The following is a 55,267-nucleotide window of genomic DNA, read 5'->3' as shown; positions in this document are numbered from 1 at the left end:
CGAAGCACGGTAAAATCTGAAGTCCCTGCCACTGAGCCGGAATGCGCTTGATTTTGTCGCCCTCTCGCACAACTTCGGAAGCTCGCCAGTGATTTGACAATACTCGCTGCAAGTGGTGGACGAATTTGTTGTAACCGCTTGGCAAGAGATTGTGGGCTTTGCAATATGCCACATACCAACTGTGCAAATCGCTGCCGCTATAACTATCGCCACCCGATCTCAAACAGCGATCGACAAACGAACGGACGCTATCTCCCAGAATCGCGCCATCCTGTTTTAACGCGACAATTGACGGGTTGGTTGACGGTACGAGCAAAATGCGATTGCGTTCTGTCTTGTCCATTGATAGCGCCCAACCGGCGATCGAACCTAACTCAGTGGATAACTTGCGGCCGAGTGAGGGATCTTCAATGTTGGCGATGCGGGGGCGGGTTTGTAGTGGAATGCAGCGCCTGTCCCAACCGTCGCCGCTATTTTCCGTTTGGATGTGTTCGACGGAGGCGATCGCAAATCGCACGTTCCATTTTTTTTGGTAAGCCGATGCAGAAAATAGAGCGCGTCCCGAAATGCCGCCATTGTCCACCAATTCGTAAAAAGCTTTGAGCCCGCTCAGAAATCCGCCAGCATCGGGGATGTAAAACAAGGATTTACCAGTTAATAATTGATGCCGGCCTTCAGGTTTTGTCAGCTCGGTCAAGCTATTGGAACTAACGCTGTTTTCTTCGCCAAGTAAGTTTGCCCAAGTCCGCAGCATCACGCCTTTCCCGCTACCGCTATCCCCAATCAAGTAAGCAAACTTCCCGTAAGGTGCGGTTGGGTCTAAATACATCGAAGTCAAAGCCCTGATGACCTCTATCTGTTCGACACCGTAGGCAGAAAGTATGAATTGCTTAAATTCGGCTGGACATTCTGACCCTGGCACATAATCGCAGGGGGAACAAGAAAGCAGGTAATGTTCCTTGTCGTGTGGGAACAGTTCGCCAGTCCTCAAATCTACAGTGCCGTTGGAGAATGATTTGAGGTGGTTCCGAGAAGTGTCAACCTTCTGGTGCAGCACCTTCCGGCAATATTTAAAAGCCGAATCTAAGAATTTGTTAGTGCCGAACTTAAACTTTTTGCCGACTTCTGCTGTTTCGTAGCAATTCTCCGTAAAGTCGCCGATGAGTTTGTTTACGTCCGCTTCATCTTGGAATTGCCAATAGCGCCCGTTCCATTGGTAGAAAGCATCATTGACAACTATCCAATCATCTCCGAATAAATTCTTGAGGCAGTGTGCCTCAAACGTTGTGGACTTGGGGACTAAGTATCTGTCTCTAGTTCCACCACTGCCGCCGTCGCCTCCAAAGGTTTTTGATTCCCAGTCCTTAAAAGTAACGGACGTGGCCAGCACTTTTCTAAAAGCTTCAATGCTCTTTCGTTGAATCAAATCGTCCATGCCTTTGGTTTCGCCTTCGGTGCCCGCATCCCAACCTCCAGTTGCACTGTAGACCGGAACGTCGAACTTGAGCAACACAAGACCGAGTTTCCTCTGTTCCCAGGTGACGTTTGGGTTGGTGGCGGCATCGGCATCGAAGGCAAAGATAAACCCGAAGCCGGCACGGGCGTACTTTTCTAAAGTTTCGACCAAGTAGCGCTTGCCTTGAATGTCTCCTTTTTTAGAGGTAAGACCCATTGAAACGCCCAGCAGTGCAATAGTTGGGATGTCGTTAGCGCATCCGGCGATTCCTTTGAACGGGCCTTCAGTGAGGACAATGCACGGATGCCCGTTGATGTGGTAGCAGTGCTGCTTGAGATTTTCGGTATCCCAGTAGTTTTTGTGGGTGGGATGCTGGGGCAAGAATGCGTCGTATTCACCAACTGGTGTGCGGTATTTGGGCGCTTTCTTGCAGCTTTCTGATTTCCAAGGCTTGTCCGGCCTGAACTGAAATTGTGTGGTTTTTCCCACGAATAGGATGCCGCCAGACTTTGCCGTGTACCCCAGATATACTGATGCCTCGTCCGCAGATACGGTGCGACAGTTGGCGTAACTCCAATCGTTCAACAGCCCCCGGCTCTCAATGTGGCTCTTGTGTTTGGGGCAAAGATAAGCGGTAGATTCAAATTGCTGTACAACGTTCATAGATGCCTCTCTCGCTACTCATAGCGGTGCGTACTGGTTTTTTTACAAAAACCCGCTAAATGTAGAAGAGACGGCTCTGCTGTAACTACCGTTGACGTGCAAAGGTGCAGATTTTGCGGTAGTGGCAGAAATGAACTATGATGAATCTAAAGTTTTTTTTATTTTGTTGTTCGCCGTCTCTTCTAAAGACTGCGGACTCTTTTTTTTGGTCTGGTCTAATCGATGCGGGCGGTCGCTTGTCGGCAACAGCCTTTGCCAATTTTAAACTCGAACGTATTGCTTAGATTGCTGGGTGGCAAGGAATTTCTGATAAGCTTCCTTATCGCCACCGCATGAATCCACAGAAACCTGGCTAACAATCTCATAAGTCATTGTTTCAGCTTCCTCTGGTGTCAAAGGCTGGCGTTCGCAATAAGCAATCTGTACATCCCGAAACTCCGGCATATCCCCTTCAATCTCTGATAGGTCAGCTTCGTACCGAAACACCTTGACCACTACCCAGTCTGAGGGAGTGACAAGGTAAGCTTTCCAAGGGCTACCCTCTTTTTTTACGTGGTAAGTGAGCCGTTCGCCAAGTTTGACCTGACGCTTGAGTAGTGGACGCGAATCGTGGGAAAGCTGCAACAGTCGAGTCAACTGTTTCCCGATAACAAGCTCTTTACTCTCGATCGGCACCCATTTTTCTTGCTCTTTGACTAGGTAAAGGTTCAGCGTAGACTTGCTTGCCAATGGGTCGTATAGTTCGATGTCTTCAGTTGGTGTTATTTGTTCGAGTAATGTCATTGTTTATACCTCATCTTTATCTCGATCGTCTTGGTGGTCGCCCCACATATCCCAAAAACTCGTCTGTTTGCCTTTGAAGACGCAATCGACTTCGAGGTCTGAATCATCCTCGTTTTGTTCAACTCTTTTGAGTTCCCATCCATACTTCTTTTCCATCTCCTTGCAATCCTCTTCAGATGATGCCGAATGTCTGTTTTCCTGCTCCGAGTCGTCGTCTCCATTTTTGCTAAATGGCCATCCAATCATTGCGGTCACTCCTTAAAATGGATGTATTTTGAAACCTCCAGCTTTTTATTTCTTCCTGGGGGTCTTGGAACTCAAAAAGTTTGAAATGCCGTTCTTAGCTCTGGTTCTACGTAAATGCAGTCCACCAAAGTTTTTGGCAAAAAATCTGAGACATTTTGAACTTTTAATCCAGCACACTTGGCGTTGCTGTTTTGGGTATACACCAAACGCGAGATAAACAAAGCTTGGTGTATACCCGTAGTTCAGCCTAGTTTTTCAAGTAGTGTTTCCCATTCCATAATTTGATTTTTTAGCAATTGGATTCGATCGCCCTTAGCCTTGCGCTTGAGAAACAAACCCCTGCCGCCAAGTTCTTCGCGAGCTAATGCGATACTCTGCTCCAACACTTTTGGTCAACGTCTCCCTATCCTCCTTTCCTAGCTCAGTGTCGGTCATTCCCACCATCTGACGGGCGAACTGTTCCAAGAATTCAGAGCGCGATATGTCAAGAGCCTCCGCCCTGGTGTCGATCGCCTTCATCGCGGTAGGAGTCACAAAAATGCTGTAGCGCTCTTTGTTTTCGCCCCAAGCGCTGCGTTCAGCCGGTTTTCTGGTCATTTGTCTGTGTATGCACAACATTTTTCATCATAGGGCTTGACAATACCCAAATAAAAGTGCTATGTCTGTGCATACATAATATGTCTGTGCATACACAAACATATTAACACCAAAACCAAACCCCGCCCCCTATGACTGGAAATCTTCTGGGGCGGGGTATGGCACTCACTTTCGGGAGATTTCCTCTATGTTCGCAGATCACGGGCAGCCATCGCAACCCGCCCGACCAAGCTTTGTAGAAATACCCAATCCATGTGTCACCACCACAATGGGACGCATGGAAGTGACCGACGTTCGTTCTGAAACTGTCACTGGTCGCCTACTGGATGACCAAAATAATTTGATAGAGGAAGACGGGCAGCCAGTTTACATCTGCGTTCGGAAACATGAGATTGTGTGTCCCACCGAACGAGCCGACGTGATGAGTTGGTGGGAATTCGGGGAACAAGCGGTTGCGGGACACACGACGCCCCGAAAATATTCCCTCGAATCCTTGATTAATCGCTTGGACGGACTCAATTTGGATGAACTCTACGCTGTCCGAACCTTTGTTTGTTTGGAAGCCGACCCGTTTCAAGCGTATTCGGGTAGCGTCAACAGCGACTTATCCCACTTGCAGGCTTGGTTCCCGACAGTGCGAGTTCTTGAGCGTGTCGAACAAAACCAACTAGCAAGCGCGTTGTGCTGGCGAATAGCTAGCAACTCCAACGCATCAAGCGCACCATCTCCAGGCGACGGGAGGGACGATCGATAGCGCCAGTTTCTTCTATCAACACACCAGTGAGGAATGACTATGACCAACGGCAATGGGTCTAACGGCAATGGGTCTAACGGTGATACGCCCCAACCCGATCCACTACAAAAGTTAACGGAATACGTTGAATCTGTGGAGATTTCTCTGGAAATCCAGGAAGATAAAACAGATGCCATTGAAGATCAGGTGGCAAATCTGACCGAGCAGATAACCGAGTTAAAACAACAAGTGAAAGACATATATGGAGATGAAGAGGACTGGGAACGTATGTCAAAGACTTGACGGGCTTATCATACGCCGTCAGGCTAAAAACCGATTGCAACTGTCTAAGCTGGAGCGAACCAAGCGCTTGCGAGATGAAGCTGCTTTGAGCCGACCTTTTAGAAAGTCTCCCCTGCTAGACTTCGTTGATGATTTGGTACACAGACCCCCAAATCAAGAACAGATGCGCCAACTCAAAGAACTGCTTTTAGAAGAACAGAAGGCGATCGCTAAACTCATTGCTTTAGTTGACCAGCACCTAGATTAGTGGTCTGCCGTTCTCGAAACAGCCCAGCCACACCCGCTGCTGGGCAAGTTTGGTTTTTTGTGGAAGAGGGGCAAGAGCGTTCGGGAATTCTTGATTTCGCTTGGTAAACGCGCTGGGTGGATTAGCTGGAAACAAGTTTAAAATGGTAGCAAAGAAACTTGTTGACAGGTTTATGGCTGACAAACCAAAGGGCGGTCGCGGAAAGAAAGCGCCCTACAACACCAAACAGATGAGAGTACCCCAACCGCTCTGGACTCAAGTAGAAACGCTGTGCGATCGCTACCAGGAATTTATTGCAGCAGGTGGCGATCCTGCCAACCCGCCTTTCTTCCTGGAAAGAGCGATCGTCGCGCCAGCAGCCGAACAAAGATACGCACAAACGACGGACTCGCAACTTTCGACTGAAAGAACCTCCAAGCCGTCCGCCGAAGCCAAACTCTCCAAACACCAGCAGCTTTGGGAGGAATTGAATCCCAGGCAGCAGACATACTTGAGGCTGATTTTTGAAACAGACCAACAGCGGGAAGCGTCCGAGCGTGGGGGCGATTGGCGGCGCTCCGGTACGAGGCCGGCCAGTCAGTGGCGCTGGATCGAGTACGCGGAAATTTTTGGGGTGTCAACACCGTTCAGGATGCGTATCAAGGAAGCGGGAGAAGTTGACCCCGGAACGGGCAGCACGTTCAAGGCATTGGCGACTCGCAAGCTGATTGAAATTCGCTACCCATACGATGACTTGCGGTGGCTCGATTGCAAGCTTACTCTTCAGGGGCGGGCCGTCGCTCGGGCGGGATTGGGTCTGGAAGCACCCAAAAAAGCGCCAAAGGGGCAACTGAAAGAGAGGCAGTGGGCGGCGTTAGTTGCCGCCTACGTTGCGGGGGATGGGGGAGTCAAGAAGGATGAAAACCTAAACTACGGAGGCTTTTCCTGGGAATGGACTTGGCTGAGGTTGCGTGATTACAGTGGCGGGGGACTCATCAAAGAGCGTTCGGGGTTTGTTGGGGGGCGGTACGAACACGACCTCGCTATCACCCAGTTCGGCCGGCATTTCTATCGCTCCAACTGGCAAAAATATCGCGAGCTTTATCCGAACGTTGATGCGCTAACACCCGTGTAGTACCCTTTTTTTGATACAGTTAATATAACTCCAAAGCACGATCGCCTCCTACGATAACCCACCGACAAGCGTGTATCAAAAAAAGGATACTTCCCAATGTGGCTCAGATATGGCATTGACCAAGACAAAACCCTGGTGTCGATCGAAGATGTTCCACGAGGCGGGAAAACTCAGCTAAGGTGTCCTTACTGCGACGGCGAACTGACTGCTAAAAAGGGTCGGCGCAAGGAGCATCACTTTGCCCACACTCACGAAACTTGCCGGCAAGTGAATCGCAGCGCGCGCTTGCTTCCCAACCTGCCCCTGTATGACCATTTCAACATTTGGCTAACTGGCAAAGAACTAGAGCAATTAAAAAAACTCTGGAATCGCTACGGAATCAAAAATAAAGGCATTCCAGAGAAAGAAGCATGGCAAATTTTTACTGACGAAGAATTACTTGAGTTCAACGAATATCGCTACGCTGGTAAATACCAATTTACAAAACTGGGCAAGATTCCATTTGGTGCATTGTCCTTAATGCTGTTTAATCAAGTTCAAGAATCAATATTGTTGGAAAAGCTACAGGAACTTGAAGAAAACGTTCAAGTTGCCGCTCTCGAAAACTCTGCTAACTTCAATGAATGCTTGCGAGATTTGCAAATATATCAAGCTGATTTTCGGAAGATTTTATCTCAGAATCTCTACTACCTACAAATTAATGTGGGCGAACAATCCCTTTATAAAATTGGTGTAACTCAGCGAGACGTTCAAACACGAGTGTCTGAAATTCAAAAAGATTTGTCACCCCATTTTCAAACTGTTTCAATTAAGGTTTTGGGTGTTTGGGCCCATCGCGGAAATGTAGAGAAGTATTTCAAACATCGATATTCGTTCTTCAATATTTCTATTGGCAATCTGACTGAATATTACAACTTTTTTACCCCCGAACAAGCTACAACTGTGCTTCGAGATTTGCGACGGATGGAAGCAAAGGCATTATCAAAGGTTGAAGCAGACATCCTAGAAGGTAAACCTAGTTCGATTGAGCAGTTAATTGAAGGGGTGGAACGTGCTTCTAGGCGCTCGGATGCAATCAAAAAGGGGATGGAACGTGCTAAAAATTGGGGTCAACACATTGGTCGGCCGCCTCGTGCGGAATTGACAGAGAGTTTTTTGGAAAAACCCTCATCGCAACGAGCAATTGCAGCAATTAATGAGGGATTGTCGCTGCGTCAGGCGGCCCAAAAAGCTGGTGTGTCAGTCAATACGGTTCGCAAAGTAAAAGCTATTTTGGATTTGAAATCGGAGATTTATCAATCGGTGCCGGACGCCCCGAAAAGATATCCTCCTAACTGAAGAACAATCGGGGGATTCCAGCCAGCCTCGCTAAATTTGTCTCGATTTTTGTGTCGCTCTAATTTTTGGGTATTCGGTCACGACCCACTCCGAGTATTTTTCCAGGTCGTCCTGCACTATTAGTTTTACCAGCAAGAAAAGTGCATCCTAAACAGATTCAATTGCCGCCAGCGCTCAGTTGATAGTATCCCAATTCACCGCATCATCGGGGAACAGGGATAATTGCCCAGGCGATACGTTGGACTGACCGCGGTTGTGGTAGGACAGGTGACACGCGGTACACAGAGCGATTAAGTTTTCAGGGCGGTTGTCCTCCGGTATCCGATTGCGATGGTGTACCGCCAAAGTTAAAGCACATCGTTCAGATTTGGTTAAGCCGCTTTGTTTGCCGGGTCGGAGTTTACCGGGTCGGAGGCATTGTTGATGGCACTTTGCACAGCGCCAGCCCGCGTTTTCTTTCACCGAGAGCGCAATCTCTTGCCAATTGTCGGGATACCTCTTTGGTTTAGGCATAGCTTATTTTTCCGCAAATAGGGCGATCGCTTTTCCTGCCACCGTTCAATCTATTTTAGAGAGCTGCGAATCCCCTAAAAACACCGCTGCAATAAGTTTCCAAGTTTGCTTCAATCCATTGAGCGGTTTCTAGATATCCCAAAGCTACGGCTTGAAGTCGCACCGTGTTTGCATGGAACATATTGGTCGTGTTTGCTTCTCGAACTGCATCAATCCCTTGGAGGATGCGTTCTGGGATTTGGATCGGTTCCTCTGACTCTAGGGAACCGGGTAGCTTCCCAAGAAACCCATATTCCTTTACCCGCAGCTCGAAGTTAGCCTCAGCTTCAGCTAAATCGGTGAAGTATCGGCCGTAGTAGAACCCACCATCCTGGGTATTGTAAAAGTGCGTTACCCATTCTTCATCCTTGCGCCATTCTCTGAGAGTAATGTAACCGGGGGCTTGAGAGCCATTGCCGGGAATGGGATGCGATTTTAATATGGAGTGGCTTTGAACGTTCATAGATAATTTGTGTGTGTTGAATTAGGAGAATTTGTAGTCGATCGAGTTTGATAACTTGAAAACTAAGTAGCAACTGTCGCAGGGGTGTAGAACTTATTGTGGGTGCATCGGCATTCTTTCATCGGATTAGTTAAGCACGAGGTTTGAGAAATTGTAAAAGTTCATCTCCATGTTTTCCAATCGGGTTATAGCCTATTGGCAGCCAAAAGTAATCGGAACCCCAATAATCGCCGTCAAAATCTTTGAGCCACCAATCGTCATCTACACCGCCCAAACAAATCTTTTCTGCGTTGAAATAAAGCTTGATTCGTTGAAATTTATTAACCATCGGTTGAACCATCAATCAAAAAGCTGGGGGATACTCAAAAGCAGGTTGCCAGTTACTATTAATTAGCCTACCCGTTTTTGCTGCATTGTAGTTCCTCTCCAAAAAAGAGCGGCGCTTGGCTTCTGAATTACCCGTCTGCTGTATCAGTGTTTCGCGTAACGGGTGGTGGCTGCCAATCAAAAACTCGTTCCTGGTGTTGAGCCTTTCTAGAAACCGAAGCTGGGGGAGCCGGTCGAATTTCCCACCCACACCCCGATTGCAGCTAACGCAAGCTAGCACGAGATTCCAGATGCCGTCAATGGGATGAGCGATGTTGTCGTTAATGAGAACGCGGGGGAAAAAGTGGTCTACATCCGTTAAATCGGTCGCACTGCTGATAATCGAAATATCGCCAAAGCAGTAGAAACACTTACCTTTTTGATAGCCGTTTAAAGCACCGCGACACGAGGTAATGTTGACACGGCGAGCGCGACTCTGAGTAAATAGCAGGCTTTCGTCGAGGTCGCAACCAATGGAGATTAGGTTGCGGGATACTTTCAACTCCCATGCCGTTTCCACCAACCGCCACCGCGCGTCAACCTCTTGGGGTAAGTTCTGCCCCTGGTTTCCTTCCAACATCCCAAATAACTCATCGGTCAGAGCGATCGCTTTAGCACCCCGGCTTTCACTGCTGAAGAAACGCACAGGTGTCTCCGCTTTATTGACGTTGTGAAACGCATCAATTACGCAACTGAAGCCAAGCTTGACTGTTACCTCAACTAACTGCTCCCTGCTGATAATGCCTGCGTTAAAATCCTGGCAAGTTCTTAAATATTTGCTGGACGGCGATGTGGTTTGCTTTGGAACTAGACTCAAGTGTTCGCAAAGGTTCCGTGCAAATGGCTCTGCCAACTCCTCCAAGGTGATGATGCTTTTACCACCGGGTGCTAACTCCAACAGCGATTGAGCTAGCGCAAACTTGTACGAGGCGACGTTCTTGCCAAAGAGAATGATACCCCGCCAATAATCCTCTATTGATGGTGCATCTCCCCAAAATTCTGACATACGCGCCTTGACAATAGTTCGTAAACTAACTACACTAGCTAGCAGGTTATCAAAAAGGCGATCGCCCAAGTCCGGTCAAAGTCGAGAGCGATCGCCCCGTACCCAAAGCAAGTTCGGATACAAGATTAATGAAAGCACAGATTTACGTGAACAGGCACATCACTGCCGCCAATAAAAAAGCTAGCAAGCTCAGGGGAGTTTTGGTGGACGATCGGGCTATCAGCATCAACACTTACTTGGGGTCGGTCTATGCCAAACGGGTAGAGTTCACCGGTGGCTGCGTGTTGATTCAGGATGCAAGCAAAGCTCGGTGTTCGGGAGCGACTATTTGGATTGAAGCTGCATTCGATAGTTTGGTGATAGATGGGGTAGCAGCAGACCGATCGATGTTCGACAAGGAGGGAAGATGACAGTTAAAGAACTCATAGAAGCATTAACAATGTGCCATCCTGATGCCGAAGTTGAGTTTTCCTTAGACTTTGAAGGAGATGGCGCATTAGTTGCGGTCGAACACCAAGTAATTGGTAGGCGAGAACAAATTAACCCGCAGGATGTCGGATGCGTTTACCTACATAACACGAAAAATGACTTCACGCATGACGAACCTTTGTGCAACGGCAATCTATTCATCACCTAAATCAATAACCCAGGAGCCTAGCATCATGTATCACGAATTAATCGAAATACTAGCAGTAGAGCTAGCCAGACGACAGGGATACTCAATTAGAAACATCAATACCAATAATCCCAAGTTTCAGGTCTACCCAGCAATGGCTAAAGTTTCCCTTGAAACCATTGATGGGTTATTGAAAGAAGAAGGTATCAAGTTCAAAGACCTGGAAGTGTACACTATCGGGCGAACATCTTCCTCTCCCAGTGCCAACATTCTGCTGTTGGATGAATTGACCGACAGACTGATCGTTAATCTAGCTAAGGTTAACAGACAAATAATTGAAAAGATATACTTGGGCGATGTCATTATCCAAGTGTATTTAGAAATGGTCAGAACTTGTTTGAGGGAAATTAATAGTTTCCTCTCACAAAGAAAGCTAGAATTTGAGGACTTAAAAGTGTCCGAAATGTGTCAGATACCAACCCTATCAAATTAGGTCATAACAATGTATTACGAATTACTCGAAAGATTGGCGCTTATACTAGCCAAAACAGAAGGATGGGAGATTGAAGATATTCATGGCGATAATCCGAGAATGAAAGTGTATCGAAAGATGGCAGCAGCCTGCTTGGGTGAAATCGACAATTATCTGGAAGAACAAGAAGTTGAATTCGGGGACTTAGAAGTTAATGCAAGGTACGAGATGCCGCAGGTACTAAATCATGAGGAAGGCTCAACATGAATCAACCCAATCAATACGATGTTGTACTCGGTGGTTGCAATTCTCAACCGATGCCGGGAAGTGCTGTTAGAGGAATAACTAATAGATATTTCCACCCGGAACACCGCCAATTTTGCTTGGATATGGCAGCAGCTCAGTTGCCAGTCACCCATTATGACGGTCGGTTCTATTGGTCGGGACCCTCTGTGATAGTTGGCGACATTCAAGATGTTCTCGGCGCAACTAAAGTCAAGTGCGTTTGGGATGAGGTGGGTTCCCGATTTGTGGTGTATCCCAGAGCGTACAGTCACGGAGCGATCGCTCTTATGCGAAGTTTAGACAAGGTAGATATTATCGATATCGATTTCTTCACGCAGCGGGGACAGCCTCACAAAACGCTAGCAGAGAATTGCTTGGAGGTGATCTATCGTGAATTCGGTTTAAGGGTTATCTGCCGTGAATTTGGTTTAAAAGTGATCCTGCATGAGGGTGTTTCATGACTAAATACGTTCATTAATTGGGACATTTACTCAAAGTTTAGATGCCTTACCATTAGAATTCTTGCAACCAAGATGAGGAAAATAAGCAATGAAATTACCAGTCACTTGGGAAGATGCCCAAAGCTTGCCCATTCCTGCTGATGATGAATTAGAAATCGTAGCAGGATTAACAATGCAAGAGGTGTACCAAGTATACCGAGATAGGGGAGGAAGAGCTCTTTTTGATAACTCTTGTTACTATTTTGCACGGCAAGCCGGTTTCAGAATCCCTGAAGAAAAGTTTCCAGAATTTTTAGAATTCTGTAAAGCCAAATGGAGGTTGATAATCCAGTACCTAGAAACCGAGTATCGAGTCCGCTAGTCGGTTATTAACTCACAACACAATCAAGCTTTAATATGCGCTATCTAAAGCTTGGTTGCCACATACTATAGAACAACACAGATGTTTGTAGCTCAATCCATCAGACAACCCGAACAGTTTTACTACGCCCATACTTTGTCGAGTGCTAGGCGCTGGAAAACGCGCAGGGGTGCTGACAAAGCTGTTGCTCAATACCCCAACAGTTACATAGTAATCGCAGAAGCGGAAATAGGTTCACCAGAACATCAAGCCATGTTTCTGATAGCTCGCATCCAAGTAGAAAAAGCAGCAGAACAGGCTTATCGGAATCATAGTTCCGAGGCTTTCTCACCCGAATACCCTGACACTCATTTTGAAGAATTGGCGGTGCGGGCTTGGGAACGCTACCAGCAGCAGCGGTTGCAGGAGGCTGCGAGTTGAGTTTGTACGCCATCAGGTTCAAAAAGGATACTCAAGTGCGCTATGCCACCGAAACGCAGGGAAATCCCGAATACAATGCCATTGATTCGGCTCATTTGGAAGGAGCGAAGAAGTGGAAAACGGAACGGGGTGCTAAAAAGTATCTCGAATCTCATGTTTTGGTGGGACGGCAGGGTGAAAGAATCCAAGCCCGGTGGACTGCGATCGAAGTTGTGGAAATCTCAGCGCAGCAACAATATCACACCAACAATCCCGAAGTTATCCGCAAAGCTAAAGCTAAGTACGATAGCAAGCGCCCCGTGTTCTCGTTTCGCCCCAAGCCAGAGATTTTAGAATGGTTAGAGAAGGAGCGATGTGAGGATGAAAGTGATGCCGATTTACTCAACCGGAAGCTGGGAAAGTTAATGAATCTGGAACAACAATCAGGAGGAGATTGTAGCCATTGAAACAATTAAGGCAACATTACTGTCAGAAATCGAACAATTAGAGGAATCGTTGCAGATAATTGCGCGCCGGGTCAAAGAATGCAAGGCAATAGGTTCGCACACGAATGTGGATGCTTCCAAAGTTAACAATTTGATTGGCAAATATCAATTGTTGGTGGAGATGTCAAACAAAGTAACCGAAGTAACCGAACAACAAAGCGATGAACAATCCAACTGAAACTACTGAATTAGAGGAATTCAAAGGATACTTGCAAGATTTAGTTGCTGTGATGAAAAAAGTACCAGGCAGAACGGATTGGAAGTATCGGGGTTTTGAGGAATTGGTTTTAGAGTGCGGAAGGGTGATGGAACCCAAACCGCTACCCAAAAACATCAAACAAGGTCAACCGAGATTGTGCTACGCTAACTGCCAGCGCTTACTCTTAAAAAACCGCAGCCTCACTTACGTTGAAGGCTACGCAATGGCGGAAGGCGTATCTATCCCGCTGCACCATGCTTGGCTGCTCGATGCCAACGGATACGTCATCGACCCGACTTGGGAACCTTTCGGCTGTTGTTATTTGGGCATTCCCTTGTCTACATCGTGGGTAAAATCAATTTGGAATACTCGAAAGCAGAAGGGGTACAGTGATGAATTGAGCATTTTGCAGGGGAATCATCTCGAAGATTTTTCGATTTTCAAACAAGGATTCCCGGCAGACGCTCTTGCTTAACTTTCCATTACTTAAAGACCATTGCCGATTAACTCAAACTCTAAGTCCACTTATTCAGGTTAAGGATTGTTCTTATGATGTACGACTTTGTTTATTGTTTTACCATTAACGATAAAGTAAACTGGTCAGCCGAAAATACGGCTGATTTGTTGCAAAGAGCTGCCTGCGATAGTGACCGCCAACTCATTGAAGAGTTTGCCCAGCAAGCAGAGGCGGGTAGTTTCATTACCCTTAATTCAGGAGATTTGATATTCTGCACCCGCACTCCTAAAAAATAGCAATAGCTGGGCGGGTAACGATAAATAACGGTTGCCCCGCCCGCGATTAAGTTTTTATTGATGTGGGGCTGTTAGAGTATCCAAAGATTTTCAACCTAGGATTATCGGCTGATGCTCTTGCTTAACTTTCCATTACTTAAAGACCGTTACCCATCAACTCAAATTATCCATCCACCAAAGAGGAAATTAAGCAATGACTAATTACATCAACACTATGGAGCTGGACGAGTTAACTCACGATTTTTTATCCAGTTTGCCTTCTCACACGCACATGAGTTGGACGGAGTGGCAGAAAGAAGCAGAAGCCTACGGGTTGAATGAGAATGAGATTGCTGAATTACAGCAGTACCTTGAAGTAAACAAACAGCTCACATCCCCTATGAGATTTGCGGGTCGGCAGTGGTGGCTGACTAAACAGGAGATCGAACACGTCGAACTAATCAAGCAGTATTTTCCTAGCAATTGGGAAAATGAAGTTTTAGAGAGGATGCAACGAGGCAGTTTGGGGTACTTAAACAAAGATTGGCGGTTAGAAGAAAGGAAGCAAACTAAGGGCTCAGTTAAACAGTAGCACGCGCAGTATAAAAGATGGTTGAAGGGGGTGGATTCAATGAATATTGCAGACGCAGCTAAAGAATTTGCAATTGCCCAACACGGCACTCAAAAATACGGCGATCGTCCCTACTCGTACCATCTAGCTCAAGTATCTCAAGTGCTAAGCGAATTCGGTTATGCAGACGATGAAGCGATTGCAGCAGCAGGATGGCTCCACGATGTCTTGGAAGATACGCCAACAACTTATGAAATGCTGGTGTCCGAATTCGGGAAAGAAACCGCCGATATTGTGTGGGCTGTAACCACTGAGCCGGGGGGAAATAGAGTCGATCGCTTTCGTAAAACTACCTTAAAAATTCAGTCAAACAAAAAAGCTTTGATTGTTAAATTGGCTGATAGAATAGCCAACACCGAAGCTAGCCTCCAAAGCAATCCCAAGCTCTATAAAATGTACGTCAAAGAGTTTCCCGTATTCAAGGAACTGCTGTACAATTCCCAGGATGTCGAGCTATTTCCCTTGTGGAATCGATTGGAAAGCTCGAACAAGTAAACTCAATATAACAGGAAAATTACCGTGAATACCCTCACCCAAACCGTCTCAGGAGAGCAGATAAAGCACTACTTACAAAGTGTAGTTGCAGCAATGGAAACAGTGCCTATCAGAGCTAATTGGATGTATCAAAGGTACGAAGAATTGATAGTTCAATGCGGGTTTCCGATGGAACCGCAGCTATTACCTCAAACGATCGAACCGGGCGCACCGAAGTTTGGTTACTGGAATTGCCAACAGCTAGCATTTACCGATAACAGCCTCACCTACGTCGAAGGATACGCCCTTCATGCCGATGTCGGATTTCCAATTAGCCATGCTTGGTTGCTCACACCCGATGGATATGCCATCGACCCTACTTGGGATTCTCCCGGTTGCTATTTTGGAGTTCCGCTTTCTACAACATGGGTGGAGTCTGTTTTAGCAGCCCGCACTCGCATAGATAACCTCAGCATATTTGATGGCAATTATATCGAGAAATTCTCGCTGCTCAAAGAGGGATTGCCGATTGATGCTTTTGCTAACTTATTGCGGTGAACTCAACTAAACGTGCGGGTTATCTATCGCTTGCACCGTTCCTTTGATGGTTCCACAGCAATTGTACGAGCAGTTGCAAGTGTTCGAGTTCGGGCTCGAAGCCGCAAGCCTCTTCCCAAGCCTCGGTTAAAGCAGCCCATCCTTCGGGAGTGTCGGGTTTTTGGCGCATTAGGGCGATGAAGTTGGTGGTGGTGCGCGCTTTGGCTGGGTCAATCCCCAACCTCACCAGTTGCAGCTCGAATGGGGGATGGCTGCTGTGGGCGAGGATGTCGGCGTAGTCCGTGTCCAGCAAATCGATTTGTTCGAGCGGCGAGTCAGTCATTTTCTGTATTCCATATTTCTTAGTGCCTCACCATCATTCCACGCTTGTCTGACTCTTGAGCGATCGCCAAGTCAGAGCAGACGAAATACACAGCAGCAGAAACTCGCTTGACGATCGCACACAGTCCCGGCGACCCCTGGGTTTTTTAGTTGGTGACTCCTGGGCTGACGGCCGTTGGTGAGGAAACTTGACAAGCAGCGGCTGCACAACTTCTGTTAAGCTTGCTAGATTGGGGAGTAGTTTAAAAAATCAAGCCGATGGATTTCATCACCTTTTTGCAGAACATTAACAGCAACATCAACAGCGCTATTCTCAGCGTTTTGAACTTGGTGCTGTTTATTGAATTGACGATCGCCTGTTGCTGGGGAATGTACCAGGCTTGGACGATCGGTGAAGCAACCACCGGCAAAATATTCTTACTAACCATGATCGCTGCAATCATGTTTCGCTTCTGGCAATCGTGGCCGCATGAGTTTGCGGTGTTAAGTGTGTGGCCTCAAGGCGCGTTTTGGGTGTTTGTTGGAGGATTAGTCGGCTGCACTTCCAAGTGGGCTTTCCAGCAAGCTGTTGCCCGCGACTGATAACTTGAGATTTAAATTAGGTTGTCAAACCGTAGATTAATCTTGTGGCGTGGTTTTATGCTGCTGATTTGATTTCTTTCGTTTCAGCCATCCTCCCAAGCCCAGGGCTAAAGCTGAACCAAAGATTGTGGTCGGTTCGGGCACAGGCTCGGCAACGATGTCGGCTTCAACTATCAGCCGGGGCTGAATACCGGGAGCATAAGTATTTTTTAGCGCGAGGCCACCAAAGTTCAAGGCGCGAATGCCAAACCCAGCAAAAGCATCACCGTTGCTAACTCGCTGATTAACAAACGGCGTTACGTCAAAGCTAAGAATATCACCAGGAGACGAGGATGAAACATCTACAGAACTTAATAATACTCCCGCCTCAAAATCTGATGCTTCGACTGTTCCGTTTCCTACATACCCAAAGATGCCAAGGCTACCAGGGTTAGTATAGTCCTCTACCCCAAGACCAGTGACTAAAAAACTAAAAATCTCAGCCTGAAAAACAGCACTGCTAATAACTGTATTAGGGGCGAAAGACAAGCTACCGATATTGAATTCGGCAAACTCTGCTGCTTCACCCAACGTTCCCCTCACCACAACATCAAAATTACCCGGAAAAACCTCGTCTCCCAGACCGTCAAAGGTATAGCCCTCGTAGCCTTTATCTATTACTTCAAAAGTGATACTTGGTGCAAGAGTAAATGTAGCTGCTTTAGCTTCTTCGCTTGTCCCCAGAACAAAACCTAGAGCGGTGCAAACAGAGGCAACGGCGACTTTGTGGTATAGATTCTTCATACAAACTACATTCCCTTTTATACTAAACAACTTGACTAAAAAGCCCATTTAGTAATCAAATTACCTAAATACTAGCTAGCTTACTTAAAAAACCATAATTCTTTATTTAACTTATTCAATCTTAACTAGAAAGTTAGCTGCATCAATGCTCTAGAGAGCAAGTAACGATCGTCATTATCAAAACAGAACTGCTGCGACCATCGCCTCAAACCGAATCATCCATCCATCCACACTCCGAACAATCCCAATGCACCGGGGGCGTTTCACACTGGGGGAACGGGCGTTCACACCGGGGACACCGGCCAGTAAATAGTGGGTGCGTGTCCAAAAGCTCTAACTGTTGCTCTGATGTCCACCGCTGCCTCGGTTGCAGAATCAATTCGCCGTTGTAGTAGCTTGCCCCTTCGGGTTCCCACAGTTCCTCCGGTGCGGCATCGGGGTTTTCTCGAAAGTCAATGCAAGTATTGGTGTTAGGGCCTGTGGGATGCACGGCACAGATGAGGTGTGGGTTGCGGCCGTAGAGGAGACAGCGATCGCACTCAGGGATTTTGGGCATGGGGGGCGCGTTGGGGTTTTGGGTTTGGGTTTAGTTTCCCAAAAATTGAGGTGTTGGTGGCGATCGCAAATGGCGTTGTGTAGCGATAGCTTGCGTAATTGGGCGTAACTTGTTGCTGAAAGTGCCAGACTAGAAATAGCAATGAGGGCACCATCTTAAGACGTTGAGGAGGGTTTGATGACCAAAACAGGATTAGGCATTCAAGAATTACTGTATTATGAGCGATCGCAAATTCTAGCCATTGCCCAAAAGCACGGAGCCTACAATGTGCGCGTATTCGGTTCGGTAGCGCGGGGCGAAGCGACCCCAGAAAGCGATATTGATTTGTTAGTGGATTACGATTTAGAGAAAATTACGCCTTGGTTTCCAGGTGGGCTATTGCTTGATTTGGAACAACTACTCAATCGCAAGGTTGATATCGCCACAGTGGATATGTTGAAAGAACGGATTCGGGAGCGCGTTTTGCAGGAAGCTGTACCACTATGAGGCGGGAAGCGGAACGGCTGCAAGATATATTAGATGCAATAGCCGCAATTGAACGATATGCAAGCCAAGGCAGGCAGGCATTTGATAACCAAGAATTAATCCAAATTTGGATTGTTCATCACCTCCAGATTATTGGAGAAGCAACAAATGCGTTATCGTCCGAGTTAACTAGCCGATATTCCCAAGTCCCTTGGGCGCAAATTGTAGCGTTTAGGAATCTTGTAGTGCATGAATATTTTCGAGTTTCGCTGAACCTAGTTTGGGCGATTGTACAGAATAATTTACCTCCGTTGAAGGTAACAGTAGAACAGATTTTACAGGAGTTACCAGAGGTGTGAGTTAAGCAGCGTTTCTGGCAACAGCGTTTCTGGCAACAGCGTTTCTGGCAGCAGCGTTTTTCCCAAGAATTTCTGATGACCGTAAAAGCGCCCCGTGGTCTAATCCACTCCAAGCATCTTTATTCGCCACAGAAGGAGGTGGAACGGAGGACTGAGGGATTTCAATGCCCCTGGACGATCGATTGGGTATTCTGCTCGCGAAGTGCACATCGACTGCATTTACTGGAAGCCAGCCTTGTAAGCGTATTAAATGCGATTACCCCGCTTAAATAGAGAGTGCCGCTGGCATTAAAATTGTACTGTTGTTTTAATGCGGATTAATACCACCATGTCTAATTTAGTTAACGTGCTAGCTTCCTCCGAAGCGGGAAATCTCGAAGCATTAGCACTGTCTAATACACAAATTGACGAAAAGCTGCGCTCGGTGCCCGTGTTTGTGATTACAGATGCTCAGGGTGCACCCCTGATCGCTTCTGTTCCCAAACAAGACCAGGAGCAAACCGGCAATGAGTCGGTGGCAGGAATTTTTATCAGCCAGCAGGATGCTCAAGCTTTTGTCGATCAACTGAAAACTACAAACCCTCAGTTGGCCGCCTCCGTGCGCGTGATGCCAGTATCCCTGGGCTAAATTTACCAGCTCACTCAAGCAAATAAAGGCAAGCCGGAGGAAGTGCAATTTGCTTTCGTTCCGGCGCAGCAGCAGGTGCAGTCGGCTAAAACTGTACTTCAGCAGACTGGTCAACAGGTTAACGAGTTCAACGGTGTACCTCTGTTTTTGGCAAGAGGTGGCCCGGAAAATGGTTATTTGACGATTCAGCGCAACCAGCAAGAGGTGATTCCCTTGTTTTTTAACAAGGAGGATTTGCAGGAAATGGTCGATCGTTTTCAGCAGCAGCAGCCCGATGTGACAGCCACAATTAAGATTGAGGTGGTGAACTTGGAGAGCGTTTTGGAAGCTTTTCGTACTGAGGACGACCCGTTTTTGACCCAAATGATGTTGATTCCCTCGCGGGAGTCGCTGGATTTTGTGCGCCAGCTTTCTGGAATTATCACAGACTTTGAGCAGTTGAGCATTTTTAATAAGTTATTGACTGCATCCGCTAGCGGAGGTTTTTTTGACTTAACTCTTGGCAATGATTTATTTCAAATAGCTCCAAACAGTGCGACTCAATTTCCTGCCGGTGTGCGAGCCTTAGACGGTAACGATACCGTGAGTGGTTCATCAGATGATGATGTAATTAATGGGAATGCTGAAAATGATGTGCTGCGTGGCGGCGCTGGTAGCGACTTGCTGCGGGGTGGCAAAGGCAGCGATTTAATTTTCGGAGATGATGGCAGCGATATCCTCAGCGGCGGTCAAGATAATGATAGTCTTTCCGGCGGAAGTGGCAATGATTTTTTGCGGGGAGGTAGAGGAAATGATACTCTCAACGGTGACGAAGGCAATGATTTTTTGCTAGGTGATGTAGGTTTTGATATTCTTACTGGCGGTGGCGGAACAGATACTTTTATTATCAAAACGGATGTTGATGCAGAAGTAAGGGATGCAAATTTGGCAGAGCAAATTACCGATTTTAGTCAAGAGGATAGAATTGCGCTCGCAGGCAGTATCAGTCTTAATGACCTCAATTTCAATGCGGCGGGTGCAAACACGCTAATCTTGTTAGCTAATGGCGACATTTTAGCCAATGTTTTAAATGCAGAACCCGCAACTGTTCGCAGTGCCACATTCATCGCATCCACTACAGATTCGATTCTGAACTTGGGGTAATAGCGATCGACCTTCGCAATGTGTAGCCCAGATAAGTATTGCACAAGCCGATCTCATTCAACTCAATATCACTCAACACTTTTGGCTCCATCCCGTACAAATCATTCAGCACCGCCTTGACGTTCGGAAACGCAAAATATTCCGTCAGCTTGCCAATGCGGTAATTAAACGCTTTGTACCGGTGCTTGAAGTACAGTTCCACATTCCCCCGGTGTTCCCACAATCCCAGCAAGTTGACGGCGACATCCGAGTAATGCGCTCTCACATCCCGCTGCACTTCGGCGATTCGTTCCTCGATCGATCGAGTAGTAATTCCAATTTTGTAGAACGTGTTCCCGTCCGCTTTCACCTCTAAAAAGTAGAGCGCGTTCACCAGAATCCGACGAAGCTGCGCTCGATAAATCAGCAAATCAGCCCGCCGTTCATCCAAACAAGATAACCCCGCAGCTTCAGCAATCTCTACAGAACCTTCCAATGAAGCCAGCTCCGACAGCAGCAGCGGTTCTTGGACTTTGTTGAACAATGCCAGGGGAAGCGCGCCGACGGGGATTTTACCCAAGTCGGTAAAGTGATAAGAGCGATCGCCAACTGACTCCAGCAATCCCTTGAGCTGCCACCGAAAGTTTACCAAGTCTTTGGGAATCGATCGCTTTTGGGCCCCGTACTCTTTCCACAGCACTTTCAACTGTTCTAGTTCATCACCCTTGAGTTCGATATTGAAATGCTCGTAGAGGGGCAGCGAGGGAAATGCTTTGGTTTTAATCCGCTGCGAGACTGGTTTACAAGTTTCCTCGGTGTGCGCGAAGTGGTGCTCTTTCACCGAACCCTTTTTCGCTGTGAGGGAGCCACCGCAGTAGAGACAAGCGAGGTTAGTTTTTCCGCGCACAACCTCATCAATGCTCGCCAGTTCACCACTGGGAGCAACACCAAATTTAAGCCACATTGTCAACAATTCTCCTTTGAGCCGGTTTTTGGAGATGCACCTGCTCCACATGACCAACGATTCTAACAAATCCAGGGGTTAGGGCTTCTGCCGGGGGAAAGAAAGCGATCGGCACTCGATGCTCTTGATGCGTGACTTTAATCCTTGCATCCAAAATCTAAAATCTAAAATCTAAAATCTAAAACTGCTCGTCACCAATCAGGAATTTCTTCAGGCTCCGAGTCTGATAGGCCTTGTGACAGTTGCTCTCTTGGTAACGGCCCAGCGGGCAATTCATCCTGTACGCGGGGAAATACATCTTTCCCCGCGTAGGAAAGCATGGAAAGTGAAGCGATCGCTCCTTTGACTTGATCCGGCTTCACCTCTAAGTATTTCTGCAACTGTTCGAGGTTACTGTGACCGCTGATTTCTTGAATAATCCGCAGCGGAATTCCGGCGTTGCTCATCTGAGTCAGGGCGGTGCGACGGAAGCTGTGGGTGGATGCTCCCTCGATGTCGGCGCGCTCGAACGCTTCTCTCAAAATCCGATCCGCTGAGTTGGGGTGCAAATGCTTCCAGTGGTGTTTCGGGTAGCGGCCGGGGAATAAATAAGTCTGACCCGCGTTGGGTTTCCAAGATGTCAGGAGACTTCGCAAATCTTCAATGACCGGAATCGTTCGGGTTTGGAGTTTTCCTTTGGTGTTGCGCTTGCGGAAGTTGATTGTAGGTCGGACTGTACCTCTGGAAGTGTAAATATCAATGACTTCCAGGGAACAAGCTTCAGCAATCCGACAAGCGGTGTAGAGACAAACTCCGAACAGCGTGCGATCGCGAGCGGTTAGCAAACCTTCGTTGAACAAGAGTTCGATTTCCTCTTGCGTGAATATCTTGGCCTGCCCGTGTCCCTCTATCTTCATCTTGGTAAACTCGACCCGATACCACAGAGTTTGCCGCAAATACTGCATTGCTGCATCGGTTGGGGGTATTTCTTAACGTGGTAGGAGAGATGCCAAGGAAAATAAGGGTCATCGTAGATTCGATGAGCGACAATCGCTATCGGGTATTCTAAAAATAAATGATGTGGGAAAGTTCATCGGAAAACAATGCTCAGATGATTATTCGCGATCGCCAAGGACGAGAATACCGACTGCAAGTAGACGCGGACGAAGACCAATATTTCACTGCCAAACTCCTGTACCGCAACAGGGAAGTCGGTAGGCTCCAATGCGTTTTGTATCCGCCTGATAAGTTGGTGATAGGCGATATCTTGATTCACAGCGATGTAATTCACGCTCCAGAGCACTTAGGGGCAGCTCTTTTGAGACAGCTAGTTGAACCCAAGCCAATCGATTACCGTCGCAGGGGGCTGGGAACTCACCTGTTGCAGTTTGCGATAGAGAAAGCTCGTCAGCGGGGAATTAAGCGAATCTACGGTTCTCTAACTCAAGAAGACATCACTAATAATCCCAACCTCATCAAATGGTACCAGAAGCATGGATTTGAAATACTTCCGCCTTCACAGGAGAACATCGAAAATGCAGTTTTTGGGATTTCTCTGGATTTAAGATAGAAATCAAATTAATTGCGCCTTGCGATCGCACAAGCCTGTTGCTTTATCTACTGCCAAAAAAAATAACTCTACGAGAGGGCGAGATTACGGGCTTATTAACTGAATGGTGTAACGGGCAAGTTTGACGAATATCGATATTCTACATCGATATTCTATTGGGTACTATCAACTAGCTAAATTAGGGGTGTCAGTTATTACATCAAGCCACTATTTCCACAGTTTTATGCTAAAGTCTTCATTCGCACTAACTAAAAGTTGACCATCAAAACTAATAGCTAAAGAGGTAACAGATCCTAAATTCTGAGCGAGGGTTTTAATTTCCTCCCCCGTCTCTAAGTTCCAAACTTTGATGGTTGTATCCTCGCTACCGCTAACGAGAGTCTGTCCGTCTGGACTCATTACTAGAGACAAGACAGGGGCGGAATGTCCGGTCAAAGTACGAAGCAGCTCACCGTTGCTCAGGTTCCATACTTTAATCTCCTTGTCTTGACTGCCACTAACCAGAGTTTGTCCATCGGGACTAATTACTACGCATAACACAGGAGCAGAATGACCAGCAAGCGTGTACTTACTCCAAACGATGACATTACAATCGTGGCTGCCACTGGCTATAATTTGTCCGTTGGGGTGAACGGCTAGGCAAGTAACGCCGTTAGTATGTCTAGCGTAGGTACGTGTTATTTGAGCGGTTTCAAGATTCCAAACGCTGACAGTTGTATCGAGGCTGCCGCTAAATAAAACTGAATTCTTTTTTGGATGAAAAGCGACGCAAGTTATAGGCTTTGAATGCCCTAAGAGAGCTTTGATTTCTTGCCCAGTTTTTAGGTTCCACAATCTAATGGTTTGATTGGTACTAGCACTCGCCAAAGTTTCGCCGTCTGGGCTAATAGCTACAGAAATTACGCTGGCTGAGTGACCTATAAGTGTGTAAATTTCTTCTCCCTCATTGATGTTCCAAACTTTGACTATCCGATCGTCGCCGCCACTAACGAGCAACTGCCCGTCTGGACTAATAGCCATGCAGCGTACAGATGCTGAGTGTCCAGATGATAAATCGCCCAACGTGCGGTCAAACGCAACTTTTTGCCAATTTATTGGATTTCCCAATGCAGACTGTACATTGGAAAATCTCTCAAAGTAGTGTTGAGATAACTGGCGAATATCAGACAAAAGTTCTTCATCCCTCTGCATTTTTTGCAACTTTCTTTGCAATTGATACCTTTCCCACGTAATAACTACAGGAGGATGCAAGATTTCGTCAACTTCGTTAAGCCGTTGCAAAATTGCCTTAGTATCCGCAAAGCGCTTTTGAAGAGGTTGCGCCATGAGTTGGTCGATAAAATCTGCAAACGCGGGCGAAACATGGGGGGCTTCATCGCGCCAATTCTCTAAATCGTCAGTGTAGAGGTCATGTTCATAGGGTTTGTTGAAATCAGCAGGATGCTTTCCCGTTAGTAAATAAACAAAAGTACGACCCAAGGCAAAAAAATCGGATTGTGGGGAAGCTTGACCATTAAATTGCTCCAAAGGAGCGTAGCCAGGGGTATGAATAGTCGTGATTTGCTTGGCTGCGTGTTTGCTTTCGTAAGTGTCGCTGATTTCTCGTACCGTTCCAAAATCTATTAATACCAACAATCCGTCCTGAGAAAGCATGATGTTGGACGGCTTAATATCCCGGTGAAATAACTGATTCTCGTGGATGTCGCTCAGAATATGAACTAACTCCTCTAACCAAAGACGGGCTTTCTTTTCACCGATCGGCTGATTGTTCCGTTGGGACATCCAATCTTGCAAATTTTCGCCTTCAATTTTCTGCATTACGAAGCAATGCACTGGCTCCTGGCTGTTACCGGGAGTAAATGTAAAATACTCCTCCGCTTTGGGAACTCCTAAAATATTGAGGCGGCATAGAACTTCGGCTTCTCGCTTGAATAGCTCTACAGCCTTGGGGCTGTTTTTAATCAAAACTTTTAGAACTTTTGGAAGTCGGTCGCGAGCGCTGACCTCGTAAGTTTTGGCAAAGCCACCTTCTCCCAATTGATGTGTGACACGATACTGCCCTTCTAGCAATAAATTAGAACCGCAGCTAGAGCAGCGCAATACATTATCAGCATTTTTTGGATGGGGGCAGTGAGGATTAACGCACAAGCTCATCTTTGTAATCGTGTGGAAATAGAATTAGGTCAATTAGACACGGGAAAGGAGCGGATTTGGCTTGAGTTGAAAAAGAGGGCTGTCAAATCCTACTCCCCCATGAGCAGTACGAAAAAGTTTTAGTCGGATTTTTTCGGTTGCTGATTAAACGTTACAATATTTTCGTGAGCACCGTCGAGTTTGGCCACTGTTCCCTCACTTGGTGTGGCAGGTGGTGTTTGGTTTGCAGGCCCGGTAAAACCTTGGGCTTTTTGAGGGAGAGGAGGCTGTGAAGGGTCGGGAGTAGATGGTTTCTCTGGATTATTGGTATTGGACATGATTATGGCAGATGATAACATTCACTACATTATAGAAGATGCGAATGAGTCTACAAATATTCGTCTAGCTTACGAGTATACAGAGTCAGTCTACAAAGCTCGAAATGAAGCCTTAGACAACCTTAACGGGAGGCTGGCAACATTTTTGGGTTTTGGGGGATTACTACTAAGGTTTGCTGCGGATTTACCAGGAATAAACACAGGGTGTCTTACTTGTTTGATTCTCAAAGTAATCGTATGTGGATTGTCTGCTGCATCTGTTTTTGCAATTGCTACAGGACTAACATCTAACCCTATGGGTATTATTGTTAAACCCAGAGAGTTAATGACTGATTATTGGTACAATGAGTCAGAGGAAAGATACAGAGCTTATATTACAAATACTTGGGTTGAAGCTATAGAATTATTTGAGGAAGCTGCAATCAAGAAAGGTAAACGTCTAAATCTGGCTATCTGGTTATTGGCAATAGCAACTATTGCCTTTGCTTTGGACATCATTATAGCAAATGTATTTACGGGTTCAATTGTTCGCAGTAATTAAGGAAAGAACTCATTTCTTTAAACCGCCTGAAAAACTCCATATTGCAATTGCCGATGTACGAGTTTTTGCGATCGCCGAACCTATCCGCTTTAGGTTAAGTTGCTTCTTATCTGCGAGAGCGCCTGATTCAATCCCTCACTGTGAATCCAGCCGACGAAGCCACCATAAATCATTCTGCCATCGAAATCGGCTAAAAAAATGTGGTCAACGCCGACGGGGTTTTTCCAAGCCCTAACCGCCGTCCCATCCCTAAGCCTAATTATTGGACGGGAACTTTTAAAATCCCTGTGGTGTGCTGGAGTCATGCCTGGAACAGCTTGTAAAATAGCAATCGCCGAGCCTGTGATATCGTCCATGTTAGTAACGATCGTCGCTGCCGCACAACCGCACCCATCCGTCACCGTCATTTGAAGCCTTTCCTTAATGTCGCCGTCAAACAACGACAATTTCTCAATCTCTTCTAAAAGTTTCCCGTGCGGTTCGGATAAGCGCCTTTGGCAATAAATCGCTGTTAGCAAGTCTTCCAGCCCCACTTTTGTCAAAGCATCTGCAATCAATCCTGTCAAACCTAGCACGGCAATGCCACCTAACATTCCCGCAGGGCCTCCCAGAAATGCTAAAGCTGCTGTGATTGCCGCAGCTCCTGTCAAACCTGTCGCAGCCATCGTCACCACCAGGATGACACCGGGTAAACCCAAGCCAGCTACTTTCTTGACGACTTCATCCATTTTACCAACCTTTGCTATTGCTTTGGGAACCTTACCAACCGCTTGCGGGTACGGAACACCTGCTAGCGCAACAAGTTATTTATTCTAGATTCTTGCATTTACTGCCGGGTTTTACGGTCGATCTTGCACTATTTCATTGTCGTTGAGGGTGGGCGCAAAAAGTACGTACCGTGCTTTCCCCCGGCGCGCTGGAGGATGTCACACCAAAGATAGCCAGCGAACGCCAAAGTCAGTATCGAACATAACCGCAGTTGCTAAAAGTAACAAACACGGGATTTTTAGTGGTGCAGTCTAAAAAAGTGTACGTTTAAATTGACCCAGACCACATAACCTCATCCAACAAGCTAGAGGCACAGTGGTAAGAAAAATGCTCGAAGAAAAGCTGGACGCAGTAAACACTACCTTCACTGCATAGCGATCGTGTCACTGCTGAGGTGTTACAATTTGTTGCATATCCATGCAGTAATGCAGTTCGTTTTATTTTTTAAGTTAGCATTCAAACAGGCAATGGGACTAAAGGAATAAGGAATTATGTCAGAGCGGTTATTGCAACTTGACGATTTACGAACTATAGATAGCCCTGAAAAGATAGCATCTATGTTTCGGAAATTGGGCTATGTTGCCGAAACTCAACCGCTTAACATAGAAGATCTTCAGCTATCGGCTCGGAATACCGAAGCAATTACTGAAACATACCTCATAGCTAACCAAGGAAATGCCGCATTACAAGTTTTACTGTTTCAGCTAGAGCCTAATGAGTGGGTTTCTCCCAGTACAGCCAGCACTCGGATGAAAGCGATCGCGTCTCAATTGGGAAAACGTGCTACCGAATTTTTACTGTTGGCAACCAAAGATTACAACCAACTGATGCTGGTTAATCCCCGCAAAACCTTTGACGAAAAGATGAATGTCAAGGCCAGCATCCGCAAATTATTAATTGATCGTACTAACCCCACAGCCTATGACCGCGACCGATTAGAAGCCATTGCCGCTAAAAATCAAACTCCTTTGGCACTGTATAAGACTCAGTGCGAAGCGTTTGACGTTGAAAAACTCACCAAACAGTTTTATCGGGGTTACAAAGAACTATTTGATCGAGTGCAGGCTGCTGTCAAGAAACACAACCCCCACTCGTACTTTAACGACTCAGACCGCTTGCACCAGTTTTCGCAGCGCTTACTGGGACGGGTTATGTTCCTCTACTTCCTGCAAAAGAAAGAATTTCTCGCAGGCGATCGCCGTTTCCTTACCAAACAATACGAGCCCTTCAGAACCAAACCCGACGATACAAACTATTACGGCGAAGTCCTAGAACCGCTGTTCTTTGAAACCCTCAACGCACAACGCCCTAACTTTGAGTCACGTTGGGGCAAAGTTCCCTATCTCAATGGCGGTTTGTTTGACCGAGATTATGGTGCAGGCATTCGAGACGCAGCCGGACGAGAAACACCAGAAACTATTACTTTACCTAATTCTCTATTTGACCCCGGCAGCGGGGATAGCATTCTGGGATTTTTCAATAACTACAATTTCACTGTATCTGAGAACGTCGTGGGTGATGAAGATGTCGCCGTTGACCCGGAAATGTTGGGTAAGGTTTTTGAGAATATGTTAGCCGCTGAAGAACGAGGACAATCCGGTACGTTCTACACTCCTAGAGGAATTGTTCAGTTTATGTGTGCGGAGGTGCTGACTCGTTACCTCGTTGATGAATCGGGGATGGACTTAGACGCGGTAAGGCAATTCGTAGAATATGACCCTGATTTATCCGACGCTGACTTTAATCAGTTAATGAGTCCTCAACAAGCGCGATCACTCAAAAAAGCCGTTGAAAATATTAAGGTGCTTGACCCGGCTGTAGGTTCCGGTGCTTTCCCGTTGGGCATGATGCAAACTATCCTGAATGTTCGACAGGCGATCGCGCGTCGGGAGGGAATGACTGTGCAGCGTGGTAGCCTCACTATTAGTGAATGGAAACGAGACATTATTGGCAATAACCTCTATGGCGTTGATATTAAACCCGAAGCTATTGAAATTGCTAAACTACGGATGTGGTTATCGCTGGTGGTAGATATTCCCACTATTGACGATGTAGAACCATTACCCAATCTCGATTACAAGTTAATGTGTGGGAATTCATTGATTTCTACTATTCAAGGTGAGCAACTAATTCCTGAGCCTAATAAAAATCAGCAAAAAGTGTTGAATGTCACTCCTGTACAGGCCGCTATTCAGCCCCTTATAGATTTGCAGCATCAGTATTTTGAGGCTCACGCTGAGGAACGTAAGATTCTTAGAGAAAAAATTTTAGAAGCTGAAAAGAATGTCTTTCGAGTTGCCATCGCTTACCGTCGTTCTTTTGGGTTAGGGAAGCAGAAGGAATTAGAAAACAAAATTACCCTGATGAAGGGCAAAGTAAGCAAGGTTCAGAAAAAGGAACGTCAACAGATTGCTGATAAGTTGGCTGAGTTGGAGAAGTTGGCTGCTGAAGTGGAAAAGGGAATGCGAGCGCTTAACTTTTTTCAGTGGCATCTGCATTTTAATGAAGTGTTTCAGCACAAGGGCGGGTTTGATATTGTGATTGGAAATCCACCTTACGGTGGCAAGTTATCAAGTGAGGAGAAAAAGTTATTTAAAGAAATTTATTCTGATGTTCATGTTAGAACTCCCGATACATTTAATTATTTTATATCAAAAAGTTTAGGGCTATTTAACCCTAGAGGACATTTGGCTTTTATTGTTCCTAACACACTATTTTTCCAAAATGAGTATATAAAAACAAGAAAAATTTTATTAACAGAAAAACGTTTCTGTTTAGGAATCAATTTCGGGGATGGTGTTTTTGAAGCACAAGTTCCCTCGTGTATTTTTATTGCACAAAATCAACATTTACCTGAAACAAGTGATTACATTATTAAATTTGCTGATCTGAGGAATATTCAATTAGAAAATGTGGGTAATGAGTTTATAAATCAATCGAAAAACTATCAAGCTTTAAATATAATTAAATCACCTTCTTTCACTATTGGCATAAACGAGGTTAGTCTTCAAATAATCACTAAGATTGCTGCTAAGTCAAATACTTTTAATGATGTCGCTTTTGACATAGCGCGGGGTATTGATACTGGCGCTAATGAAGTGTTTTTGCTGACTGAAGAAACTTGTAAAAGTAATCATATCGAGTCCAATTTAATTAAGAAAACTTTGGTGGGGAGAGAGGTAGATTCTTACTACTATAAAAACCCAGCCTATAGATTAATTTATATCACTAAAGATATTCAAATCGATAAGCATTGTAATACATTTAAGTTTTTAGAAAAATTTAAAAACAAATTACTTGAAAAGTCAGAAGTGAAGCAAGAAATTTTACCTTGGTGGTGTTTAAGTAGGCCTAGAAATCCCGAACTTTTTGAAGGAAAAAAAATAATTCTGCGTCAAACCTCTGATTCTATTAGAGCTACTCTTGATTGGCACAATCATTTTGTTTTAAATAATGTGATAATTATAAAATTGTATCCTGATTCAGAAATAGACTACAAGTTTGCACTTGCTATATTAAATTCAAAAATTACCAATTTTGTTTATAGAAACATAACTCAAGAGAAGGGTAGAAATTTTGCTGAAGTTAAACCAAAAAACTTAAGAAAATTGTTCATTCCAAAGATTGATATTGTTTTACAGCTAGATTTTATATCTCTAGTTGACAAAATTCTGAGTATTACACAAAACGGTGATGTTTTGAGCGATTCTAGTAGGCAAATACAAGTAAAAAGATACAAAGACCAGATTGATCGGTCGTTATATGACTTATATAACTTGACTCCAGACGAAATAAATATTATAGAGGCAGAAAGCGTTTAACTATGCACCTACCTGACTACATCGACAACTCCCAATACAAACTAGAAACCGTCCTCAAAACCCTAATCAAAGACGATCGTCAACTCATTCTCGACATCGCCACTGGTTTTTTCCGTATTGAGGCCTGGGTGCGGCTAGAAGATGCTATGAATGCCCTAACCAGTCTTAGACTCCTGATTGGGCGCGACCCCACCATCCGTCCCGCTGAGAGCGATCGCATTGACTTAATCCGCCACCTTCGGCGCGATCTCCAACAGCAGCTAGAGGGTCAAACCTTCAAACTGGAGTACAAGCAACAGATAGACCGCTTGATTGCCTATCTCCAGCAAGAACACATTCAAGTAAGATTGTTTGGGGCAGTGGGCAATAAAACCCAATTTCTGCACGCCAAAGCTTATATCTTCGACAAGTACAGCATCATTGGTTCCAGTAATTTTACTCCATCGGGGTTGAGTGGCAACACCGAGCTAAACGTGGTAAACAAGATTGAGGCAATCGCGCGTGACTTACGGCACAACTGGTTTGAGAAGTTCTGGAATGACCCCAGTGTAGATGTGAACTACAAAACCAAGCTCATTGATGCGCTCAATGCTTCCAAGTTTGGCAGTAAGGCATACACACCCTACCAAGTATTTGTCAAAGCCCTGTATGAACTATTCAAGAATGAAACTCAGAGCGAAGGAAACAACGGCACAGCTTTAGAACTAGCAAGTTTCCAGCAGCAAGGTTTTGAGCAAGCAGTCAGGTTAATCGATCGCCATGATGCTTGTATGGTGGCTGATGCAGTGGGTTTAGGTAAAACCTATATCGGGTTGAGGTTAATTGAGCATTACCTACAGAAAGAGCGTAGTCCTGGTTATGTACCCCGTGCCCTAGTGATTTGTCCTGCCCAGTTGCGAGATTTGGTATGGATTAAGAAATTAGATGAGTATGGTATTAAAGCAGATATCGTTTCTCAGGAAGAATTGGGGCGAAAAACCTTTGATATTAGACGCTTTACTAAACACGACATCATCGTTATTGATGAGTCCCACAATTTCCGTAATTCTGGGACTAACCGTTATATTAATCTTCAGAAGCTAATTGGTACAGGTAAACGTAGCAAGAAAATCGTGCTATTGACCGCAACCCCAATTAATAATACTGTCTTTGACCTTTATCACCAAATGCTGCTTATGGCGCGTAATACCCCAACTTATTACCGGGAATGGGGGATCAGCAACCTTACCAGTTATTTCAAAGCTTTAAATCAAGGCAAAATCGAAATTACAGAACTGCTTATGCAGACAATGGTGAGACGATCGCGTTTAGACGTGATCAAACGACAGCAAGCGGGGGAACAAATCTTTATTAGTGGCAAAGAGATTCATTTTCCTACCCGTCAATTAGAAAACTTTACCTATAACTTTGAAGACATTTATGAAGGACTCTATGCCGGGATAGCTGATCAAATCGATTCTTTAAACTTAGCACCGTATAATATCAAGTCATTTAAACGTAAGATAGACAAAGATGATGAGAAAGAAGTTAAAAGAAATGAGGCACTAGCTGCCCTAATGAAGTCCCTTTGGTTAAAGCGTTTAGAAAGTTCGCTAGTTGCCTTTGAATCCAGTATGATTAGGCAGCAAAGGTTTCAAACTGAGTTTAATACTTGCTTGCAAAGTGGTAAACTGTTAACAACCGATAAGTTTCGTAAAATTATCGCTGCTGAAGAAGAAGAACAGGAAAATACCTCCATTACAGAAATAGTAAACTCTCTTGAAGAAGTTAATCAAAAAGAATACAATGTTTCTCAACTTAAGAAACAAATTTCTCAAGATTTTCAGAGCCTAGAAGATATTATCGAAAAATTGCGAAACATTCGTGAAGGTGTGGCAGCGGGCAAAGAAAACGATCTAAAGTTAGTAGCATTCAAAAATTTACTACAACAGCAGTTACAGAGTAAAAAAACTTTAGTATTTAGCTATTTTAAAGATACCGCTAACTATTTGTACCAAGAACTTATCAAGGATGAGGCATGGTTAGTGGCTATGGGCAATCCGGCGATCGATATCATCACTGGTGCAACGTCTGGCAAAATGCGGGAAGATAAAGTCAAGCGCTTTGCTCCCAAAGCTAACTCTAAAAAAGATGCCACGCCCGAAGAATTACAGGAATACCGAGACAACCAGATTGACATCCTCATTTGTACTGACGTGCTATCAGAAGGGCAAAACCTACAAGATGCAGGAGTGTTAGTAAATTACGATCTGCACTGGAACCCAGTACGCATGATTCAACGGGCGGGACGGATTGACCGTTTGGGTAGTGATTTTGAGAGATTATTTATCTACAATTGTTTCCCAGAGGAAGGTTTAGAAAAGCTGTTAGGCTTGGTTAAACGATTACAACAACGGATAGCTACAATCGATCGCGAAGTTGGTTTAGATGGTAGTGTTCTAGGAGAAACCATCTCAGAAAAGTCAATTGAAGAGTTACGCAAACTCAAACAAGCCGACACCGACGCAGAAAAAGCCGCAATTCTGGAAGAGCTAGAGCAAGCCGTCGAGCTTATTTCCTTAGATGAGATGCGTTTCCCATTGCTAGAGTTTCTTACCCAAAAGGGCCGAGAAATGATTGAAGAAATCCCGATGGGAATCCATAGCACCCGCAAAGATGGCATTAATGGCATATTTTTGGCATTCAGCGCAAAGGATCGCAGTATTTGGCATTTTTACCCACGCATCAATGGAGCAATCCTGACTGACCGGAACTCAACTTATAAAGACTTAATGACTACTGAAAAGCGCAGAATATTCAAAATGATTCAGTGCCAAGAAAGTAATTATCCCAACCCTGATGATTTACCGCCTGTTCAGTTTGATAATGCAATTTTTGCGATTCTGCAAGGGGCAGTAAATAATTTGATTGAAGATTTCCAAAAGCAGCAGTCTAGCAATCGGATAAAGCCACCACTATCAAAGTTAATGCTGAGTATTTACACAGCATTAACCCAAAGTGAACTGCCAGAAAACGATCAATCAGAAATAGAAGCTAAAGAGCGTGTGCTGAGAATTATTACCTCTGTTGATAATCTGAAAACTTTTGAGAAAGAAATTAGATTTTTTTGGGATGCGTTTGTGAAGGATAGCAACCCAACGAATCTAGTGGCAGATCTTGATGAATATTTCATTGACAAGGAAATAGGGCAGGATATTGAAGATGATGAGCAAACTACTTTGGATATCATCAAAAAGGAGGATGTACAGCTTGTCTGCTATGAATGGTTTAAGTCAAGTTAACAGAAGCTAGACCGAAACTTTTGCGCCAGCGATCATACACAAAACTAAAAGCGCACCGCGATGCGTTTTTCCCTGTCAAGTAAGAGCCGCATCTGTCAAATATAACGATCGTACTTTGCAACAATCAAAGCTCAAACCTAAGCCACACACAGAATCGCCTTGCACAACCTCGCCACAAACACCGAATTGCGATCGCACTTACCCTCTATCAGCGATCGCTCCAAAATCGATCTGTGATTATCGCTCTAAATCTTGCCTTCAAACCTCTGATGCCAGAGGATATACCCCGACACGGTAATAACCAGAGTGATGCCTCCTCCTACCCAAGCCAGCATAGGATTGTAACCGCTACGGCTGAGGGTCTGCATCCATAGATGGGTGCGAGCGGAGGATATTAACCAATCTGCGACGACCGGAAAAAGATACATCAAAGATGCACCAACGATAAGCCAGCCCACCATAGAGGCGACCAGAAAGATAGTTTTGGCTGTAGATTGGCTACCCATGAGCAATTGCGGTAAAGAACTAACTTTGAGATTAGCTCTTGAGATGCGTTATGTCAGCACAGGTATAGCCCGAGACAGTGGGCGATGCAAGCGTGAAACTGTAGAATTGATTTGAAGCGAAAAGTAAAGGGCGTTGCTGATTTAGAGTATGAAGGGCTAAATATGCAAGTCAGAGAAACCAGTATCCACAAAACTTCGGGATTTTCAAGTTATTTTTTTCATACCGTAAATCAGCAACGCCGACTTTTGAACAGCAGAGGGGATGCGGGGAATTCGCTCGCCGATTTTCAGAAGTCGGAAAGCAACTAACGGCGGGCGCTTGCACAAGGTGTCTGTAACGCACTTGGTCAAGGAAGCGGAGAAACGCGCTGGAATTTCTGAGAAGACTAGCGCCCATTGGTTGAGGCATTGTCACGCTTCCCACGCTCTCAACCGGGGAGCACCCATTCACTTGCGAGCGTCTAACTTTGGGCCATGCGTCAGTGGCTACAACTAGCCGATATTTTCACGCAAAACCCAATGATTCTAGTGGTCTGTATTTGATAACTTAGACGGGCTATCGGATGCGATCGAAGTTGAAGGCGTTGAGGAAAAGACAGCCCAACACAGAGCGTTAGAAACTATCCATATTTATCGTATATACTTCTAATAGTTTCATCTAAAACCCTATGTTTATTCCCTTGATTATCGCCTTGTCACAGCCTGTTAATATAGCACAAGCTCAACCTTGCAAACTTTCAGTAATTAACGATGAAGAAACCAACAGTTGTCCACTTTCAACGGGAATATTCGCCTCAAAGGAATGGACAATTAAGCTTTCTTATTGGGAACCGGGAGCTTATGTTCTTAAAGGAATAAATCGAGTTAACGGAAAAAAAATTAACGCTACAGGATCTGAAGTAAGAGGAACTGTAGATCGACCACAATATCCATTCAGTGAGGAGAGATCCGAGACTTTGTACCTTGTCACATTCCAAAGGGGCGACCGAAACACGATTCGACTCGAAATTTTTGCAGATACTGTTCCCGTTTACAACCAGTTGCTGCATAAGACATCTTCAAACGACCCATTTTTTGGACGATAGAATAAGTATTTTAACCCTGTTTTATGGAAACAGAACCCATACTTGTCGCAGCAGGCGATCGCCTTGGGCGACCGCTAACAGAGTGTCGGCTGGTCTTTTTAGTCAAAAAAGCGGGAATCAAACTAAAATGGCGCAAGCTGTAACCCTATCTACAGCGTTAAATTTTTCACGGGCTCGTAATTTTGCCCAATCACAACGAATCAAACGGAATCAAGTGTGCTTGGTTTCTATCCCTGATAGGGTTGTAGGGTTGCCCCTAATGAGCAATTTTTCCAATGACAGCCGTTTATGGCAATAGCAGAGAAGTTACTGTCACAGTTCCGCACTTCCAAAAATTTCCTATCCTGATGAATCTGTAGCAGTGTTAAGCCCTGGGTCAGGATATGTACCTATCTTGAGAGTTGTAGGGGTTCCAAATCTTAGATGGGGAAATTGATTTTCCTGAGCTAGTTGTAACGATCGCAGATTCTCTAGCCTCATCCTTTAACTGCCGTCAACGGGTGAAACCAGAAAAACCCGGACTGCCACCATAGGCTATCCGGGCTTTTCCATTCAATTAGTTTCCCCAGCGAGTGGGGAGGAAAACATTGGACAGTGGATGTCCGGTGATGAATTCATTATCACTTGCCCGTTTCCATTCAATTAGTTTCCCCAGCGAGTGGGGAGCTTGTAATTTAGATTGCCCATATCGAGTACAGATGGTTTCCATTCAATTAGTTTCCCCAACGAGTGGGGAGATTGCCCGATCGCCTGCACAAATGGTTCCACCAAGAGTTTCCATTCAATTAGTTTCCCCAACGAGTGGGGAGCAACAAAGAAAGCAGTTAAAAAATCAAATCTAGTAAATGTTTCCATTCAATTAGTTTCCCCAACGAGTGGGGAGCCAATAAACGATGATGAAATTTCCATTCAGGTAGACCCAGATGAGCTAAGTTTCCATTCAATTAGTTTCCCCAACGAGTGGGGAGAGATTTTCCCGATCGTGGCTTCCTTATGGGAGTTGTTTCCATTCAATTAGTTTCCCCAACGAGTGGGGAGTCATTAGAACAACACTACTGGAGTAAAGATCAAATGACTACTGTTTCCATTCAATTAGTTTCCCCAACGAGTGGGGAGCAAACTAAGGGCAAAGAATTGCGAGATGAAGGAAGGATTGGTTTCCATTCAATTAGTTTCCCCAACGAGTGGGGAGTCCGACAGTGGGAGATCGAGTGCGGTAAGGTGGAAAAAACACCTGTTTCCATTCAATTAGTTTCCCCAACGAGTGGGGAGAGAAAACATTTGACGATCCGTATGAACAAGTAAAGTTTCCATTCAATTAGTTTCCCCAACGAGTGGGGAGCTATTTTCCAGTTCTTCGCATACATTCGGGGTCTACTCGAAGGTTTCCATTCAATTAGTTTTCCCAACGAGTGGGGAGAGCTTACGCAAGGGTAGTTAAACCTAAAATTATTAAAGTTTCCATTCAATTAGTTTCCCCAACGAGTGGGGAGTGGGTCGTGCTAAACCTTTACCCTATCACCTAAAAGATGTTTCCATTCAATTAGTTTCCCCAACGAGTGGGGAGAATTTGAAGCCAACCGAACCAAAAATGAACCCAAGAAAAATCGTTTCCATTCAATTAGTTTCCCCAACGAGTGGGGAGAAAAGGAGAAATTCGATTTACGCCAGCGCAAGTAAACCTAGAGTTTCCATTCAATTAGTTTCCCCAACGAGTGGGGAGATAAGCCTACCTCTTATTGGCTCTTGCAAATTTTACCGTTTCCATTCAATTAGTTTCCCCAACGAGTGGGGAGTTGAAGCGGATGGGCTATAACATCCGGGTTGATCGCCTGGGTTTCCATTCAATTAGTTTCCCCAACGAGTGGGGAGCCCTCAACTGATAAAGTAGTAGAAGTTACAGCGACGTTTCCATTCAATTAGTTTCCCCAACGAGTGGGGAGTTAACGGTGTTATCCTAACTCCTGACAATATCTACTCATCACATACGTTTCCATTCAATTAGTTTCCCCAACGAGTGGGGAGCTACATACTGCTAGTCGATACGGATGCCGTCAAAGGTCGGAAAGGTGTTTCCATTCAATTAGTTTCCCCAACGAGTGGGGAGGCGAGGTATCAAAGAAGTGGAAGGGCCGGGCCCTAGCGCTAGAGTTTCCATTCAATTAGTTTCCCCAACGAGTGGGGAGGTAGTGACTTTCGGCGTTTTTATATTCGGATAGTGTTTCCATTCAATTAGTTTCCCCAACGAGTGGGGAGAGAAACTAGAAATCTGACAATATCTAAAACAATCATTAGTTTCCATTCAATTAGTTTCCCCAACGAGTGGGGAGAAAGTAGAAGCGCCGGAGGAATATCTACAAGTCAGTTTCCATTCAATTAGTTTCCCCAACGAGTGGGGAGATCTTCTCGCAGCCCTCTCAACTTATTACGCTAGCGTAAAGTTTCCATTCAATTAGTTTCCCCAACGAGTGGGGAGCCTCTCAACAATATAATTGACAAAACCCGAGCCGTGTTTCAAGTTTCCATTCAATTAGTTTCCCCAACGAGTGGGGAGGGCAGAACGTTAAACCTGTTAAAATCCACAATGAAAAAGTGTTTCCATTCAATTAGTTTCCCCAACGAGTGGGGAGTCTACTCTTAGTGGACAAACTTCTGCTAGTAGTGTTTCCATTCAATTAGTTTCCCCAACGAGTGGGGAGCAAGAGGTGAGATTACTTGTCGAGGTTCGAGGAGTAATCAAAGTTTCCATTCAATTAGTTTCCCCAACGAGTGGGGAGTCCTCCATAATACACTCAAGACAGCGCAAGGTGTCTAGAGGCTATTTGCGAGGCTCAGATATTTTTTGTGGAACTTACACCTGTGTTCGCTCATAACAATCCTTGAAACCCTTGCCCCGTAATGCTGCGAGGCTCACGACGGAAAAAGGTCGTTTGAGCTAATTTACTGCCAGCCTCGCAACCTGAGCTAAATAATCACCGATCGAGCCGCTTGAGTCACCGGCGCTCCCACTCCCAAAACTTCCACCTGTCCCAAAGTATGGCGCGACACCGGATAAAACCGAATGCTATCCTCTTCGAGATTTACCTTTTGCTCAACTCGCGATCGCAATTCATCAAACTTAGCCCGACTGAGTACGCACTCAAAAGCGCTATACTGCACCCAAGTCCCGTAACCTTCCAACAAATCATGCACTTTAGAGCGCCGTTTGTTGTCGGGAATATCGTAAATCACCACGTAGAAAAGCAAGGCTTAACGAATTTGGTAAGGTGTATAAAGTTCGCTTGGGTTGTAAACGAACTGTTTGTAAGTTTTGATTTGTTGGTTGAGCAAATCCCACTTAGGCTGCTTGCCAGAGTCAGTTTCAATTTCCTCCTCCATGCGTTCTAAAAAAGCTTTCAGGTACTTGCGCCTGCCAGCATCATTTAAGAAACACCCCCCGTTACTGTAGACAAAATCGCTGGCAGCATCCACAAATCGGCGGTTTACTAAATAAGTAACTAACGAATCAATAATTGGTGCCCGAAATTCCTCAATCAAATCCGAAGCTAAAGCTGCATGGCGTTCCGTTCCCTGATGCAAACAAGCCGAATAAGGGTCTAAACCTTGCAATTCGATCAAACTCAACAAATGATTCCAGAGAACTTGATAGCCAAAACTGAGCATAGCATTAACCGGATTACCCGGAGGGCGGCGCGACCTGCCAACAAACACAAAATCAGGATGGCTCAAACACTCTTCAAAAGCCGAAAAATACTGAGCCGCCCCCGCACCTTCCATCCCCATCAACTTCTCAATAGTTTCAGCTTCCCCAGCTTTTTTGATTAAATGTTCCAAACAGTCGATCGCAAAAGCAATGACATCAGAAGCTTGTCGTCGCTGCTGTCGCATCAGGATAACGCGGCTATTTTTCAGCTTAGCTTGCACGATGCGTCTGGCCACCTGCAAACGTTCTGCAAAACACAACTGTTGCTGGTAGCGAGAAAGTTGGCGATAACCGCGCTCGATCGGAAGAATCCGCCCGTAACAGTAACCCATGCGGGAAAGATAAGCGATCGGAATACTCCGCCACAGACAAGTTCTAATTGCTTGAGTTGTGACTTGAGATTGACCAAAAATCAGCAGTTGTTCGAGGAGAGGAAGCTGAATTTCACCGAGTACAGATTCGCCTTTTTTGATGACCAGCATTTCTTGGTGCAAGGAAACGTAACAACCGGGCTGAGAAACGTAGACGGTACGCATAAGCAATAAACCCGCCTCTGCAAAATTGTTGGTTATCTGTCTAAATTTTGGGAATCGGCACGGCGCGGGCTAATTTGCGACGATTCTGGGGTAGATTCTAAAGGAGGTTGGATTTCTGGGGCGCGAGAGGGTTGGAGATAGCGAACGATTTGGTCGGCGATTGTCGATGCGAAAAAAGTGGCTACTGTGACTAGGAATGTGTTAGAAATTACGGTAGCTAATCCCAGGGGTGCGATGAGGAGAATGATGAGAGTGATAGTGCCGTTGACGGCTGCGAGGGAAATGTTACGGATTGTAGATGCGCGGGATGTGATGTACATAGTTGTGCTATTTTGTGTTGAATATGGATGGTAACGTTTGGTTGTCGATGCACGCTGAAGGTAAAAATCTTAGTGAATTATGTTAGTCCGCCAGGAATTGAAACCCCGGCGGAGCGGTGAATCTGCTGCAGATAGATAGTCGGTTTTATTTTTGCAGTTCGTAATGTGCGATCGCATCTACCAATTCATCATGCACTTTTACCATCAAACTCGCCGACTTTAATGAAACAAACTTTTGCTGTGAAACAAAATTTAAACAGCCTAAAACTCTAGCTTCCCATTGTTCTCGATTGGCAGTATTCCAAGCTTTAAAAACATCATTTTCTTGCAAGCCATGCAAGGAATGAAAAGTCACATTCCTTTCCTCTATGGTATTGCCAGCAACTACTTGGATATCTACATTTTGCTCCCATTGATTCTTTGGATAAGACGCTTCGAGTAAAGTAAACAGTGATTTTCCAAACAAACCCACATTATTGTACCTATCACTTCTATTTGCATTAAACCAATACCGTAAATTCTGAGGCAAATTTACATCATGAATATATGCTGTATTTGGTTGCTTGGAATTAGAGTATTGAATTTGTGGCTTATACTTATCTAATGCCCATTTTTTAATCAATCCTTCCACAGCCCGAAAACTGTGAAATAGAGCCTCAACCGTGTTACCCTGTCTTAAACGAATTACACCTAAATAAGCAGCTTCATAAGCCATCCACCACCACTGATTTGAACGCTCCTTTGCAACATTTCCCCTAGCCACACTAAAATCTTCAAATTTAGCAAAGTTCCACTGTACAGCCATGTCCAACAAGTCGCGGATTTCCAGCAATAGCGGATCGGAAGAATCTTTCCAGTAAAGTTTTAAAATGCGCTCTACTCCCAAATAGTCATAACGACTTAATAGCGCTTTTGCTTCTTGAACTTGCATCCCTTGTAAATAAGTAGAACTTTCTATGAAATCACCCTTCTCTGCTAGCTTTTCTTCATACTCATTGCTAACCAAAAACTTGACTTTCTTGCCAAACTTTGCTAAACAATCAAATTGAACAGCCGAAGAAATAGCTGGAGTTCCTGCTTGATGACTGACATAGAAGTTTGCACTTTTATCTAAATCTAAACTTGACAAAGCTTGCTGAACCAGAAACAGTGCTTTATTCCAATTATCTAATCCCTCATCTTTGGATTTAGGTTTCAATTCTAAGTAATCAATGGATTGAACTTGAGGAAAATTTTTATTAAAATATTGCTCAAATATCGGTTTGAGCGTGCAAGTATCCTGCCAATAAGGACTTTTCTCTACTCTCCTATCTTCCTCATCAAAAACCGCTTCCTGATCGGTCATAATCAAGATTATTTGGTCAGGATTTGTTCTCCCTTTCTCTAACAGCTTTGCCGAAAAAGCATCCAGAAGCGGAAAGTGCAAATCTTGATAATATTCATCGGTTAATTGGCTGCCATAAACCATCCCCATAGCTCTAGCTGGTACGATAAAAGGTTCGTTCTCATCAGTATTCGGCGGTTGTGTAGGTACAAAACGGCGATCGTATAATTGACTTCTAACCTTTTTGAACAAAGTACCCCAATTGTCATCAGTTTTGAGTTTGACATCGCTGCTGCCAGTTGTCACAATCCAGATATTCATAATTATTCCTCAGTTGGCCAAAGTTTGATAAAGTCGCTCTGATTCTGTAAAAACTCAAGAAAATCTTGAGTTTTGTCCGATTTATCTGGAAAAATAGTCAAAAGCTCTACATACTCTTGCCTTTTTTGTCTCAATTCTCCGTTTTTAGTTGTGAGATAGCGGGGACACATCCGGTGCCAAATGCGACCGATGTTATTTAGTTTTCCCGTCAAATCGCTTTGCTTAATAGACTGATTTTTTGAGTACGGTTCGTGAAACCATTTAATTGCTTCGCTGCTATGCTGATCCTCAGCGATTCTTCCCCAAACTTCCACTTTTTCGGGATGCCACACTTCACGCCAAGCCATAACCTGATGACTAGGTTCTAAATGATTAACTGTTAACCATTCTCTTGCTCTCTGCTGACCCTCTGCCAGAAATTTAGTAATATTGCTGAGGTCAGGATTAGCAGCCGTGACGTACAAATTTTTTGAACTTTCATTAAACTTCCAGTGGCAGCCGATCGCAGGTTTGTCATTTCTCTTAAAATACTCAGGGAAAAACAGGCTGTGATCGACCCGCCGCCACGACTTGCCAAAACCGCCAAGCAAGAGAGAAAATTTAATTAAATAAGTGACAAACTTTTTTAATTCCTTCTGCGGATACCTATTATTTAGATTCACAATGTCCAGTTTTCCTGCCTGTAAATCGTAGGTAGGCATGACTACCGGATTCCTCGTCGGATAATATCTGTGTTCACCAAAATCGAGTTCCTCAGCAGTAAAGTTAATCCCCAACTGCCCGATAATTGCCCCTGTATCATCGCGTGTTTCAACAATTCCTCCCCAAAGTTTTTTGGTTAACAGTTGTGCTGTATTGGCATCTGTGACCCCTGCCAATAACCGCAAAGTATGACCCCGCAGCGCAGCTTTAAACATATTGGGTCGAAATTCTGGGGTTCTATTCAGTAGTTGCGACGTTAACCCGCAGCCGCTCAAATTGACAGAAAGTAAGATGCGATCGGCGCTTTTTACCTCTGCCATGCGACCATAACCTGCACTTATCCTAGAACCAATTCCGTGTCCTAAAGCTTTTTCCCAAATTTGCCAAATTTCCTCCCATTCTTGTTTTCCAAGCTGCTTGTTGCTGGAAATGCCAAATTGTAATTTACACTGATAAAGCGAGATTTGTACGTTAGCACTGGTGACGGCATTTTCCATCACTTGGCGCTTTTGCTGAGAGTGAACGACATCGACTAAACGCTCTTTTTCTCCCCAAGACATATCAGCGGGGAAGCCGCCGTGAAAGCGCAAAATTCCTGGTTTTGCACTACCCTGTCCGTCCTCTACAACCTCTCCCCCGCAGTATCCTTCTCGTTTTTGAGGAGGACACGATCGCCAGAAAGCCCCTTTCATGCTAGAACCAGGATAAAATGGCAAACCTTTCGCGCCAATTATGGGGCGAATCATGCCTTCATCTTGTCCACTGTTTGTAACTAAACGCCAGCTAATGGTGTATTGTTTTGTTTCCACTCCTTGCCCGAATTCAGGCATTTTTACGGGTGATTTAGTTCGACCTCGTTTGTAAAGGGGAACGCTTTTATCGGCGCTTTCGGGGACGGGAGGACAGCATTCTAACCATTGTTCCACCCACTCAGAAGCGGGACCAGCATCGCCGGCGTACTGAATTTTGCCCCTTCCTTCTAATTGGGAGCGAAACATCAAAGGAACGCGATCGCTATCATTATTACTCATTGTCTTCACCTCCAGAATTGTTGTTACTATTAGTAGGTTTATACCGCTGAGTCCACCAAACCATACTGTCGCAAAGTTGAGTCAGCACCGCTATAGCTACTTTCCGCTGTTCTACTGGAAAATCCCACAATTTATTGGCCATAATTTTAATGGCTGCTGTATCGTCAGAACTGACATTATCATTGGGAATTTTAACACCTGCATTTGTCATGATTTTGACTAGCGCCTTCCAAGTATCCCGCCAATAATCAGCCTTATCTTTGTCCTTGACTAACCGAAACTGTTCTCCCCAAAATCGCTCTAAACCATAAGCAACTGCAACGCGCATTTTGTAGGCTTGATTGAGAGCGTCTTTTTTGTCACGATATTTGACAACTAAATCGTGAGCCTCTTGGTCTAATTTGTAAGATTCCCAAGCCATAAATTATACCTCCTTTAATGTTAGATAGCAGTGACCGAAACCAATTGATTCTAAACCGCCGAGATAAATATCTGTGCCAGTAGACGCGCCAAAAGGTTGCCAAGTCTCTTGGTTTTCTTTGAGGGCGATCGGAAATACTAAAATTGTGCCTTCTGGCAAAGCTTCCGTATTAAAAAAAGCACCTTTTTTAGCCTTTTTTTCCTCTTTGTCTAAGGCAACTCGACTCTGACGATATAAAGACATATCGTGAATCATGGCAATTTCATCGTCAGCCACAACAACGGCTGGCAATTCCTCTCCTAAAGGAAACCAAGCAGACAAATCCTGAGTTTTCTCAACAGTTAAAAAGCCAAAGTTAAAAAATAGCTTTGGTTTGCCATTTACGTCGAGAGCTTTTAAGGTTTGAGAACCTGTATAACTAGCTGGAGGTTTAGCGGATTTGAGAGATGTACCATCTTTTAGCTTGACATAATCTCCAGCAATTCGCTGATAGCGTTTCAGCAAACGAGGACAAGTTACCCAGACAATTGGTTGACCCGGACAAAATACTGGCAACCACAGCAGCGAAGCATATTCAAACTTAACTACAGACTCAGTGGTACTGTCTGGTTTCCCGGATTCTGCTTCCTGACCGTACCATTTATTAGCTTCAGCTTCTCCCAGACTACGGCGGATTTCCGATCGCAATCTTCCCCGAATTGAACTACCGGGAATAATGCCAGTTTGAGTAAACTGGTCGCGGAAAATTAAGTTTAAGTTGCCGCTTTCTTCACCAGCCGTTGCTCCCACATGAACAGGAGCAAGGGTTTCAATAATACCGTAAGCTTTTTTGTACATTATTCAACTCCTTGAATTTCAATTGGCAAACACAAACCGCATCCAACTTGTTTCAGGCTAAAACCTTCTTTGGGAAACCACTTTTCGGGGAATTCCCACCAAATTTTATCTAAAGGTTCTCTGAGAAGATAGACAGTTCCGGGAGGAACTGCATAGCGTCCCCGTCCCATTTGTCCTTTCGCGCGGTAGCGATAAGAAATGGGTTTATCTGTGAGCATCTCCGGTCGTTTTTGGGAGAAATCTTCATTTTTGGGATAGCGGTATGAAAATTTGTTAGAACCCCAAACTCCCGGTGTTATCAAAGCAAATGAGCGCTGAATAGGTTGGCGTAAAAGTTTGACAATGGGACTGTCATCAGCGAGTAAAACACTCTTGATTTCTACTAAATGATTTTCGCCACCAAAGCGATACCAACCATCTGCTAAAGGATGAGTTGAGAGATAAACTAGACAACATTCATCATCCATCTGCACGGAACTTTCCAAAAACAAACCATCTTCTGCTAAAGTACAGCGTTCGTCATCTTTTGTTTTGGGGTGCAAGATAGGGACGTATTTCCAAGGAATATCGGCAACATCGCCATTTTTCTTAATAGCAGCCGTCTTATCTACCCAAGAATTAACGGTTTGCCAGCTATACTCAGGATCTAAATCTTCGGATTCGCGATGCCATTTCCCAGATTTCATTTTCCATTCATCCACGCCTTTTTTAGAAATAATTTTGTGCCAAGGAATAGGGACGTAAAAGTATTCAGGATCGTCTGATTTTGCCCAGAATGGGCCAGCGACAAACAAATTATCACTAAGTTCTTTTGGAGAAATAGAGGACTTAACTTTGTTGGCGCTGAAAAATAGACCGGATAGAGTAGCGGCTTCGGGAGGGAATTTTGCCCCAGAACGTCCGACCAGGTTTTCGGGCGATAAAAATCCGCCAGAACTCCCGTACATAAATCCTAAAGGACTTATAGTGATGAGATATTTGAACATAGCTGCCATCCCACATTTATTAGGTCACTAATCCAGTAAATAATTTGTTTGGATTCTTCTGGATTTGGGTAATCGCCGACGATGTGCTTCCAGTTTTTTTCTAAGTTCTTCTCGTCTTGAAAGTAAAGTTTAAAAAGAGCTAAAGCTAATTCATCGTTTGGGCTATTTTCCTGGGGATTAAAACTAATAGCATGACGATTTTTGAGATGAGCTAAATCCTTGTAAACATGGCTCCAGTTTGGCTTTTGATCCCAGCTTTTGCCGTCCCGGTCTTTGTATTGTTTGAGAATATGCAAATAATCCCAAGGACAAGTCCACTGCACGTATTGACCGCTGTTAAAAACTACTCGAATTGTAACGCGATCGCGCCCCAAACTTTTCGCCCGTTTTTCTGCTTCTCGACAGTGTTGAAGAATATCTCGCTGCGGCACCCTATGACCAGCCCAAACAAAACCCACACTTAGGTTAATATCCTGTCCGTGCTTTTTCCATTCATCGGACAATCCCATTAACCATTCTAATGCCTCTATAGGTTCTGGGGGCTTTTCGGGTTTGCTGCTGTAAATTACACCAAGGAAGTCGTCACCGCCGGCATAAACAATGCGCCCTTTGTCTTTGGGGAAATTCTTGATAAAATTTTCTCCCCAAGCCCGCATAGCCTCGCTGAACTTTTTTAGACCTTCATCTCCTTCTTTTTGAGCAATTTCCTGAAGTTTTTTGCCAACTTTATCGCCATCTCCCATAAACCAGCCCGTCCAGTGTTCGGGTTCACGAATAATGTCGCTAAATCCTGCTTCAAGCGGAGATATCCCAATGTTTCTGGCAATATCTTCGTCGCGAGTAACTAACCGCTTGACTAACTCAGGAATGCTCAATTTTTCATTAGGTGCTAGAAATTTTCCTTCTGGTTCGCCATCTGGGGGAAGATTTTCTAAGACACAGGAAAGACGTTGATAGAAATCCTTAAGTTCAGCTTTTTCTGTATCGGATAGCTGCTGTCCTGGATTTGAATGTTCCAAACCTAAACGTGGCCAGGCGATCGCATCCGTGCCCGTCAAACTCGAACTGTCGCCAATCCAGTTAATTGCCGTCCAATCACGACGTAATTTGCGAGTTTCTAAATTCTTCATCGCAGATTCTATCGAATCTCCGTGTCCCCAAAATATCTCCCAAGTATATAAACCCCATCGCATCCACTCTAGCTGCCAAAAGTATTCTTCTTTAGGAGGTACTTCTCGTTCTATCCAAACTCGACATTCATTTAATATTTCTTGCCATGACTTCTGAAGGGTATTTGTCACGTCATTCCTGGAAAATTCCCCTTCCCCTTTCAGAAGTATCCGATTGGGCATTCCTTTCTGGATGTTCGGGGCACCGGGAGAAATGACTTTTAAACCTGATTTTTCGGCTTGCTTTACTAGCTTGTAACTCAGATAAGACAGAATCAGTGAAGCCCCAAACAAATCTCGGAGTTTGCGGGATTTCTCGATAAAGCCTTGAACGGGGGCAAACGAGATCGCAGTGTATGCAGACATAAATTCAATTTTAAGGCGGGCAATGCCCACCTGAATGCTGCTGGTAGTGTCCTCAGTCGCTAACTGCTTAAGTTCTACTCAACTCAATATATCAGCCGAGCCAGTTTCGAGTCTCGCAATTTACAATATTTATCAATTTATTTGGAAAACCTACAGTTATCTAAATAACGGCTTTAAGATTTTTCTATATTTTTGTGTCAATATTGTCTTTTCCTTGACTTTTACCCCGGTTGCCCCCATTCACCCATTATGGCAAAAAAACCAACCCCTCACCCCTATGCCGACAAACTAACGTTCGATCGCATCATGCTACTCATTGCCACATTGGTAAACCATCCGGGCATCGGACACTCTGACACCGAAACCTCCGACAGTAAATATCACGATGCCTTGCTAGAAGTTCAATCTCAATTACAGAAAGTTGCCGCCGAATCCGGCAACATCGAGTTTCCAGAAAACTATCCTGCAACTCCTACCATTCGCAAAGATTTAGAAACTTTGCGCCACTACGGAATCCTTGACAAGCGAATGTATCGCTTCGGATATTATCTCGGCACTGGCGCAATGAATCGTGAAGAACTACTATTCGCATTTCAAGCCATAGCATCTCAAGCCAAATATCAAGGAAATCCCCAAGCCCGCCAAATTTGTGAAAAACTCACGAAACGGTTGCGCGGATTAGACATCGAGCTCAAAGGTCAATTGTTCTATCCCGTTCGCGAACAACTAAATCGTGCGATTATTTACACCGACCCTGTAGAAATGCTCGCTCGCCAAGAATATCGCAATACCCTATTTCACAAACTAGACATCGTAGAAACAGCCATCGTGCGGGGTCAGGCGATCGAACTTCACCGCCAAAGCGATCCTTACGGTAAAGGCAAGATTGGTTTCCACCGCATCTGGCCCCTGCAACTGATTTATCACGATATCGCCTGGTATCTCATTTGCGAAAATTACGACAACGGACACTTGAAGGTAGTACGGGTCAATCGCTTTACCGATTACTGCGAAATTATTGATTTACAAGGACGTGGCTTAGCTGTACAGGGACAACGTTTGAAAATAGCTCAAAAGTTGTTAAAAAACGGCTGGGGGTTGTTCTTAGGCAATCTAGAGGAACAGCAGGCTGAATTGCAAGGTACGCTGAAGTTGCAAAAAGTGAGGGTGCGGTTTTTCGAGGAAGTGGTGGGATTTATCTTAGAGGGCGATCGACGGCATCCGCGACAAAAGATTAAAGAAGGCCCGAGGGATAGTTTTGGCAAAGTGGCTTATGTGGATTATCAGATCGATTTGCCCGATCGCTCTCTGAACGAATTCAGTCTGTGGGTGAACAGATATATGAATAACGCCCAAGTGCTTTCCCCGCCGAGTTTGGTAGAAAAACACCGACAAGCAGCGAGAGATTTAGTCGATCGGTACAGCTAACGTGAGTTAAACAACAAATCATTGCTAAGAATTGTATAATCCCTTGTAGGTAACACTCTCACGTCAACAAACAGCGACCGTTGCCAGACAATACACCGATGAAATCAGCAAAACTGATAGCGCAGCAGTCTTAGTAACGACACATTTATATTCCAGCAAGGGGCGACGGTTGGCTGATATTAGTTTCTTGTTGTGGCTAGACGATCGTACCAGTTAATCAGACCTGGAGCCGACATAGGATGCCATTTCAGGATGCCTCTATCTACCAGCTAAAGTCTTAGACCGGAAAACACTATTGAGTTTAGAAGACTAATCTAGCCAATATCGACGCACCTCGCTTGGTTCCTGTAACCCTTACTGTTTGGTTGAGGTGCGTCGATGCTTTGCAGGGATTGAGTTTGAGGCTGATAGTTCGATGCTTTTTCTCGTTTACCTGTGCTATATTTTAGCGGTGCGTCGATTTGACGGCTGAATCCCGATCGGGGTATGGTCTGTGCGACGAACTCTTCCCACTCGCTGGGGAAACAAATTGAATGGAAACGTCAGTGTCTTCCGGTTCTTCCTCTTCTGGCATTTGTCTTCCCACTCGCTGGGGAAACAAATTGAATGGAAACTTTCTTTGCCACCATTTAAGGTATCTTTCCCCTCATCGCCTTCCCACTCGCTGGGGAAACAAATTGAATGGAAACAATTTCCCGACTTCCGTCTTTAGAAATTGCCTTCATAGTGTCTTCCCACTCGCTGGGGAAACAAATTGAATGGAAACAATTCCAACCATTCATTCCCAATTATATCTTCTTTTTCCAACTTCCCACTCGCTGGGGAAACTAATTGAATGGAAACTTGCAACTACCAAAAGAGCAATTGCTTGAGAGATTTTGTTCCTTCCCACTCGCTGGGGAAACAAATTGAATGGAAACGTGTTAGCCCCGACTCGTTCGATTATGAGAGAGGCACTCCCCACTCGCTGGGGAAACAAATTGAATGGAAACTAGGGATGACCCATATCGGGAGCCTTTGGGCAGTTGGTGCAGCAAACTCCCCACTCGTTGGGGAAACTAATTGAATGGAAACTCACAAATTACTGCTTGGTCAGTCCAATGTAATTCTTCAGCTTCTCCCCACTCGTTGGGGAAACTAATTGAATGGAAACTCTCTCAAGAAATAGACATAACATGGCCCGTTACTGAGCCCTCCCCACTCGCTGGGGAAACTTATTTAATGGAAACATTTCCCGTGCGGTTAGTTCGAGCGCGTCTTCGACCTGCTCCCCACTCGCTGGGGAAACTAATTGAATGGAAACGGATAAACTATCCAACCTTTGCCCATTTCCTCCCACAGACTTCCCACTCGCTGGGGAAACTAATTGAATGGAAACTCTTCGCGGATGACGATCGCGGGAATAGTCTCCCCCTCCCCATTCGCTGGGGAAACTAATTGAATGGAAACGATATAGTTTTGGTTTTCAAAGTCAACATTGCAAAATGCTCCCCACTCACTGGGGAAACTAATTGAATGGAAACTTGTGATTAGGATCTTCAAACTGGTCGCAGAATTGATTAACTCCACTCGTTGGGGAAACTAATTGAATGGAAACTAGAACAGCTTTCCTGTGAGTTCAGGACAGTGCATACTCCCCACTTGTTGGGGAAACTAATTGAATGGAAACTGTAATTTACTTTCTGTATTTTCTAATGCACCCTCCCCACTCGTTGGGGAAACTAATTGAATGGAAACCTTTCTTTACTCAAACCTTGAAGAAATTCAGAAAACTCCCCACTCGTTGGGGAAACTAATTGAATGGAAACTTTATCCGCGCTCCCGTGACAAATCGGGTTGCCTGGACTCCCCACTCGTTGGGGAAACTAATTGAATGGCAACATATCGTAGTCTAAGCTACCATAACCCCAATACCCTCTCCCCACTCGTTGGGGAAACTAATTGAATGGAAACTTCCCTGGACTCTCTAGTGTTCCGGTAGACGTGATAACTCCCCACCCGTTGGGGAAACTAATTGAATGGCAACATAATCCAAGTAGGGCTTTTACCTTCTACTTCCGCCGCGCTTACCCTCTCCACTCGTTGGGGAAACTAATTGAATGGAAACCACTTTTGAGGTGCAGTTGAGGTGCAGCCTGTGCGTCTTGGATTCCGGCAGTGGCTGAACTCCCCACTCGTTGGGGAAACTAATTGAATGGAAACCCGACGAAACACCTGCCTTGATAGAAAGACTGATCGACTCCCCACTCGTTGGGGAAACTAATTGAATGGAAACTCACCAAATATTTCTGCCGGGTTTACGTCGATCGTCTCGTCTCCCCACTCGTTGGGGAAACTAATTGAATGGAAACTTGCATGGGTCCCCATCGGTGTCGCCGTTGTTACCTGCCGCCCACTCCCCACTCGTTGGGGAAACTAATTGAATGGAAACAGAAAACTAGGAATGTTGTGTTCATCTGACTTACTAGCCTCCCCACTCGTTGGGGAAACTAATTGAATGGAAACAATTCAGCGCACATATCCTGCGCCGCTTCGATAAATTCTTCTCCCCACTCGCTGGGGAAACTAATTGAATGGAAACGCTAAAACAAAATTAGTGGAAGTCTTCTATTAATGCGACAGTTTAAGGGCAACCATAAATAGCTGTTGACAAAAGACTAGATTTCTAATAATCTAATTTTGGGGGGATGCCTTTTGGGAAACGCCTCTACCGCATAGAGTAAACGTCGTCCTTAAGGCATCCCCCCATTCCCCAGCCGAAGGGTGACGGCACTGTCGAGCAAGTTCCCTTGTCACTTGCTAGAAATACATAACTAAGACAAAGTGTGTCGAAGTCTTCTATTAATGCGGAATCGAAGGAGGCTTCGACTTCACACGACACCGCAAACAGAAATCAAAAATCAGAGCCTTCTGTAGTGCCAAAAGCTCTAAGTTTTCAACATCAGGAAAACTTCCAAGACAAACTTTTACAACTCAAATTTCTGCAATTAATCCTAATTGTGAAGAATTAACAAGCACAAAAAAGCCCCATACTTGGGGCAAAATCTAACTATTTTCAGTCGTTGGGTGGCAGGTTTATTATATTGTTGGTGAAACTCTCCCCTACGAGAATTGGGGCAGACACGATCGCTTATTATGGAGTCACCAAAACCCAATCGTCCGCTGTTTTGCCAATCTCAGAATTCTGCAAACCTAAATCTTTTAAAACAGGTTGAATAGAAACAACCGATCGCAGCTACGGAAGTTAACGCTAAATACTCCCCACTCGTTGGGCAAGCTAATTAAAGGGAAACGGGCGATCGTCAAAGTTCAAGAGATACCAAGTTTTCATTGGAAGCTCCCCACTTGTTGGGAAAACTTCTGTTTCTTAACCCAGTCAATTCCTCCGAGCGATCGCCACTCCGAGTATAGCGATCGCCGAATATGAAGAGAACCCTTACCCCTCCACCTCCTTAAGCCCCTCCTCCAACAACATCCTCACAATATCCACTTTCTTGCGCCCCGTCCGAGCCGCCAACATCGACAACTTGCGGTGCAGGGACTCCGACATATCCACAGTAAACCTGACCGTCGCTTCTTTATCAGGTGCTTGCAGTCGATGAGTCAAGCTCCTTTCCTTGGATTGAACGGGGATGGGTTCTGCTGCGAGTGATTCCGGCTCCGTTGCTGTTGGCGCTGGCAATGCAGCTTCCATTGTTGGCGGTGTTTGTGATGCTGTTGGCGTTGGTGCTGGCGATACAAGTTCTGGTGGTGTTGGCGATGCTGTTTCCTGTGTACCAAAAACAAATTCTTCCATCGCGCTGCCGAGTGGTCTGCGTTTTTTGGTACTCATTTCAGCGCTCCCATGATTTCCTTAAACAGTCGGCTGTACTCTGTGCCAGAATCTTTGGCAGGTTGACCGCCCAAATCCCACACCGTAGCGGCTTGCCCCGAAGAATCAGCAATCACTTGTTTTTGGTGAATGACTGATTTGAGCACTTTGATGGTCGGTGTAAGTTTTCCCAACAACTCCATTGCTTCGGTTTTGAGCTTCGTTCCTTTCACTGCCCGACTGAGAAACATCACTGCTTGGGGCGGGCCCTGTCTCACCGATTGAGCTTGTTTGATGAGTCTCACCGCATCGGCGGCTGATTGTACGTCGATACCGCTCGGTTGCACCGGCACCACGGCTAAGTCAGCTCTCATCAAGATTGCCCTGGTTGCTTCACTCAAACCAGCAGGGCCATCCACTACCAGGTAGTCAACGGTAGCAGCTAAGTCAGTCAACTGGTCTAAGAGGTCATCCGGGCTTTGCAGTACCTGACTAGGGATGCTTGGTTCCATTCTGCTGCACCACTGGGAACTAGAGCGCTGAGCATCAGCATCTACTATCAACACTTGCTTGCCCTGCTGCACGAGCCAATGGGCGTAATGTACGGCTGTCGTGCTTTTGGCACATCCGCCTTTCTGATTTACGAAAGCAACAATTGCTACCATAATTACTTACTGCATTATTTACTGCATTACTGAAATACTTAATACAGCAATATAGCACTTGTTTGGGCATCGGCTACTACAACAGGGTTGCATTGCTAAAAGAGCCTTCTTGTAGATAGCCGTGCTTTTAACGAACTTCTTCAACATGGCATCTTCATACTTACTTACTGCATTCATTACTGCATTACTGAAATACTTGAAGAAATAAACAAGAGAAATTGGTAATGAGTGAGAAGCACCTGTGGCAGGACGTTGTAAGCTTGCAGAGTAGGGAAGTGCAGGAGTAGTGGCAATGAGGCAAGTTTATCGGAAGTGGACGATCGCTCTGATTTTGTTAGGAATTCTTAGCGGCTGCAACTTGACTGAGCCATCACCACCATCTCGACTTCCTCAAATTGGTCGTGAAAAACCAAGGGTGCAACCAAAACCAAGCACCAGAGAACCCATCAGCTCAGCCACCAACAACCGCAACTTACTCCTGGGCAATCCCAGCAATGCCGTTCCCAGTGTTGCCAGCAACATCGACAATTACCTGATGGTAAAACCTCAGTACGTGCTTTCTTACAACAGTAAGACTAAGACCGCCAACTGGGTTTCGTGGCAGCTCAATAAATCTTGGATTGGAGCAGCCGATCGCCAAGACAACTTCCGCCCCGATGATTCCCTCCCGGATGCTTGGTACAAAGTTAGACCAAACGACTATACCGGAAGCGGCTACGACCGGGGACACATTGCACCCAGTGCCGATCGTACCCGCACCGAACCCGATAACAGCAGCACTTTCCTGATGACCAACATGATGCCGCAAGTGCCTGAACTCAACCGAGGTTTGTGGGGTGATTTGGAAGAGTATTGTAGAGAATTGGTGGCACAGGGCAAGGAGCTGTACATCATTGCGGGGCCCGTAGGGAGGAAAGGCAGCATCGGCAGAAAAGAAAAGATTGCTGTGCCGGCTAGGAATTGGAAAGTTATTGTGGTACTGGATAGACAAGGGTTGGGGATGCAAGGAATTACAGCCGACACCAGGACGATCGCTGTGATGATGCCCAACGATGCCAGCGTCAAAGGTCAAGGATGGAGAAGCTTTCGAGTTTCCGTGGCGAGAGTTGAGAAGGAAACAAGGCTGAATTTCCTGTCTAATGTCCCGCCACAGATTCAGCAGGTAATTGAAAGCAAAGTGGACAGTCAGTAAAAAAAGGAATAGAACTTACTTTTTTGCTTGAGACTTTTAACCAACTGCATTAATATTTAGCATTAGGAATCCGTAAGAACCGATGAATAGAAAAAACTTGATTAGCCAATTAATCCTGAAATTATATTTTCTGTCGAGGTAAGACCAGAGGGGAGGAAAAACAATTAGGAACATAAAAAAGGAAGCTATAATACCCATCTGGAATGGCTTGCCCTCTGTGTAAGAGAGGAATAATAAAATTCCTAGCATAACTAAACAGTAAAGAGAAGCAAGCCAACTAATTACTTTGCCAAGCGCGCTCATATTACAACCTCTGTTCCTGACTCTAATTATGGTTACTATGTAACTAAATGATTAACAAACAATCATAGTTCACCCTGTCTGTTGCAATCAAGTCTCCACCAGTTTCGTAGACAGCCCCGCCACTCCGCCACCGTCCGTCACTCCAATGATGTACGCATCAATCTCAATGCTGCCCACTCGGTAAACCTGCAACTGGGAGAGGTTTTGCTTCAACACGCTCACTAAGTTCTGAAAGCGCTTCACTGTTTCCCGTTCTTCTTCATCGTGCCAATCTTCTTCTTGGGTGGCGGCATCAAAGAACTCATCGACTGTTACTACTTCGACTGAAGCATCGGGTGAATGTTCGGTGAGTTGCAAGAGTTTCGGCGGGGTTAGCTCTCCCTGTGTCGGCCAATGAATGACCTCGAAGGGGGCATCGGTTTCGCTTCCGAAGAGTAAGCCCTCGGAAGCTTGTTTGAGTTGGGTGGCGATCGAGTCGGTCATGATTGCGGTGGTTCCTCAGCTTTACTGTGATTGTACAGTTGGCGTTGGCTGAAACTAAAGACTTTTTGGCAGGTTCGGATCTTCGCGACAGGTTGAGAGTGGCAATGATTCTCCGCCCCGAATTTCGCTAATTCTCGATCGCTCCTTATCTGTCACCACATCCATACAAGCACAACCATACCCATAATAACCATTCGTTTTGACGTACTCTTTCTCATTAGTAGGAAGATTAAGCTGTTGTGCATTTAAAACGCATATTGGTATAATATAACATAATAATATTCAGAAAAAGTGAATGCCTGCTAA

61 protein-coding genes, 1 pseudogene and 2 CRISPR repeat arrays (1 of these 64 cut by a window edge) are annotated in these 55,267 nt (G+C 45.1%); of the genes and pseudogenes, 32 read left to right on the top strand and 30 right to left on the bottom strand.

The features are described 5' to 3' along the window. The 4 genes from QUA36_RS08635 to QUA36_RS08620 all read right to left on the bottom strand — a co-directional run. Nucleotides 1-2,119 carry the 5' portion of a DUF3854 domain-containing protein gene (locus QUA36_RS08635; RefSeq protein ID WP_333456783.1) on the bottom strand. It extends 872 nt beyond the left edge of the window, so the window shows 2,119 of its 2,991 coding nt (coding positions 1-2,119); it begins with the start codon at nucleotides 2,117-2,119; the stop codon falls past the left edge of the window. A gap of 261 nt (nucleotides 2,120-2,380) precedes the next feature. Beyond that, nucleotides 2,381-2,902, bottom strand: coding sequence for a hypothetical protein (locus tag QUA36_RS08630; protein ID WP_333456782.1), 522 nt, complete (start codon nucleotides 2,900-2,902; stop codon nucleotides 2,381-2,383). Nucleotides 2,903-2,905: 3 nt separating this feature from the next. Continuing rightward, nucleotides 2,906-3,148 carry a hypothetical protein gene (locus QUA36_RS08625; protein WP_333456780.1) on the bottom strand — a complete coding sequence of 81 codons (243 nt, stop codon included), beginning with the start codon at nucleotides 3,146-3,148 and terminating at the stop codon, nucleotides 2,906-2,908. Between the two features lie 312 nt (nucleotides 3,149-3,460). Continuing rightward, nucleotides 3,461-3,745: a hypothetical protein gene (locus tag QUA36_RS08620; protein ID WP_333456779.1), complete on the bottom strand. Its 285-nt coding sequence runs from the start codon at nucleotides 3,743-3,745 to the stop codon at nucleotides 3,461-3,463. A 187-nt stretch (nucleotides 3,746-3,932) separates the two neighbouring features. On the opposite strand from QUA36_RS08620, the gene QUA36_RS08615 reads away from it, so the two are divergent. The 5 genes from QUA36_RS08615 to QUA36_RS08595 all read left to right on the top strand — a co-directional run bounded on the left by QUA36_RS08615 (nucleotide 3,933) and on the right by QUA36_RS08595 (nucleotide 7,480). After that, nucleotides 3,933-4,499, top strand: a complete 567-nt coding sequence (locus QUA36_RS08615; RefSeq protein WP_333456777.1) for a hypothetical protein — start codon at nucleotides 3,933-3,935, stop codon at nucleotides 4,497-4,499. 39 nt (nucleotides 4,500-4,538) lie between these two features. Continuing rightward, nucleotides 4,539-4,781, top strand: a complete 243-nt coding sequence (locus QUA36_RS08610) for a hypothetical protein (protein ID WP_333456775.1) — start codon at nucleotides 4,539-4,541, stop codon at nucleotides 4,779-4,781. Between the two features lie 34 nt (nucleotides 4,782-4,815). Then, on the top strand, nucleotides 4,816-5,028 hold the full coding sequence (locus QUA36_RS08605) for a hypothetical protein (protein ID WP_333456773.1): 213 nt from the start codon (nucleotides 4,816-4,818) through the stop codon (nucleotides 5,026-5,028). 142 nt (nucleotides 5,029-5,170) lie between these two features. Next, the gene (locus QUA36_RS08600; RefSeq protein WP_333456771.1) at nucleotides 5,171-6,142 is read left to right on the top strand and encodes a hypothetical protein; all 972 of its coding nucleotides are present in this window, start codon (nucleotides 5,171-5,173) and stop codon (nucleotides 6,140-6,142) included. Between the two features lie 96 nt (nucleotides 6,143-6,238). After that, complete coding sequence (locus tag QUA36_RS08595; RefSeq protein WP_333456769.1) at nucleotides 6,239-7,480, top strand: GIY-YIG nuclease family protein; 1,242 nt, start codon at nucleotides 6,239-6,241, stop codon at nucleotides 7,478-7,480. 174 nt (nucleotides 7,481-7,654) lie between these two features. Here the strand turns inward: QUA36_RS08595 and QUA36_RS08590 are convergent, their stop codons facing one another. The 4 genes from QUA36_RS08590 to QUA36_RS08575 all read right to left on the bottom strand — a co-directional run bounded on the left by QUA36_RS08590 (nucleotide 7,655) and on the right by QUA36_RS08575 (nucleotide 9,867). Then, a complete protein-coding gene (locus QUA36_RS08590; protein ID WP_333456767.1) occupies nucleotides 7,655-7,993 on the bottom strand; it encodes an HNH endonuclease in 339 nt (112 codons plus the stop codon). 55 nt (nucleotides 7,994-8,048) lie between these two features. Next, nucleotides 8,049-8,495, bottom strand: coding sequence for a DUF5049 domain-containing protein (locus QUA36_RS08585; RefSeq protein ID WP_333456765.1), 447 nt, complete (start codon nucleotides 8,493-8,495; stop codon nucleotides 8,049-8,051). Between the two features lie 130 nt (nucleotides 8,496-8,625). Further along, complete coding sequence (locus QUA36_RS08580) at nucleotides 8,626-8,823, bottom strand: hypothetical protein (protein WP_333456763.1); 198 nt, start codon at nucleotides 8,821-8,823, stop codon at nucleotides 8,626-8,628. A 15-nt stretch (nucleotides 8,824-8,838) separates the two neighbouring features. Continuing rightward, complete coding sequence (locus tag QUA36_RS08575; RefSeq protein ID WP_333456761.1) at nucleotides 8,839-9,867, bottom strand: hypothetical protein; 1,029 nt, start codon at nucleotides 9,865-9,867, stop codon at nucleotides 8,839-8,841. A gap of 128 nt (nucleotides 9,868-9,995) precedes the next feature. Here QUA36_RS08575 and QUA36_RS08570 point away from each other — a divergent pair, with 128 nt between their 5' ends. From QUA36_RS08570 to QUA36_RS08510, 13 genes are all read left to right on the top strand, one after another. Further along, complete coding sequence (locus tag QUA36_RS08570) at nucleotides 9,996-10,277, top strand: hypothetical protein (protein WP_333456759.1); 282 nt, start codon at nucleotides 9,996-9,998, stop codon at nucleotides 10,275-10,277. Beyond that, nucleotides 10,274-10,504 (top strand): hypothetical protein, encoded by a 231-nt coding sequence (locus QUA36_RS08565; protein ID WP_333456757.1) that lies wholly within the window; start codon nucleotides 10,274-10,276, stop codon nucleotides 10,502-10,504. The genes QUA36_RS08570 and QUA36_RS08565 overlap by 4 nt, the downstream gene beginning before the upstream one ends. Nucleotides 10,505-10,529: 25 nt before the next feature. Beyond that, on the top strand, nucleotides 10,530-10,976 hold the full coding sequence (locus QUA36_RS08560; RefSeq protein ID WP_333456756.1) for a hypothetical protein: 447 nt from the start codon (nucleotides 10,530-10,532) through the stop codon (nucleotides 10,974-10,976). Between the two features lie 9 nt (nucleotides 10,977-10,985). Next, complete coding sequence (locus QUA36_RS08555; protein ID WP_333456754.1) at nucleotides 10,986-11,222, top strand: hypothetical protein; 237 nt, start codon at nucleotides 10,986-10,988, stop codon at nucleotides 11,220-11,222. Further along, entirely contained in the window at nucleotides 11,219-11,701 is a 483-nt protein-coding gene (locus QUA36_RS08550; RefSeq protein ID WP_333456753.1) for a hypothetical protein, read from the top strand. Before QUA36_RS08555 ends, QUA36_RS08550 begins: the two co-directional genes overlap by 4 nt. Before the next feature lie 88 nt (nucleotides 11,702-11,789). Continuing rightward, nucleotides 11,790-12,062 (top strand): hypothetical protein, encoded by a 273-nt coding sequence (locus QUA36_RS08545; RefSeq protein WP_333456751.1) that lies wholly within the window; start codon nucleotides 11,790-11,792, stop codon nucleotides 12,060-12,062. A gap of 81 nt (nucleotides 12,063-12,143) precedes the next feature. Further along, on the top strand, nucleotides 12,144-12,482 hold the full coding sequence (locus QUA36_RS08540) for a hypothetical protein (RefSeq protein WP_333456749.1): 339 nt from the start codon (nucleotides 12,144-12,146) through the stop codon (nucleotides 12,480-12,482). Continuing rightward, nucleotides 12,437-12,928: a hypothetical protein gene (locus QUA36_RS08535; protein WP_333456747.1), complete on the top strand. Its 492-nt coding sequence runs from the start codon at nucleotides 12,437-12,439 to the stop codon at nucleotides 12,926-12,928. The genes QUA36_RS08540 and QUA36_RS08535 overlap by 46 nt, the downstream gene beginning before the upstream one ends. Nucleotides 12,929-13,128: 200 nt before the next feature. Then, nucleotides 13,129-13,641: a hypothetical protein gene (locus QUA36_RS08530; RefSeq protein WP_333456746.1), complete on the top strand. Its 513-nt coding sequence runs from the start codon at nucleotides 13,129-13,131 to the stop codon at nucleotides 13,639-13,641. 74 nt (nucleotides 13,642-13,715) lie between these two features. Then, nucleotides 13,716-13,919, top strand: coding sequence for a hypothetical protein (locus QUA36_RS08525; protein WP_333456744.1), 204 nt, complete (start codon nucleotides 13,716-13,718; stop codon nucleotides 13,917-13,919). A gap of 193 nt (nucleotides 13,920-14,112) precedes the next feature. After that, the gene (locus QUA36_RS08520) at nucleotides 14,113-14,490 is read left to right on the top strand and encodes a hypothetical protein (RefSeq protein ID WP_333456742.1); all 378 of its coding nucleotides are present in this window, start codon (nucleotides 14,113-14,115) and stop codon (nucleotides 14,488-14,490) included. Nucleotides 14,491-14,529: 39 nt separating this feature from the next. Beyond that, nucleotides 14,530-15,024, top strand: coding sequence for an HD domain-containing protein (locus tag QUA36_RS08515; RefSeq protein ID WP_333456740.1), 495 nt, complete (start codon nucleotides 14,530-14,532; stop codon nucleotides 15,022-15,024). Between the two features lie 24 nt (nucleotides 15,025-15,048). After that, nucleotides 15,049-15,561, top strand: a complete 513-nt coding sequence (locus tag QUA36_RS08510) for a hypothetical protein (RefSeq protein WP_333456738.1) — start codon at nucleotides 15,049-15,051, stop codon at nucleotides 15,559-15,561. A gap of 19 nt (nucleotides 15,562-15,580) precedes the next feature. Here the strand turns inward: QUA36_RS08510 and QUA36_RS08505 are convergent, their stop codons facing one another. After that, nucleotides 15,581-15,883: a hypothetical protein gene (locus tag QUA36_RS08505; protein WP_333456736.1), complete on the bottom strand. Its 303-nt coding sequence runs from the start codon at nucleotides 15,881-15,883 to the stop codon at nucleotides 15,581-15,583. Between the two features lie 257 nt (nucleotides 15,884-16,140). On the opposite strand from QUA36_RS08505, the gene QUA36_RS08500 reads away from it, so the two are divergent. Beyond that, nucleotides 16,141-16,464, top strand: coding sequence for a hypothetical protein (locus QUA36_RS08500; protein ID WP_333456734.1), 324 nt, complete (start codon nucleotides 16,141-16,143; stop codon nucleotides 16,462-16,464). Nucleotides 16,465-16,500: 36 nt separating this feature from the next. On the opposite strand, the gene QUA36_RS08495 is transcribed toward QUA36_RS08500, so the two are convergent. Continuing rightward, entirely contained in the window at nucleotides 16,501-17,295 is a 795-nt protein-coding gene (locus tag QUA36_RS08495; RefSeq protein WP_333456732.1) for a PEP-CTERM sorting domain-containing protein, read from the bottom strand. Nucleotides 17,296-17,452: 157 nt separating this feature from the next. Beyond that, nucleotides 17,453-17,803, bottom strand: coding sequence for a hypothetical protein (locus tag QUA36_RS08490; RefSeq protein ID WP_333456730.1), 351 nt, complete (start codon nucleotides 17,801-17,803; stop codon nucleotides 17,453-17,455). Between the two features lie 177 nt (nucleotides 17,804-17,980). On the opposite strand from QUA36_RS08490, the gene QUA36_RS08485 reads away from it, so the two are divergent. The 4 genes and pseudogenes from QUA36_RS08485 (at nucleotide 17,981) to QUA36_RS08470 (ending at nucleotide 20,398) form a co-directional block, all read left to right on the top strand. Further along, on the top strand, nucleotides 17,981-18,289 hold the full coding sequence (locus QUA36_RS08485) for a nucleotidyltransferase domain-containing protein (RefSeq protein WP_333174239.1): 309 nt from the start codon (nucleotides 17,981-17,983) through the stop codon (nucleotides 18,287-18,289). Next, on the top strand, nucleotides 18,286-18,627 hold the full coding sequence (locus tag QUA36_RS08480) for a HepT-like ribonuclease domain-containing protein (protein WP_333456729.1): 342 nt from the start codon (nucleotides 18,286-18,288) through the stop codon (nucleotides 18,625-18,627). The genes QUA36_RS08485 and QUA36_RS08480 overlap by 4 nt, the downstream gene beginning before the upstream one ends. Before the next feature lie 310 nt (nucleotides 18,628-18,937). Continuing rightward, a pseudogene (locus QUA36_RS08475) lies at nucleotides 18,938-19,627 on the top strand (Tic22 family protein); the annotation flags it as partial. Beyond that, nucleotides 19,619-20,398 (top strand): calcium-binding protein, encoded by a 780-nt coding sequence (locus tag QUA36_RS08470; RefSeq protein ID WP_333456957.1) that lies wholly within the window; start codon nucleotides 19,619-19,621, stop codon nucleotides 20,396-20,398. The pseudogene QUA36_RS08475 and the gene QUA36_RS08470, both read left to right, overlap by 9 nt. Here the strand turns inward: QUA36_RS08470 and QUA36_RS08465 are convergent. Both QUA36_RS08465 and QUA36_RS08460 read right to left on the bottom strand, forming a co-directional pair. Then, complete coding sequence (locus tag QUA36_RS08465; RefSeq protein ID WP_333456727.1) at nucleotides 20,370-21,341, bottom strand: GIY-YIG nuclease family protein; 972 nt, start codon at nucleotides 21,339-21,341, stop codon at nucleotides 20,370-20,372. The two genes, QUA36_RS08470 and QUA36_RS08465, sit on opposite strands and share 29 nt — an antisense overlap. 191 nt (nucleotides 21,342-21,532) lie before the next feature. Continuing rightward, complete coding sequence (locus QUA36_RS08460; RefSeq protein WP_333456725.1) at nucleotides 21,533-22,285, bottom strand: tyrosine-type recombinase/integrase; 753 nt, start codon at nucleotides 22,283-22,285, stop codon at nucleotides 21,533-21,535. 110 nt (nucleotides 22,286-22,395) lie between these two features. Here QUA36_RS08460 and QUA36_RS08455 point away from each other — a divergent pair, with 110 nt between their 5' ends. Further along, complete coding sequence (locus QUA36_RS08455) at nucleotides 22,396-22,890, top strand: GNAT family N-acetyltransferase (protein ID WP_333456723.1); 495 nt, start codon at nucleotides 22,396-22,398, stop codon at nucleotides 22,888-22,890. A gap of 207 nt (nucleotides 22,891-23,097) precedes the next feature. On the opposite strand, the gene QUA36_RS08450 is transcribed toward QUA36_RS08455, so the two are convergent. Both QUA36_RS08450 and QUA36_RS08445 read right to left on the bottom strand, forming a co-directional pair. Beyond that, nucleotides 23,098-25,044 carry a serine/threonine-protein kinase gene (locus tag QUA36_RS08450; RefSeq protein WP_333456721.1) on the bottom strand — a complete coding sequence of 649 codons (1,947 nt, stop codon included), beginning with the start codon at nucleotides 25,042-25,044 and terminating at the stop codon, nucleotides 23,098-23,100. A gap of 119 nt (nucleotides 25,045-25,163) precedes the next feature. Continuing rightward, complete coding sequence (locus QUA36_RS08445) at nucleotides 25,164-25,361, bottom strand: hypothetical protein (protein WP_333456719.1); 198 nt, start codon at nucleotides 25,359-25,361, stop codon at nucleotides 25,164-25,166. Between QUA36_RS08445 and QUA36_RS08440 the strand changes: the two genes are divergently transcribed. Then, the gene (locus QUA36_RS08440) at nucleotides 25,360-25,902 is read left to right on the top strand and encodes a hypothetical protein (RefSeq protein WP_333456717.1); all 543 of its coding nucleotides are present in this window, start codon (nucleotides 25,360-25,362) and stop codon (nucleotides 25,900-25,902) included. The two genes, QUA36_RS08445 and QUA36_RS08440, sit on opposite strands and share 2 nt — an antisense overlap. An 89-nt stretch (nucleotides 25,903-25,991) precedes the next feature. Here QUA36_RS08440 and QUA36_RS08435 read toward each other — a convergent pair whose 3' ends face one another. Continuing rightward, nucleotides 25,992-26,630 carry a hypothetical protein gene (locus tag QUA36_RS08435; protein ID WP_333212836.1) on the bottom strand — a complete coding sequence of 213 codons (639 nt, stop codon included), beginning with the start codon at nucleotides 26,628-26,630 and terminating at the stop codon, nucleotides 25,992-25,994. 789 nt (nucleotides 26,631-27,419) lie between these two features. Between QUA36_RS08435 and QUA36_RS08430 the strand changes: the two genes are divergently transcribed. Together QUA36_RS08430 and QUA36_RS08425 are read left to right on the top strand one after the other, a co-directional pair. Next, nucleotides 27,420-30,491 carry an Eco57I restriction-modification methylase domain-containing protein gene (locus QUA36_RS08430; RefSeq protein WP_333456715.1) on the top strand — a complete coding sequence of 1,024 codons (3,072 nt, stop codon included), beginning with the start codon at nucleotides 27,420-27,422 and terminating at the stop codon, nucleotides 30,489-30,491. A 2-nt stretch (nucleotides 30,492-30,493) separates the two neighbouring features. Further along, complete coding sequence (locus QUA36_RS08425; RefSeq protein WP_333456713.1) at nucleotides 30,494-33,772, top strand: helicase-related protein; 3,279 nt, start codon at nucleotides 30,494-30,496, stop codon at nucleotides 33,770-33,772. Nucleotides 33,773-34,017: 245 nt separating this feature from the next. Here the strand turns inward: QUA36_RS08425 and QUA36_RS08420 are convergent, their stop codons facing one another. Then, entirely contained in the window at nucleotides 34,018-34,200 is a 183-nt protein-coding gene (locus tag QUA36_RS08420; RefSeq protein ID WP_333456712.1) for a hypothetical protein, read from the bottom strand. Between the two features lie 340 nt (nucleotides 34,201-34,540). Between QUA36_RS08420 and QUA36_RS08415 the strand changes: the two genes are divergently transcribed. Both QUA36_RS08415 and QUA36_RS08410 read left to right on the top strand, forming a co-directional pair. Continuing rightward, entirely contained in the window at nucleotides 34,541-34,774 is a 234-nt protein-coding gene (locus QUA36_RS08415; protein ID WP_333456710.1) for a tyrosine-type recombinase/integrase, read from the top strand. A 172-nt stretch (nucleotides 34,775-34,946) separates the two neighbouring features. Further along, nucleotides 34,947-35,363, top strand: a complete 417-nt coding sequence (locus QUA36_RS08410; RefSeq protein ID WP_333456709.1) for a hypothetical protein — start codon at nucleotides 34,947-34,949, stop codon at nucleotides 35,361-35,363. A gap of 544 nt (nucleotides 35,364-35,907) precedes the next feature. Continuing rightward, nucleotides 35,908-38,140: a CRISPR direct-repeat array (repeat unit 36 nt; unit sequence GTTTCCATTCAATTAGTTTCCCCAACGAGTGGGGAG). Between the two features lie 187 nt (nucleotides 38,141-38,327). Here the strand turns inward: QUA36_RS08410 and cas2 are convergent. The 9 genes from cas2 to QUA36_RS08365 all read right to left on the bottom strand — a co-directional run bounded on the left by cas2 (nucleotide 38,328) and on the right by QUA36_RS08365 (nucleotide 47,079). Further along, a complete protein-coding gene (gene cas2, locus QUA36_RS08405; RefSeq protein ID WP_333292152.1) occupies nucleotides 38,328-38,609 on the bottom strand; it encodes a CRISPR-associated endonuclease Cas2 in 282 nt (93 codons plus the stop codon). 3 nt (nucleotides 38,610-38,612) lie between these two features. After that, entirely contained in the window at nucleotides 38,613-39,602 is a 990-nt protein-coding gene (gene cas1 / locus QUA36_RS08400) for a CRISPR-associated endonuclease Cas1 (RefSeq protein WP_333456707.1), read from the bottom strand. Between the two features lie 32 nt (nucleotides 39,603-39,634). Further along, nucleotides 39,635-39,922, bottom strand: coding sequence for a CRISPR-associated protein Csx18 (csx18, locus tag QUA36_RS08395; RefSeq protein ID WP_333456705.1), 288 nt, complete (start codon nucleotides 39,920-39,922; stop codon nucleotides 39,635-39,637). 145 nt (nucleotides 39,923-40,067) lie between these two features. Further along, a complete protein-coding gene (locus QUA36_RS08390) occupies nucleotides 40,068-41,567 on the bottom strand; it encodes a hypothetical protein (protein WP_333456703.1) in 1,500 nt (499 codons plus the stop codon). Between the two features lie 2 nt (nucleotides 41,568-41,569). Beyond that, entirely contained in the window at nucleotides 41,570-43,300 is a 1,731-nt protein-coding gene (locus QUA36_RS08385) for a hypothetical protein (protein ID WP_333456701.1), read from the bottom strand. After that, nucleotides 43,293-43,721, bottom strand: coding sequence for a hypothetical protein (locus QUA36_RS08380; protein WP_333456699.1), 429 nt, complete (start codon nucleotides 43,719-43,721; stop codon nucleotides 43,293-43,295). Before QUA36_RS08380 ends, QUA36_RS08385 begins: the two co-directional genes overlap by 8 nt. A 3-nt stretch (nucleotides 43,722-43,724) precedes the next feature. Continuing rightward, complete coding sequence (gene cmr4 / locus QUA36_RS08375; protein WP_333456698.1) at nucleotides 43,725-44,558, bottom strand: type III-B CRISPR module RAMP protein Cmr4; 834 nt, start codon at nucleotides 44,556-44,558, stop codon at nucleotides 43,725-43,727. Beyond that, nucleotides 44,558-45,553, bottom strand: coding sequence for a type III-B CRISPR module-associated Cmr3 family protein (locus QUA36_RS08370; protein ID WP_333456696.1), 996 nt, complete (start codon nucleotides 45,551-45,553; stop codon nucleotides 44,558-44,560). The genes cmr4 and QUA36_RS08370 overlap by 1 nt, the downstream gene beginning before the upstream one ends. Continuing rightward, nucleotides 45,520-47,079: a Cas10/Cmr2 second palm domain-containing protein gene (locus QUA36_RS08365; protein WP_333456694.1), complete on the bottom strand. Its 1,560-nt coding sequence runs from the start codon at nucleotides 47,077-47,079 to the stop codon at nucleotides 45,520-45,522. Before QUA36_RS08365 ends, QUA36_RS08370 begins: the two co-directional genes overlap by 34 nt. A gap of 249 nt (nucleotides 47,080-47,328) precedes the next feature. Between QUA36_RS08365 and QUA36_RS08360 the strand changes: the two genes are divergently transcribed. Together QUA36_RS08360 and QUA36_RS08355 are read left to right on the top strand one after the other, a co-directional pair. Continuing rightward, nucleotides 47,329-48,507, top strand: coding sequence for a WYL domain-containing protein (locus tag QUA36_RS08360; RefSeq protein WP_333456692.1), 1,179 nt, complete (start codon nucleotides 47,329-47,331; stop codon nucleotides 48,505-48,507). A gap of 505 nt (nucleotides 48,508-49,012) precedes the next feature. Beyond that, nucleotides 49,013-51,088: a CRISPR direct-repeat array (repeat unit 36 nt; unit sequence CTCCCCACTCGTTGGGGAAACTAATTGAATGGAAAC). 630 nt (nucleotides 51,089-51,718) lie between these two features. Beyond that, the gene (locus QUA36_RS08355) at nucleotides 51,719-51,934 is read left to right on the top strand and encodes a hypothetical protein (RefSeq protein WP_333456690.1); all 216 of its coding nucleotides are present in this window, start codon (nucleotides 51,719-51,721) and stop codon (nucleotides 51,932-51,934) included. A gap of 9 nt (nucleotides 51,935-51,943) precedes the next feature. Here QUA36_RS08355 and QUA36_RS08350 read toward each other — a convergent pair whose 3' ends face one another. Both QUA36_RS08350 and QUA36_RS08345 read right to left on the bottom strand, forming a co-directional pair. Next, nucleotides 51,944-52,339 (bottom strand): hypothetical protein, encoded by a 396-nt coding sequence (locus QUA36_RS08350; RefSeq protein ID WP_333456689.1) that lies wholly within the window; start codon nucleotides 52,337-52,339, stop codon nucleotides 51,944-51,946. Next, complete coding sequence (locus QUA36_RS08345; protein WP_333456687.1) at nucleotides 52,336-52,983, bottom strand: AAA family ATPase; 648 nt, start codon at nucleotides 52,981-52,983, stop codon at nucleotides 52,336-52,338. The genes QUA36_RS08350 and QUA36_RS08345 overlap by 4 nt, the downstream gene beginning before the upstream one ends. Before the next feature lie 292 nt (nucleotides 52,984-53,275). Between QUA36_RS08345 and QUA36_RS08340 the strand changes: the two genes are divergently transcribed. Beyond that, entirely contained in the window at nucleotides 53,276-54,175 is a 900-nt protein-coding gene (locus QUA36_RS08340) for a DNA/RNA non-specific endonuclease (protein ID WP_333456685.1), read from the top strand. Between the two features lie 390 nt (nucleotides 54,176-54,565). On the opposite strand, the gene QUA36_RS08335 is transcribed toward QUA36_RS08340, so the two are convergent. Both QUA36_RS08335 and QUA36_RS08330 read right to left on the bottom strand, forming a co-directional pair. After that, entirely contained in the window at nucleotides 54,566-54,961 is a 396-nt protein-coding gene (locus tag QUA36_RS08335; RefSeq protein ID WP_333456683.1) for a nuclease A inhibitor family protein, read from the bottom strand. A gap of 54 nt (nucleotides 54,962-55,015) precedes the next feature. Next, on the bottom strand, nucleotides 55,016-55,219 hold the full coding sequence (locus QUA36_RS08330; protein ID WP_333456956.1) for a DUF4087 domain-containing protein: 204 nt from the start codon (nucleotides 55,217-55,219) through the stop codon (nucleotides 55,016-55,018). Nucleotides 55,220-55,267: the final 48 nt, after the last annotated feature.

Origin of the sequence: Microcoleus sp. Pol10D4, assembly GCF_036701555.1 — a bacterium.
In the GTDB taxonomy this organism is placed as follows: Bacteria; Cyanobacteriota; Cyanobacteriia; order Cyanobacteriales; family Microcoleaceae; genus Microcoleus.
The sequence above is the reverse complement of the archived record's forward strand: the minus strand, read 5'-3'. Positions and strand labels throughout refer to the sequence as shown.

Excerpts from the sequence above, each read along its gene's own strand:
- QUA36_RS08630 (WP_333456782.1), bottom strand. The coding sequence starts at position 2,902 with ATGACATTACTCGAACAAATAACACCAACTGAAGACATCGAACTATAC.
- QUA36_RS08625 (WP_333456780.1), bottom strand. The coding sequence starts at position 3,148 with ATGATTGGATGGCCATTTAGCAAAAATGGAGACGACGACTCGGAGCAG.
- QUA36_RS08620 (WP_333456779.1), bottom strand. The coding sequence starts at position 3,745 with ATGACCAGAAAACCGGCTGAACGCAGCGCTTGGGGCGAAAACAAAGAG.
- QUA36_RS08615 (WP_333456777.1), top strand. The coding sequence starts at position 3,933 with ATGTTCGCAGATCACGGGCAGCCATCGCAACCCGCCCGACCAAGCTTT.
- QUA36_RS08610 (WP_333456775.1), top strand. The coding sequence starts at position 4,539 with ATGACCAACGGCAATGGGTCTAACGGCAATGGGTCTAACGGTGATACG.
- QUA36_RS08600 (WP_333456771.1), top strand. The coding sequence starts at position 5,171 with ATGGTAGCAAAGAAACTTGTTGACAGGTTTATGGCTGACAAACCAAAG.
- QUA36_RS08595 (WP_333456769.1), top strand. The coding sequence starts at position 6,239 with ATGTGGCTCAGATATGGCATTGACCAAGACAAAACCCTGGTGTCGATC.
- QUA36_RS08590 (WP_333456767.1), bottom strand. The coding sequence starts at position 7,993 with ATGCCTAAACCAAAGAGGTATCCCGACAATTGGCAAGAGATTGCGCTC.
- QUA36_RS08585 (WP_333456765.1), bottom strand. The coding sequence starts at position 8,495 with ATGAACGTTCAAAGCCACTCCATATTAAAATCGCATCCCATTCCCGGC.
- QUA36_RS08580 (WP_333456763.1), bottom strand. The coding sequence starts at position 8,823 with ATGGTTAATAAATTTCAACGAATCAAGCTTTATTTCAACGCAGAAAAG.
- QUA36_RS08575 (WP_333456761.1), bottom strand. The coding sequence starts at position 9,867 with ATGTCAGAATTTTGGGGAGATGCACCATCAATAGAGGATTATTGGCGG.
- QUA36_RS08570 (WP_333456759.1), top strand. The coding sequence starts at position 9,996 with ATGAAAGCACAGATTTACGTGAACAGGCACATCACTGCCGCCAATAAA.
- QUA36_RS08565 (WP_333456757.1), top strand. The coding sequence starts at position 10,274 with ATGACAGTTAAAGAACTCATAGAAGCATTAACAATGTGCCATCCTGAT.
- QUA36_RS08560 (WP_333456756.1), top strand. The coding sequence starts at position 10,530 with ATGTATCACGAATTAATCGAAATACTAGCAGTAGAGCTAGCCAGACGA.
- QUA36_RS08555 (WP_333456754.1), top strand. The coding sequence starts at position 10,986 with ATGTATTACGAATTACTCGAAAGATTGGCGCTTATACTAGCCAAAACA.
- QUA36_RS08550 (WP_333456753.1), top strand. The coding sequence starts at position 11,219 with ATGAATCAACCCAATCAATACGATGTTGTACTCGGTGGTTGCAATTCT.
- QUA36_RS08545 (WP_333456751.1), top strand. The coding sequence starts at position 11,790 with ATGAAATTACCAGTCACTTGGGAAGATGCCCAAAGCTTGCCCATTCCT.
- QUA36_RS08540 (WP_333456749.1), top strand. The coding sequence starts at position 12,144 with ATGTTTGTAGCTCAATCCATCAGACAACCCGAACAGTTTTACTACGCC.
- QUA36_RS08530 (WP_333456746.1), top strand. The coding sequence starts at position 13,129 with ATGAACAATCCAACTGAAACTACTGAATTAGAGGAATTCAAAGGATAC.
- QUA36_RS08525 (WP_333456744.1), top strand. The coding sequence starts at position 13,716 with ATGATGTACGACTTTGTTTATTGTTTTACCATTAACGATAAAGTAAAC.
- QUA36_RS08520 (WP_333456742.1), top strand. The coding sequence starts at position 14,113 with ATGACTAATTACATCAACACTATGGAGCTGGACGAGTTAACTCACGAT.
- QUA36_RS08515 (WP_333456740.1), top strand. The coding sequence starts at position 14,530 with ATGAATATTGCAGACGCAGCTAAAGAATTTGCAATTGCCCAACACGGC.
- QUA36_RS08505 (WP_333456736.1), bottom strand. The coding sequence starts at position 15,883 with ATGACTGACTCGCCGCTCGAACAAATCGATTTGCTGGACACGGACTAC.
- QUA36_RS08500 (WP_333456734.1), top strand. The coding sequence starts at position 16,141 with ATGGATTTCATCACCTTTTTGCAGAACATTAACAGCAACATCAACAGC.
- QUA36_RS08495 (WP_333456732.1), bottom strand. The coding sequence starts at position 17,295 with ATGGGCTTTTTAGTCAAGTTGTTTAGTATAAAAGGGAATGTAGTTTGT.
- QUA36_RS08490 (WP_333456730.1), bottom strand. The coding sequence starts at position 17,803 with ATGCCCAAAATCCCTGAGTGCGATCGCTGTCTCCTCTACGGCCGCAAC.
- QUA36_RS08485 (WP_333174239.1), top strand. The coding sequence starts at position 17,981 with ATGACCAAAACAGGATTAGGCATTCAAGAATTACTGTATTATGAGCGA.
- QUA36_RS08480 (WP_333456729.1), top strand. The coding sequence starts at position 18,286 with ATGAGGCGGGAAGCGGAACGGCTGCAAGATATATTAGATGCAATAGCC.
- QUA36_RS08470 (WP_333456957.1), top strand. The coding sequence starts at position 19,619 with ATGATGTTGATTCCCTCGCGGGAGTCGCTGGATTTTGTGCGCCAGCTT.
- QUA36_RS08465 (WP_333456727.1), bottom strand. The coding sequence starts at position 21,341 with ATGTGGCTTAAATTTGGTGTTGCTCCCAGTGGTGAACTGGCGAGCATT.
- QUA36_RS08460 (WP_333456725.1), bottom strand. The coding sequence starts at position 22,285 with ATGCAGTATTTGCGGCAAACTCTGTGGTATCGGGTCGAGTTTACCAAG.
- QUA36_RS08455 (WP_333456723.1), top strand. The coding sequence starts at position 22,396 with ATGATGTGGGAAAGTTCATCGGAAAACAATGCTCAGATGATTATTCGC.
- QUA36_RS08450 (WP_333456721.1), bottom strand. The coding sequence starts at position 25,044 with ATGAGCTTGTGCGTTAATCCTCACTGCCCCCATCCAAAAAATGCTGAT.
- QUA36_RS08440 (WP_333456717.1), top strand. The coding sequence starts at position 25,360 with ATGATTATGGCAGATGATAACATTCACTACATTATAGAAGATGCGAAT.
- QUA36_RS08445 (WP_333456719.1), bottom strand. The coding sequence starts at position 25,361 with ATGTCCAATACCAATAATCCAGAGAAACCATCTACTCCCGACCCTTCA.
- QUA36_RS08435 (WP_333212836.1), bottom strand. The coding sequence starts at position 26,630 with ATGGATGAAGTCGTCAAGAAAGTAGCTGGCTTGGGTTTACCCGGTGTC.
- QUA36_RS08430 (WP_333456715.1), top strand. The coding sequence starts at position 27,420 with ATGAAAGCGATCGCGTCTCAATTGGGAAAACGTGCTACCGAATTTTTA.
- QUA36_RS08425 (WP_333456713.1), top strand. The coding sequence starts at position 30,494 with ATGCACCTACCTGACTACATCGACAACTCCCAATACAAACTAGAAACC.
- QUA36_RS08420 (WP_333456712.1), bottom strand. The coding sequence starts at position 34,200 with ATGTATCTTTTTCCGGTCGTCGCAGATTGGTTAATATCCTCCGCTCGC.
- QUA36_RS08415 (WP_333456710.1), top strand. The coding sequence starts at position 34,541 with ATGCGGGGAATTCGCTCGCCGATTTTCAGAAGTCGGAAAGCAACTAAC.
- QUA36_RS08410 (WP_333456709.1), top strand. The coding sequence starts at position 34,947 with ATGTTTATTCCCTTGATTATCGCCTTGTCACAGCCTGTTAATATAGCA.
- cas1 (WP_333456707.1), bottom strand. The coding sequence starts at position 39,602 with ATGCGTACCGTCTACGTTTCTCAGCCCGGTTGTTACGTTTCCTTGCAC.
- csx18 (WP_333456705.1), bottom strand. The coding sequence starts at position 39,922 with ATGTACATCACATCCCGCGCATCTACAATCCGTAACATTTCCCTCGCA.
- QUA36_RS08390 (WP_333456703.1), bottom strand. The coding sequence starts at position 41,567 with ATGAATATCTGGATTGTGACAACTGGCAGCAGCGATGTCAAACTCAAA.
- QUA36_RS08385 (WP_333456701.1), bottom strand. The coding sequence starts at position 43,300 with ATGAGTAATAATGATAGCGATCGCGTTCCTTTGATGTTTCGCTCCCAA.
- QUA36_RS08380 (WP_333456699.1), bottom strand. The coding sequence starts at position 43,721 with ATGGCTTGGGAATCTTACAAATTAGACCAAGAGGCTCACGATTTAGTT.
- cmr4 (WP_333456698.1), bottom strand. The coding sequence starts at position 44,558 with ATGTACAAAAAAGCTTACGGTATTATTGAAACCCTTGCTCCTGTTCAT.
- QUA36_RS08370 (WP_333456696.1), bottom strand. The coding sequence starts at position 45,553 with ATGGCAGCTATGTTCAAATATCTCATCACTATAAGTCCTTTAGGATTT.
- QUA36_RS08365 (WP_333456694.1), bottom strand. The coding sequence starts at position 47,079 with ATGTCTGCATACACTGCGATCTCGTTTGCCCCCGTTCAAGGCTTTATC.
- QUA36_RS08360 (WP_333456692.1), top strand. The coding sequence starts at position 47,329 with ATGGCAAAAAAACCAACCCCTCACCCCTATGCCGACAAACTAACGTTC.
- QUA36_RS08350 (WP_333456689.1), bottom strand. The coding sequence starts at position 52,339 with ATGAGTACCAAAAAACGCAGACCACTCGGCAGCGCGATGGAAGAATTT.
- QUA36_RS08345 (WP_333456687.1), bottom strand. The coding sequence starts at position 52,983 with ATGGTAGCAATTGTTGCTTTCGTAAATCAGAAAGGCGGATGTGCCAAA.
- QUA36_RS08340 (WP_333456685.1), top strand. The coding sequence starts at position 53,276 with ATGAGGCAAGTTTATCGGAAGTGGACGATCGCTCTGATTTTGTTAGGA.
- QUA36_RS08335 (WP_333456683.1), bottom strand. The coding sequence starts at position 54,961 with ATGACCGACTCGATCGCCACCCAACTCAAACAAGCTTCCGAGGGCTTA.